The organism is Pseudoxanthomonas sp. OG2 (genome assembly GCF_014192765.1).
Lineage (GTDB): Bacteria > Pseudomonadota > Gammaproteobacteria > Xanthomonadales > Xanthomonadaceae > Pseudoxanthomonas_A > Pseudoxanthomonas_A beigongshangi.
Genome location: NZ_JACHYM010000001.1, coordinates 2667599 through 2723398, shown reverse-complemented (window position 1 = coordinate 2723398; position 55800 = coordinate 2667599). Strand labels below are relative to the sequence as shown.

Below are 55800 nucleotides of genomic sequence, written 5' to 3'. Positions count from 1 at the left end.
ACCGACCCGCTTCACTTCCGGCCGCTCGACCATGAAGGGATGCTGGTAATCGGTGTTGGCCTGGGCCAGGTGGCCGATGACCTGCTTCATCGCCCGCGCGTACGGGCGCGAGGTCTTCATGCGGTCCTGCGCCTTCCGGATCTTGGAAGCCGAGACCATCTCGAGCGCGCGCGTCACCTTGCGGGTGTTCTGCACGCTCTTGATCTTGGTTTTGATTTCGCGTCCGCCTGCCATCTCTGCTCGCTCTGCTCGCGGGAATCGGGAATGGAGAATCGGGAATCGGCCAGGCCGTCCGCTTCTGCGCTCTTACGATTCCCTAATCCCGATTCCCGAATCCCGGCTCTTACCAGGTCCCGGTCTGCTTGAACTCGGAGATGCCCTTCTTGAAGGCGCCTTCGATGTCGTCGTTCCAGTTGCCGGTCTTGTTGATGGTGTCGACCAGTTCGCCCTGGGTGTTGGTGAAGTGCGCGTGCAGCGCTTCTTCGAACGCCAGGATCTTGTTGACCGGCACGTCGTCGATGTAACCCTCGTTGACGGCGTAGATCGACAGCGCCTGCAGCGCGATCGACATCGGCGCGTACTGCTTCTGCTTCATCAGCTCGGTGACGCGCTGGCCGCGCTCCAGCTGCTTGCGGGTGGCTTCGTCCAGGTCCGAGGCGAACTGGGCGAACGCCGCCAGCTCGCGGTACTGCGCCAGCGAGATGCGGATGCCGCCGGACAGCTTCTTGATGATCTTGGTCTGGGCGGCGCCACCGACGCGCGACACCGAGATACCGGCGTTGACGGCCGGACGGATACCGGCGTTGAACAGGTCGGTTTCCAGGAAGATCTGGCCGTCGGTGATCGAGATGACGTTGGTCGGCACGAACGCGGACACGTCGCCGGCCTGGGTCTCGATGATCGGCAGCGCGGTCAGCGAACCGGTCTTGCCCTTCACTTCACCGTTGGTGAACTTCTCGACGTACTCCTCGGACACGCGCGCGGCGCGCTCCAGCAGGCGGCTGTGCAGGTAGAACACGTCGCCCGGGTAGGCTTCGCGGCCCGGCGGGCGCTTCAGCAGCAGCGAGATCTGGCGGTAGGCGACGGCCTGCTTGGACAGATCGTCGTACACGATCAGGGCATCTTCGCCACGGTCCAGGAAGTACTCGCCCATGGTGCAGCCGGAGTAGGCGCTGATGTACTGCATCGCGGCCGACTCGGAAGCGGTGGCGGCGACGACGATGGTGTGCTCCAGCGCGCCGTTCTCTTCCAGCTTGCGCACGACGTTGGCGACGGACGAAGCCTTCTGGCCGATCGCCACGTACACGCACTTAATGCCGGTGCCCTTCTGGTTGATGATGGCGTCGATGGCCATCGCGGTCTTGCCGGTCTGGCGGTCGCCGATGATCAGCTCGCGCTGGCCGCGGCCGATCGGGATCATCGCGTCGACCGACTTGTAACCGGTCTGCACCGGCTGGTCGACCGACTTGCGCCAGATCACGCCCGGGGCGACGCGCTCCACCGGCGCGGTCAGCTTGGCGTCGATCGGGCCCTTGCCGTCGATCGGCTCGCCCAGCGCGTTGACCACGCGGCCGAGCAGTTCGCGGCCGACCGGCACTTCCAGGATGCGGCCGGTGGTCTTGGCGACGTCGCCTTCGCGCAGGTGTTCGTAGTCACCCAGCACCACGGCGCCCACGGAGTCGCGCTCCAGGTTCAGCGCCAGCGCGAAGGTGTTGTTCGGCAGTTCGATCATTTCGCCCTGCATCACGTCTGCCAGGCCGAAGATGCGCACGATGCCGTCGGACACGCTGGTGACGGTGCCTTCGTTGCGCGATTCCGCGGCCAGCTTGACCTTCTCGATGCGGTTCTTGATCAGATCGCTGATTTCAGAGGGGTTGAGCGTGGTAGCCATTTTGGTTTCCTGTAGGGTGGGCCTTGGCCCACCATCATGTTCGGTGGGCCGAGGCCCACCCTACGTTTCTTGTCAGTGCGTGAGCGCGGTCTGCAGGCGCGACAGCTTGCCCTTGAGCGAGCCGTCGATGACCACTTCGCCCGCGTCGATCACCGCGCCGCCGATCAGCGATTCGTCGATGGCGGTTTCCACCACGACGTCGCGACCCAGGCGCTTCTTCAGCGCGACCTTGATTGCGTCCAGCTCGCCGGCCGGCAATGCCACCGCCGAGGTGACCTTGGCGCGGACGATGTGCTCGGCCTCGGCGCGCAGTTCCTCGAACAGCGCGGCGACTTCCGGCAGCTGCGGCAGGCGACGGGCTTCGGCCAGCAGCGACAGGAAGCGGGTGAACGACTCGCTGGCGCCTTCCGGAGCCAGCAGCGCGACCGCCTGGGCCTGCGGCAGTTCCGGGTTGGGCAGCAGCGCGGCGACCTGCGGATCGGCGGCGACGCGCGCGGCAAAGCCGAGCGCGTCGGACCACGCGACGAGGGCGCTTTCGTCACGCGCGGCCGCGAAGGCGGCACGGGCGTAGGGACGGGCGACGGTTAGGGCCTGGCTCATCGTTCAGCGATCCCGTCAGATTTCCGCGGCCAGTTCATCGAGCAGCGCCTTGTGGGCGTTGGCATCGATTTCGCGGCGCAGCAGCTTCTCGGCACCGGTCACGGCCAGCGTGGAGACCTGCTTGCGCAGTTCCTCGCGGGCGCGGGTCGCGGCGGCCTCGATCTCGGCTTCGGCCAGCGCCTTCTGGCGGTTGGCTTCGGCGATCGCCTCGTTCTTGGCGGCATCGACGATCTGGTTGGCACGGGCGTGCGCCTGATCGATGATTTCGTTCGCCTTGACGCGGGCTTCCTTCAGGGCCTCGTTGACCTTCTCTTCGGCCACCGCGAGTTCGCGCTGGCTGCGATCAGCGGCAGCCAGGCCTTCGGCAATCTTCTTTTGACGCTCTTCGATCGCGTTCAGCAGCGGCGGCCAGATCTTGGTCGCGATGATCCAGATCAAACCGGCAAACGCCAGCGCCTGGGCAAATAGGGTCAGACCGATGTTCATGGGTTTAGCTCTGCCAGTGGTGATGGGCGGGAAACACGCGGCCTCCCGGCCCTTCTATCTGCGTTGCGGGCGTCCGGATGGCCGTCGCCCGCACTTCAGAAACCGCTGATCAGCCGCCGGCCAGCTTGGCGAGCTGCTCGGTGAACGCGGTGGCCAGCGGGTTGGCGAAGGCGAACAGCAGGCCCACGGCGACGCTGATGATGAACGCGGCGTCGATCAGGCCGGCGGTGATGAACATGCGGACCTGCAGGACCGGGATCAGTTCCGGCTGGCGCGCGGCCGATTCCAGGAACTTGCCGGCCATGATGGCCAGGCCCAGACCCGCGCCCAGAGCGGCCAGGCCGATCATGATGCCGATGGCGAGGACGGTGGAGGCCTGAACTTGAGCGAGGGTGGTCAGAACGGTTTCCATGGTTTTCTCCGGAACTAAATTGCTAAAGGGTGGAATGTTTAAGGTGCAAAGGGTGAAGCGAAATCAGTGGCTGTCTTCCGACAGGCTCAGGTACACGATCGACAGCATCATGAAAATGAAGGCCTGCAGCGGGATGACCAGCAGGTGGAACAGCATCCAGCCGAGGCCGAAGGCGCCGCCCGCGAGCGCGCCGACGATGCCGGCGCCGCCGAGCACCCAGATCAGCAGGAACACGATCTCGCCGCCGAACATGTTGCCGAACAGTCGCATGGCCAGCGAGATCGGCTTGCTCAGCCACTCGACGATGTTGAGGATGAGGTTGAACGGCATCATCCACTTGCCGAACGGCGCGGTCAGGAACTCCTTGGTGAACCCGATCGGGCCCTTGGAGCGCAGCGCGAAGAACAGCATCAGGAAGAACACGCTGATCGACATGCCGAGGGTCGCGTTGACGTCGGCGGTCGGGACCGGCTTCCAGTAGTGCACGCCCATCAGTTCGAGCGGCTTGGCGATGAAGTCTGCCGGAATCATCTTCAGCAGGTTCATCAGCAGGATCCAGAAGAACAGGGTGATCGCGATCGGGGTCACCAGCTTGCTGGTGCCGTGATAGGTGTCGCGCGCCTGCTTGTCGACGAACTCAAGCATGATTTCGACGAAGGCCTGCCATTTGCCCGGGACGCCCGAGGTCGCCTTGCGGGTGGCCAGCCAGAACATGAACACCATCAGCAGACCCATCAGCACCGAAGTGATGATGGTGTCCAGATGGATGGCCCAGAACCCGCCCTCCTGAACCTGGAACGTCAGGTTGTGGAGGTGGTGCTGGATGTAACCGGTGGGTGTCAGTGTTTCCTCGCCCGCCATGTGTCCTAGATCCTGCTAATAAGAATTTTTTATCGGAGCCTGGCCATCGCCAGCGCCTGTGCCGCCATCCCGGTCAGCGTGCCGGCCAGCAGGGCCAGAGGTGGAAGTTTCCACACCCCGATTCCCAGCAGCAGCACCACAACAACCGTGATCCACTTGATAACCATCCCGGCCAGCAACCGCACCATCGCGGTCCCCGCACCGGTCACCCCGGCGCCGAAGGCCAGCCGGGCGGCGAACCATCCCCCCGCCACCATCGCCAGTCCCCCGACCGCGGCCGCCAGCGCCTGGGATTTTCCCCAGAGCAGGAAGGCCATCGCGACCAGCAGCACGGCACCCAGCTGGAAAGCCGTTGCGCGCAATACCAGCCGCCGGCCCGCAGCGACGGAGTTCAGCACAGTAGGTCCTACGGGGTTTCGTGGCGGGGAACAAGGCCTGATAGCGCCTCGCCGAGCCGCAAAAGTATAGCAGGGGGCTATTTTCCGGGACAACCGCCGAAGGTCGTAAAGTTGCGTTCGCGGGCTGTCATGGGTGGCTTTCGTGACGGGAACCTGCCGGTAACCGTTTCCAGCCCGGACGGAACGGCGGCCGCCTCGCCTCCCTGTTCATATTTTTATCGCATTTTTTGCGGAACTTTGACGAACTCCCTTGGTCAGTCCTGCTTGCAAGGTCTGCGAACCAACTTCCTCGTCCGATGCTCCGAGCAGACCTTTAGAAGCCCCGAGGCTCCTGGCCCGGGGCTTCGCTCTTTCCGGGACTGGCGTTTTCACGCGACGAGAACCGCGGTTTCACTTCATGTCCACGGCATGACGCAGAGGGTGGAAAGCCTGTTCATTGTTCCAGGAGAGACAGGCATGAGATTTCGGGCTTCCCTTCCCCTGATGCTGGTTTTCGGCGCCGCCGGCATTTCGGCGGCAAACGCGCAGGAACCGGACCGCTTCACCCTCCGGCTGGGCGCCATGGACGTCGACGCCGACGGCGTGCTCAGCGGACGAACCAATTTCCAGGGCCAGGATCTGCGCTTTTCCCAGGACTTCGACTTCGGCGGCAAGGAACTGGTCCCGCGCATCGACGGCGTGTTCCGGATGGGCCAGCGGCACCGGCTGATCTTCGACTACTTCCAGTACGACAAGGACCGCCGGGCGACGCTGGGAGAGGACCTCTCGTATGACGATGTCACCATTCCCGCCGGCAGCTTCGCCAAGGGCAAGGCCAAGTTCCAGCTGGCCAGCCTGATGTACGACTACGCTGTGGTCGATACGCCCACCTTCAATCTCGGCCTGCAGATCGGCGCCGAGTGGGCCAAGCTGGAAGGCCGCCTGTATGCGGAAGCCGGCGAGAACAGCTATGAAACCCGCAGCAGCGACGACGGTTACGCGCCGGTGGTGGGCCTGCGCCTGACCGCCACGCCCAATGAAAAGTGGCTGTTCAACCTGCAGGGCCAGTACCTGGACGCCGGTTGGGGCGATTTCGGCGACTACGATGGCAGCATCACCCGCGCCAACGCGCTGGTCGAATACCGCTTCACTCCGCATTTCGGGCTGTTCGCCGGCTATGACTGGTTCAAGCTGGACGTCGAACGCGCGGGCAGCGACGGGCTGCTGGGACTGGATCAGCGCTTCAAGGGTCCGATAGCCGGCGTGACCCTGGCGTTCTGAATTTATAGGTAATGTCTATCGAAAATGCTGAAAGGACTCATTGGACTTTGGCTGCCCCGACCTCATAATGAGAATCAATCTCATTTGAGCATCGAGGTCGACCATGACCAAGACATTCACTTTCGCCGCCCTGCACTTCTCGGTCGCCTTCCTGCTGGGCTGGGCATTCACCGGCAGTTGGCTGGTCGGCGGTGCGCTGGCCCTGGTCGAGCCGGCCTGCAATACGGTGGTATTCCATTTCCACGAGAAAGTGTGGAAGCGGATCGAGCGTCGCCGCGCCGAGCGCGCGGCCGCCGTTCCCGCATGACCCCGTAGAGCGGAGCTTGCTCCGCTGCGGGATGTCTCGTACCCGGGACGCTCCAGCCGAGCAAGCTCGGTTCTACGGGGGCGGGGGAAACATCTGGGTCGCCATGCAGACGTAGTCGGCCAGCGGCATGTCACCCATCGCTGCGCGCCGCTGATCGACTTCCGACTCCGGCGCCTCGATCGGCTTGGGCACCCAGCGTCCGCCTTGCGCCAATAGCTGGCTGCCATAGCGCTGCGGCTTGCCCTGCCCCGCCAGCACGCGGTCGGTCAGCAGGATGAACTGGTGGCGGGAGATTTCCCCGCTCTGCACGCGTGGCGTGATCGCCGACAGCATCTGCTCCTGGAACGCCGGATCGGCGTCGGCGTGCTGCACCAGCAGCCAGGCCGCGTCGACGCCATCGCGCCCGACCAGTTCGGCGGTGGGGAATCCATGTTCGGCGACAATCTGTTTGAGCCGTGGCAGGTGCTCGGCATCGACCTGCATCATCTGCCGGATATCCTCCTGCGACCAGTCGCCATCGCGGACGTCCTGATCGCGGGCCTGCATCCGCAGCAGTTCGATCCGCAGATCCGACAGGCGTGCCGCGGCGTCGGCGATATCCGGCGGCGACGGCTTGGGGTGCAGGCGGGCGAACGCCGCCGCGCCCGGGCATTTCGCGTAGGCGGCGGCTTCCCGCGGGTCGTCATCGGCCCTGGCGGGTAGCATCAGTGCCAGCAATACGGCTGCGGCCATCCCGTGGTACGTCATCGAATCATCCCTGTCCGTGCATGCGTGTTGTCGGCGATTCTAGCGGGAAGCCCCTCTTCTCCGGGAACGCTCAAGCCGAGCAAGCCCGGCTCTGCGGGCTGGTGTTCGGACTGTGCGGCGTCCAAAAAGAAACCGCCCAGGCAGGCGGTTTCCTTATCTGCATTGCGGAGACAGACCGCTTACTTCTTCTTCGGAATGTACAGGTCGGTGATGGTGCCTTCGTAGACTTCGGCCGCCATCGCCACCGTCTCGCTGAGGGTCGGGTGCGGATGGATGGTGCTGCCGATGTCGCCGGCTTCGGCGCCCATCTCGATCGCCAGCGCGATTTCGCTGATCAGATCGCCGGCATGCACGCCGACGATGCCGCCGCCGATGATGCGATGGGTTTCCTCGTCGAAGATCAGCTTGGTGGAACCTTCGCCGCGACCGATGCCGACCGCGCGCGCCGACGCCACCCACGGGAACTTGCCGATGCCGACCTTCAGGCCCTTGGCCTTGGCTTCGGTCTCGGTGACGCCGACCCAGGCGATTTCCGGATCGGTGTAGGCCACCGACGGAATCACCCGCGCCACCCATTCCTTCTTCTCGCCCGCGGCCACTTCCGCCGCCAGCTTGCCTTCATGGGTGGCCTTGTGCGCGAGCATGGGCTGGCCGACCAGATCGCCGATGGCGAAGATGTGCGGCACGTTGGTGCGCATCTGCGGGTCCACCGGAATGAAGCCGCGATCGGTGACGGTCACGCCGGCCTTGTCGGCATCCAGCTTGCCGCCGTTGGGCGAACGGCCCACCGCGACCAGCACGCGATCCCAGGTGCCGGATTCCAGTTCCGGCTTCTGGCCTTCGGTGGCGCTCTCGAACGACACCGTGATGCCCTTCTTGGAGGCTTCGACCTTGGCCGCCTTGGTCTTCAGGTGCACGGCCACGCCCTGCTTCTTCAGGCGGTCGGCCAGCGGCTTGACCAGGTCCTTGTCGGCGCCGGGCATCAGCTGGTCCATGAACTCGACCACGGTCACTTCGCTGCCCAGCGCGCGGTATACCGTCGCCATTTCCAGGCCGATGATGCCGCCGCCGACCACCAGCAGCTTCTTCGGCACTTCCTGCAGCGCCAGCGCGTCGGTGGAATCCATCACCCGCGGATCGTCCCACGGGAAGTTGGGCAGCTTCACCGCCTGCGAACCGGCGGCGATGATGCAGTTCTCGAAACGCAGTAGCTGGGTCTTGCCATCGCTGCCGGTGATTTCAAGTTCATGCGGCGAGACGAACTTCGCCACGCCCTGCACGGTCCGCACCTTGCGCTGCTTGGCCATGCCGGCCAGGCCCTTGGTGAACTGGCCGACCACGCGGTTCTGCTTGAAGTCGCGCAGCTTGTCGAGATCGATCTTCGGCTTGGCGAACTCGATGCCGATATCGGCCGAATGCGCGGTCTCGTCGATCAGTGCGGCGGCATGCAGCAGTGCCTTGGACGGGATGCAGCCCACATTGAGGCAGACGCCGCCCAGCGAGTCGTAGCGCTCCACCAGCACGGTGTCGAGGCCGACGTCGGCGGCGCGGAACGCGGCGGTGTAGCCACCGGGACCGGAACCGATCACCACCATCCGGCATTCGATGTCGGCGGGCTTGCCGGTGCCCAGCGCCGGCTTCGGCGCGGCGGGTTCGGCAGGCGCGCGATGCGAAGGCGTGACCGGCGGCTTGCTGGCCGGCGCGGCGGCGGCGGGCGCGGCCGCGCCGCTTTCCAGCACGGCCACCACGCTGCCTTCGGACAGGGTGTCGCCCAGCTTGACCTTCAGTTCCTTGATCACGCCGGCGGCCGGCGACGGCACTTCCATCGTCGCCTTGTCCGACTCCAGGGTGACCAGGCCCTGATCCTTCTTCACCGTGTCGCCCACGGCGACCAGGATTTCGATGACCGGCACGTCGTTGTAGCCGCCGATGTCCGGCACCTTGGCTTCCAGGGTGCCGCCCGCCGATGCCGCAGGCGCGGATGCCGCGGCAGGCGCCGGCGCGGAGGCGGCCGGAACAGCGGGTGCGGCCGCCTTGGCCGGCGCAGCCGGAGCGGCGGCGGACGCGGACGGCGCCGCGGCGGCACCTTCGACTTCCAGCACCGCCACCACACTGCCTTCGGACAGGGCATCGCCCAGCTTGACTTTCAATTCCTTGATCACGCCGGCGGCCGAGGACGGCACTTCCATCGTGGCCTTGTCCGATTCCAGGGTGACCAGGCCCTGATCCTTCTTCACCGTGTCGCCCACCGCGACCAGGATCTCGATGACCGGCACATCGTCGTAACCGCCGATGTCGGGGACTTTTACTTCAATAGTCGTGTTTGCCATGGTTCCAGCCCCCGCTTACAGCAGCACGCGACGCAGGTCGCCCATCAGTTGCGCCAGGTACGCGGTGAAGCGCGCGGCGGAGGCACCGTCGATGACGCGGTGGTCGTAGCTCAGCGAAAGCGGCAGCAGCATGCGCGGCGCGAACTGCTTGCCGTCCCACACCGGCTGGATGGAGGACTTGGACACGCCGAGGATGGCGACTTCCGGCGCGTTGACGATCGGAGTGAACGCGGTGCCGCCGATACCGCCCAGCGAGGAAATCGAGAAGCAGCCGCCGGACATGTCGGCCGGGCCGAGCTTGCCGTCGCGGGCCTTCTTGGCCAGTTCACTGGTTTCGGCGGCCAGCTCGTTGACGCCCTTCTTGTCGACGTCGCGGATGACCGGCACGACCAGGCCGTTCGGGGTATCGGCGGCGAAGCCGATATGGAAGTACTTCTTCAGGGTGAGGTTCTCGCCGCTGGCGTCCAGCGAGGCGTTGAACTCGGGATACTTCTTCAGCGCGGCGACGCTGGCCTTCATCAGGAACGCGAGCATGGTCAGCTTGATGCCGGCCTTCTCGTTCTCCTTGTTCAGCGCCACCCGCAGCGCTTCCAGCTCGGTGATGTCGGCGTGATCGTGCTGGGTGACGTGCGGGATCATCGCCCAGTTGCGAGCGAGGTTGGCGCCGGAAATCTTCTTGATGCGCGACAGCGGCTGGACTTCGACTTCGCCGAACTTGCTGAAGTCCACCTTTGGCCACGGCAGCAGGTTCAGCCCGCCACCAGCGCTGGCGACAGGCGCGGCACCGGCCGCAGCCGGCACGCCGCCGGACAGGGCCGCCTTCACGTAGCGCTGCACGTCTTCCTTGCTGATGCGGCCGCCGCGTTCGCTGCCCTTGACCTGATCCAGGTCGACGCCGAGCTCACGGGCGAACAGGCGCACCGTCGGGCTGGCGTAGGCCACCTTGGACGGCAGCACGCGGTCGGCATTGAACTCCACCGGCGGGGTGCGCGGGGGCACGGCTTCCGGATCGATGCCGGGCTTGTCTTCCAGCGCGCGCGGCGCGGCGGGCGCGGTCGGCGCGGCGGCTTCCTGCGCGATCTCGCGCTGGGTGAGCTTGTCCGGGGTCGGGGCGACCGCGACCGGCTCGACCTTCGCGCCGGTCTCGGCGGTCTTGACCGGCTCGGCCTTGGCCGGTTCGGCCTTCGGCGCGGCGGGAGCGGCGGCGCCTTCGGCCACCTCGATCAGGGCGACCACCGAGCCTTCGGCCAGTTCGTCGCCGAGCTTGACCTTCAATTCCTTGACCACACCGGCGAAGGCCGACGGGACTTCCATCGTCGCCTTGTCGGACTCCAGGGTGACCAGGCCTTGATCCTTGGCGACGGTATCGCCAACGGCGACCAGCACTTCAATGACGGGAACGTCACTGTAGCCACCGATGTCGGGAACACGCGCTTCCTTGATTTCGGCCATGGGGGAACTCCAGCGATCACTTGCCAATAGGGGAACCCCTATTGTGGCCATCCCCGCCCGGTGCGCCAACCTCTGAGCGCAATTATTTTCGGGCCGGGACCGCTGGAATCGGCCGTCGCGGCTCGCGCGACGGCAGGCACGCCTTGCTCAGTCGCCGGTGGTATGCCTTTGGTCGGGCTTTTCTTCCAGCAGGTTCAGCGCCTGCCCGCCGGGGAGACGATACGCCAGCGCATTGTCGATGCGCTCCATCTCGCGCATCTGCGAGCACAGTTTCTCCGCGCGCACTTCCAGCGCCTTGGCGCGTGGCGCCACCCGCGCTTCCACTTGCTTGTCCAGCCCGTCCATCCGCTCCAGGCGATCGGCATCGCCGGTCAGGGCGGCGGTGAGCGCGCCACCGACGATGTCGCCGATCACGCTGGGCATCACTTCGCCGACCGCGCGCTCGATGCCCTTGTCCAGATCCTGGCTGTTGAAGCGGTTGGCGCTGATCGAACGGGCGATACCCTGGTCGATGGCCTTGCGCGCCTTGTCCAGCGACTTGCGGGTGCGATCCGGATGGTTGCTGATGCTGGCGGCGACTTCGCCCAGCGCGGTGACCGCGATGTCGGCGGCGTCGCGGCCGATTTCGTGCGCCAGCGGCATGGCGGTGCGCGCGCCGCGTTCGAAGTCGATCAGGCGCTGGCGATCGTCGTCATTGATCCGGACCCAGCGGTCATCGACGAACAGGCGCCCCTGGCGCATCACGATCGCCTTGGGCGCGCCGCTTTCGCGGGTGAAGATCACGCTGCGCTCGTTGACCGTCATGTCGTAGTCGCTTTCGATCTCGCAGCGGACGTCCTTGGCCTGCGCGGACACGGCCAGCCCGGACAGCGCGGCCAGGCACAGCAGGGAAAGGCGCGGGGCGGAACGGATCATGGGCGGCCTCCGGAAGTTCGGTTGCCAACAGGATGCCAGCGCAACGGACCGCCCGCACATGCCGGACGGGGGCATGACCTTCGTCAGGGCCGCTCCGGAACAGGAGGGTCCGGGACGGAAGTGTCGGGGGCGGGAACGCCCAGGCAGGGCTTCAGGATTCCCCAGGATTTGGCCAGGCGTTCCACGCCGAAAGCCGCGTTGGCCGGACTGGTGGACGGCAGCGCGTGGAACACGAGCCGCGCGGCCAGCGCCGCCGGCAGGGTCGGCGCGACGTGGCGCTGGAACGCCTGCGCCGCCTTGCCGCCGTTGAAGGCCACCGCGCGCAGGGAGGGCCGTGCCTCCAGCCAGTCCACCAGCGGGTTGGCGACCTCGCTGCCGCGGACGATGTCCGCGTCCAGGCTGCCACGGCGCTCGCAGGTTCCAATCACGTCCCACAGGCCGACACCGGCGGCCTGTAGCGCGGCCAGCCGGAGCGGGTAGTCGAGCGCGGGATCGAAACCGCACAGCGCGCCCATCAGCGGCCAGAACCGGTTGCGCGGATGGGCGTAGTAGCGCGCCGCCGCCAGCGATGCCGCGCCCGGCATCGAACCCAGCACCAGTACCCGGCAATCCGGGGCCGCCTGCGGCGGCAAGCCGCGCAGGAGCGTCGCGCTCATCCGGCCGGCGTCTGCCAGGGCCGCACCACCAGCAGCGCGCCGGCGACGACCAGCAGCGCACCGATCACGCGGGTGCCGTCGATGGGCTGGCGCGCATGCAGCACGCCGAAATGATCCAGCAGCAGCGAGCCCACCAGTTGTCCGAACACCACCAGACAAATCAGCGGCGCGGCGCCCATGCGCGGAATCAGCAGGGTCGCGGCGGCGACGTAGATCGCGCCGATGGCGCCGCCGGTCCACGCCCACCATGGCACCCGCGCCAGCGCCGCCGGGTCGAAGGTGGGCCGCGTGGCCAGCCACCACAGCGCCAGCACGCCGGTGCCGACCGCGAACGACATCAGCGCGGCGAACAGCGGGCCGAAGGTCTGCCGTCCCAGCGATGCATTGATCAACGCCTGCAACGGCAACAGCATGCCGATGAACACCGCCAGGCCCATTCCGATTGCTTTCATGTCCATCTTCCCGGATTCGAAGGCGGACACGATACGGCAGGCGATGTGTTCAGGCGCACGACGCTGCGTGGCGCCGCTGGAACGATCGCCCTCAGCGCGGCTGGCGGCCCAGGCGGCGATCGAAGAAGTGCGCGATCAGGCCATAGGCTTCCTGCGACTCCGGCAGATCCGGATACACGAAGAAGGCATGCCACAGGCCATCGAACAGCACCAGTTCCGCGTCCACGCCCGCGCCCAGCAGCCGGCGCTGCATCGTGCTCACCGCGCTGACCGCGAAGTCGCGCCCGCCGGCCAGGAACAGGGTGGGCGGAAACTTCGCGAGCAGTTCCGGCGACTGGCCGGGATAGGCGACCGGGTCGTCCGCCTGCGCGGTGCGCAGGTACGGCAGGCTCGCGCCACCGTCCGATTGCAGTGGCGGCACGCCGACCGCCAGTTGTCCCAGGGTCGCCGAATCCCCGGCGAACAGCAGGCCGGTGCCGCAGAAGTTGCCGATCGCGCCGGGACGCGGCAGATCCCGCTTCAGGATCCGCGCGGTGGCCTGCGCGGTCAGCATGCCGCCGGCCGAACAACCGTAGATGCCGATGTTCTCCGCGCGGTACTGCTTGAGCAGCTCGCGGTAGACGGCTTCCACGTCGTCCACCGCGGCCGGGTAGGGATGCTCGGGCGCCAGCCGGTAATCCACCGTCACCACCCGGATGCCGGCGACCGCGGCAATCGGCACCGCTTCCACCAGCGCGCCGCTGCCCGAGCCCCACATGAAGGCGCCGCCGTGCAGGTTGATCAGCACCCGCTGCGCGTTGTCGCCCTGCGCGCCGGCCTGCGGATCCACCACGTGCACCGGCACGCCGCCGATGCGGGTGGCTTCCACCTTGGCCGGATAGCGGCGCTCGGCTTCGGCCAGGCGGTCGTCGTTGTAGCGCTGGTAGAAGCGCCGCTGATCGGCGATGTCGGCCGGATTCGGCCCCTTGCCTTCGCGGGTTTCGGCCAGCATCCGCTCGAACTGCGCACGCGCCTCGGCGCTGGCGAACCGGCTGTAGGGCAGCGACGTGGCCGGCATCGCCACGGTATCCGGCGCGGCCGGCTTGTCCTGTGCGATCGCCGCCAGCGGCGCCGACAGCGCCGACAAACCCAGGGCGAGACGCAACATCGCGCGGCGCCGGTGCGCGGTGAAAAGCAGGTTCTTCTTCATCATTTTTCCTTTCCGGATTCGGCCGCGGGCGCCGCGTCAGGCGGCGGCAGGGCAAGGAACACCGTGCTCCAAAGTTGCGCGGCGTTGGATTCGTCCTCGTGCGCACCCTGCGCGCCAAACGGCTCGACCTGATAGCGGCCGTCGCGGTACGACCACGACCACAGCTCGGAGGTGCGCACCGCATCGGCGGCGCGGATCGCCCGCCACAGCCGGGCCTGCGCATCGCCCAGTGCGGCGCGTGTCTCGGCCGGCAAATCGTCCCGCGCCAGTTGCCGTCGCAGGCCGGCCGCCAGCACCGCCTGCTGCCAGGCCCACACCACCGTGCCGTGGTAGGCGGCGCTGCCCAGGCGTGGCCAGACCTCGCGATCGGCGTAGGCAGGATTGGCGACCAGCAGGCCCACGTCGGTCATCAGGCCGGCCGGGAAAGGACGCATCAGGTTGTCGACATCGCGCGCCAGGGACTGCGCATCGGGTCGGCCGAACAGCAGGCGGAAGCCTTCGTCCGAATGCAGCACCGGCACCGGCTTGCCCTGCGCATCCAGCGCGAGCGCCGCGAACGCCAGTTCGCCGTCGCCCAGCGCATCGAGCGCCGCGCGATCCGGCACGCCGGCCTCGGTGGCGTAGGCGCGGATCTGTTCGGCCGCGCGCGCGTTCGGCAGCCGCACCGTGAACAGTTCCGCCGCGCGTCGTTCCCAGGTATCGGCGCGTCCTGCGGCGGCGCGCAGCTGCGTGCGCTGTTCCACGCTGGTGTAGCCGTCCAGCAGGCCGCTGTCGAGGAATCCGCCCATCGCGCGCAATGCCGCCGGCATCCATACCGCGTTGACGTCGTAGGGATAGCGGCCGCGCCCCAGACCCTCATTGCTGTCGCGCCACTGTCCCACCGGCTTGTCCGGCTTGAGCGCGATCAGGTTTCGATACGCGGGCTCCTCCGCGAACGCGCGGCTCTGCTCCGCCACGAACAACAGGTTGCGCACCAGCGTTTCGCCGTTGCGACCCTGTTCGCCCCGGCGGGCGAGGAAATCGCGGGCGCGCGCCCGGCCGCGCGCATCCTCCAGCAGCCAGGCCGCGGCCACCGGCGGCAGCATGTAGTCGTCGTCGATCATCGTGTAGTCGTAGATCGGCGCGGCGGACGGCTTGCCCTGTTCCTTGCGATGGCGCAGCACCGCGAACTCGCCGATGTCCTCCTCGTGGGCGACTTCGCCATCGGGCGCCAGGCGCGCCAGTACCGCGCCGATGCCGGCCTCCACCGCCTCCGGTTGCAGCACCGGCATCAGCAGGCGCACCGACATCAGGGTGTCGCGGCCGAAATAGGTGTCGAAGCGCCACGAGCCGGCCAGGAATTTCTCGTGGTAGCTCAGGAATCGCAGCGCCTGGCGGCTGCGCAGATCGGCCGTCGCGTGTTCGTTGAGCAGGCCGGCGGCGCTGAACGGAACCAGCGGGGTCTCCCCGGTCGAGGCGCGGATGCGCAGCCGCAGCGGTTCGCCGGCGCGGTTCGCGCGCAATACGATTTTCCCGTCCTCGCGCTCGAAGCGGCCGTTCTCGGCCTCCAGGGCGATGGCGTAGCCTGGCGCGCCATCCAGGCGATTGCGTTTCCAGCGGACCGCATCGGCAGAGACTTCGGGCTGCGCGGCGGTCTCGACCGGATAGGCCTGGCCCAGCTGGTAATCGCGCAGCACGCGCACGCTGCCGAGCACCGCATCCTTCACCACCAGCCGGGGCGCATCGACGCTGGCCTCGGCCACGATGCCGGCCCAGGCGTGCCCGCCGTCGCGGCGGCGCTCGCCCTTGACCTGCCCCAGTGTCCACCGCACCGGCGTGGCCGCCTCCTCGAACCAGACGCCCACGCCGCTGTTGCCCGCCGGAAACGCCACCAGCACGCGCGGCCGGTCGCCGGAGCTGAGCAGCAGGTGCGCGGCGATGTCGCCCTCCTGGTGGAACGCGTTTTCGATCCGTCCTTCGGTGATGCGGAACTGCAGCGGCGCGTCGACCGGCGCGCGATCGTAGGCCAGCGCCTGGCCCATGGCCGGCAGCGCCAGCAGGCCGGCGAGAAGCAGCCGGGCACAGGCATTTTTCAGGAGCAAGGGCGTTTTGCGGGAAGCGGCGAGGGACATCGGTTCAAGATCCTCCCGCCGGCACCGCCGGCGTGCCGGCGGGCGCGTGCGCGGCGCGGTTGAGCAGGGTCAGCGACAGCAGCAGCACCGCCATCGGCAGCAGCAGCAGGTAGAAGGCGCGCGAGCCGTCGAAATGGGCGAACAGCTGCCCGGTGATGAAGGATCCGGTGGTGCCGCCCAACGCGGAGAACACCACGATCAGGCCGGTCATCGCCGCATGCCGCGCTTTCGGCAGCGCGCTCAGCACGACCGAATTGATGGTCGGATAGATCGGCGCCATGAACAGGCCGATCAGCGGGAACACATAGGCGGCCAAAGGCGCGTCCCACCAGCTCGCATCGGTGCGCGGTTGCACGTTCGCCGCCAGCGGTAGCGCCAGCAGGACCAGCGCCGCCATTGCCAGCACGCAGGTGGCCAGCAACCAGAACCAGGGCAACCGCCGCAGCAGGATGCCGCCGCCCAGGCGGCCCAGTGCCAGCGAGCCGGCGAAGATGCCTGCCGCCTGCACGCTGAGGGCGGTGGGCAGGTGCAGGATTTCGCGGTTGAAGGTCGGCAGCCAGGTATTGATGGCCTGTTCCATCAGCACGTACAGGAAAGCCGAGACCAGGAACACGATCACCAGCGGGCGCGCCAGCAGGCGGAACATGTCGGCGAAGGATTCGCCAACCGCATGGCCATCGCGTGCCTGCGATTCATCCATCGACGAACCGGCCAGCAACAGGATCACCGCCACGCACAGCCCGGCGATCACCCAGTAGACGTCGAGCCATACCGGATCGCCCGGCGTATCGGGATTGATGAAGGCGGCGAACAGCCATGCGCTGCCGAGGATGCCGACCATGAACCAGCCTTCCACGGTGCTGGTCAGTCCGGCATGCGCACGCTCGCTGTCGGTCAGCAGGCCGATGCTGGAGTAGACCGAAACCTTCACCAGCGCGAACGACACGCCGACCGTGACGTACAGCAGCTTGGTGGCCCAGAACGACTGCAGCAGCGGCATGCCCGCGCAGGCCAGCGCCACCAGCCCCAGGCCGAGCATCATCGCCCGCCGGTAACCCAGCCGCGGCAAGGTCGAGGCGACCAGGAACGAGGCGATCGCGATCGGCAGATCCTTGAACGCCTCCAGCGTGCTCGCCGACGCCTTGCTTACCCCGAATCCCTGGATGACCTGCAGGATCACCGCGCCGACCGAGTTCAGCAGCATCGCGAAGATCATGTAGGTCAGGATCAACCCGAGGACCATGCGGGTTCGATTCATTGCTTGCTCCGGGCCATGCCGCCAGGCGGCCGCCGCACTGTGTCATCGCCGGGGCGACAAGGAAACCCGTCGCGCGCGGTCGTGCGGCCGTGCGCGACGGGTGAAGGGAGTCCGGGGACGCCTCCCGGGAGAGGAGGTTCAGGCGGCGTCCCCGGCGTGGCTCACCAGCTGTACTTGGCCTGGAAATTGACCTCGCGGCCCTCCAGCGGACGCGCCAGCAACACGCCACCGGCGGTGGTCGCCGAACCGAAGATGCGCGAGTTGCTTTCGGTCAGTCCCAGCTCGTTGGTCATGTTGGTGCCGCGCAGGTTGAACTGCCAGTTCTCGCCCACGTTGGAGGTGACGCCGAAATCCAGCGTGTGGTACGAGCCCAGTTCCTGCAGGCCCGACTGGTCCTGGGTGTGATCACCCACGTAGGTGTAGGTCACGTACGGGGTGATGTCACCCCAGCCTAGCTCGAAACGGTAGCTCGGGGTGAACATGGCGCGGAACTTCGGCTGGCGTTGCAGTTGCTGCCCTTCGATCGGCGCGCAGTTGTCCTCGCCGTTGATGTCGGTATACGGCAGGCACGCGTCGTAGTCGGTGTACTCGCCATCCAGGTAGTTCGCCACCAGCTGCAGGCGCAGGTTCTCGATCGGGGTCAGCGCGCCGATGAAGTTGACGCCGTGCGACTCGGATCCATAGATGCGCGGGCTGCCCACCGGCGTGCCCAGGCCATCGGTGGGCTGGTACTGCAGGCCGCTGAATACGCGTCGATAGGCGCTGATGTCCGCATACAGCAGCGGCGACTGGTACTTGAAGCCGATTTCGTAGTTGCGGATCTTCTGCATCGGCGGGTAGTTGTCGTTGGTGGTGCCGCGGATGCCGTTGTCGAAGTCCAGGAAGTGGCCACCGGTGTTGACGCGGCCATACATGGACATGTTGTTGGTGAACGAATAGTTGGCACCTGCCGTCCACGACGGATGGGTCTTCTCGTAGCGGTTGCGGGCATAGGTGCCGTTGCACAGCTCGACGTTGTTGTCGTAGATGGTGTTCGGATCGCCGTCCAGGCCACCGGTTCCCGCATTCACCGGACTGCGGTTGCAGACATTGCTCTTGGCATCCTGGTTCTCGAGGCGGCCGGACAGATCGAACAGCCACTTGCCGACCCGCCAGGAATCGGACAGGTACAGCGCCACGTTGGTGGCCTTGCCGTTCTGGGCGATGTGGAAGCCGCTGAAGTCGGCGAAGCCCTGCGGATTGGTGCGGTAGAAGGTCTCGCCGCCATCCACGTAGCTCACCACGATCGGGCGCGCATTCGGCTCGTTGGCCATCAGCATCTGGTTGCCCAGCGACCACTTGTCATCCATGGTGTAGTGGTTGACGTACAGGCCCACCGTCAGGGTATTGCCCTCGAACAGCTCCTTGCTCAGGCGGAAGTCGTTGCTGAAGCTCTTCAGGTGCTTGTGGATATGCCACCAGCCCTGCTGGATCACGCTCTGGGTGAGCGGCACCGCGCCGCCGTTGATGTAGTTCGCGGTGGCCGAACCCACCGGAATGGGATTGGTTTCGCTGGAGAGCCCGCCTGGAGTGGCCGGGTTGTACAGCATGTCCTGCAACGAAACCGGATTGTTGCCCGAGAACAGCGCATTGGTATCCATGTCGCCTTCGTTGAACAGGAAGCGATCGCTGATCGACCAGCCGTTGTCGAAGGAGTAGTCGAAGTTGCCGCCGAACATGAACAGCTTGGCGCCGCGGCCGTCGGCCAGATCGGCGTTCTTGCCGCCGCCGGGATAGGTCGGCAGCCACACGTGCTGCATGTACTTGCTGTAGTAGGTGTCCTTCAGCGGATCGAAACCGGGATAGGCGCTGAAGTTGTCGGTACCACGCTGGATCAGCGGAATCGGGGTGATGAACTGGTTCTTGTCGTTGAGGTAGCGGGTGTACAGGGTCAGCCGGCCGGCATCGAAGTCGTGCGAGAGGGTGGCGGTCAGCTGGCCGCCCTTGTCCGCCTTGAACTGCGGATCGCGCACGCCGTCGGATTCGCGCCAGAAACCGCCGATGCTGCCGTACCAGCCTTCAGCCACCTTGAAGCCATAGAAGCCGTCGAGCCGCCACAAGCCTTCGTTGCCGTAGGTCAGGCCGACGCTGCCGGATGGTTCCTCGGTGCCGGTCTTCAGGAAGAAGTTGGCGCTGGCGCCCATCTGGCCGTCGGCGAACACCACCGACGGGCCGCCCTGCAGGATTTCCACCGATTCGATGGTGTCGTCGAGGCGGAACATCGACGTGGTCTCGAAGAACGACAGGGTCGGCATGCCGTACAGCGGCGAACCCATCAACAGCGTGGAGAAATACGGCGCGTCGCCGCCGCCGGGAAAGCCGGCGATCTCGATGTTGGCACCGGTCTGGCCGCCGGTGGATTCGGGCCACATGCCGGGCGAAATCTTCAGCAGGTCAGCGGTGCTCTTGGGGTTGGCCTGTTTGATCTGCTCCGCGTTGGCGGTGACGATGTTGAAGCTGGCTTCCAGCTTCCTCACGCCGCCAGCGGTGGCCGTACCGGAGACCACCACCGTGTCCAGCGTGGTGGCCTGGCTTTGGCCCTGCTCGGCAGGTGCCTGTTGCGGTTGTTGTTGCGGCGTCTGCTGCGCGGGCGTGCCGGCATCCTGTGCCAGCACGGCGGATGGAGCCAGTGCGGCGGCGATCGCTACGGACAGGGCGTAGCGGATCAGGTTGGTCTGTTGCATGTGTTCCCTCCACTTTTTCAACAGGTTGAGATAATCCGCCGCGGCTTCTGACGGCCGCGTGCGGTCACGAAGAAACGAAGTCCCTCACACGGAACGCGGCGATGTCCGGCAATACCGCGTCGGCCTGCGGCAGGCTGTCCGCGCTGCCGATGCCGATGGCGGCCATGCCGGCGGCGTGGATGGCCTCGATACCGGCCACCGCGTCCTCCACGCCGATGCACTGGGCTGGCGGGACGCCGAGCGCGGCGGCCACGTCCAGGAAAATTTCCGGATCCGGCTTGGCGCGACGGATGCGCCCGGAGTCGGCGATGTAGTCGAAACGATCCGCGATGCCCAGCTTGTCCAGCAACAGCGGCGCGTTGCGGCTGGCCGAGGCCAGTCCGATCTTCAGTCCCGCCGCGCGCGCTTCATCCAGCACCCGGGTCACGCCGTCGAACAGATCGCTCGGGCCGAACCGCTGGATGGCCTGCACGTAGTAGCCATTCTTGCGGTCGGCCAGCACGCGCCGCTCCTCGCCGTCGTAGGTCCGCGATGCGCGTTCCAGGATGATCGCCAGCGACGCCATCCGATCCACTCCCTTCAGGCGCTCGTTGACCTGGCGGTCGAAGGGCACGCCGATTTCGTCGGCCAGCCGCTGCCAGGCTTCGTAGTGGGTGTGCGCGGTATCGGTCAGCACGCCGTCCAGATCGAAGATCAGCGCGCGCGCCTGGCGCGGGAAGGTCGCCCGCACCGCTTCCAGCGGTCGCGCCAGCGGCTGCAGCTCGGCGGTACCCGGCGACAGCAGCAGCGGCTCGCCCGCGTGGAGGATGGCCAGCTCATCGCCCTCTTCCAGGCGGTAGCGCACACCATCGGCGGCCACGTCCACCCGCAGCACGCAGCCACGCCAGCGCAGGTTGAAGCCGTAGCCCTGCCACGCTTCCGGCAGGGTCGGCGCGAATGACAGCCGGCCGTCCTCCACCCTCAGCCCGGCGAAGCCTTCGGTCAGGCCCAGCCAGCTGCCCGCCAGCGCCGCCATGTGAACGCCGTGATCGGTGTTGCGATGCAGGTCGTCCAGATCCACGCGCAGGCTGGCGTCGAAATAGCGCCAGGCCTTGTCCGCGTGGCCGACTTCGTTTGCGAGGACGCCGAACACCGGCGCCGACAGGGTCGAGTCATGGGTGGTAACCGCTTCGTAGTAATCGAAGCTGCGGCGCTTGCGACGCGGATCGAGTCCCTGGCCCGCCAGCACCAGTCCCATCACCACGTCGGCCTGCTTGCAGATCTGGTGGCGGTACAGGGTGAGCGGGTGGTAGTCCAGCAACAGCGGACGGTGCTCGCCGCTCGCCGGCGGGAACGGCCAGCGCGGCTTGTCGAGGAACTCGTCGTCCTGCGCATAGACGCCCTGCGCCTCGTCATAGGGCAGGTACATCGCGTCGGCGGCGCGGGCCCACGACTCGACTTCGATTGCTTCCAGCGCAAGCCGGGCGGCGAGTTCCGCCAGCACTTCCGGCCGTTCCTGGCGCAGGCGGTGCCACGCGGCCACCGCGCGGCGCAGGTGCTGCTGGGCCATGCGGTTGGTGTAGAAATTGTTGTTGACCAGGGTGGTGTATTCGTCCGGCCCGGTCACTTCGTGGATGCAGAACGCGCCGCCCTGGCGCGGATTGAAATGCCCGACCTGCGGCCAGATCCGCGCGGTCTCGAACAGCATCTCCGCGCCCGCTTCGGCAAGGAAGTCCACATCGTCGCTGGCGTCCAGGTACAGGCCGATGCCGTAGGCCACCGCCGCGTTGATGTGGTACGCGGCCGAACCGCTGGGATAGTGCGCCGAGCATTCGCCGCCATCGATGGTGCGCCAGGGATACAGCGCGCCCGTCGGGTGGTTCATCTCGCGGGCATGCGCCCGCGCCGCGTCCAGGGTGCGGAACCGGTAGCGCAGCATCGCGCGAGCCACGTCCGGCGCGGTGAACGCCATCACCGGCAGCACGAACGCCTCGGTATCCCAGAAGCAATGGCCTTCGTAGCCCTCGCCGGTCAGTCCCTTGGCGGCGGTGCCATCCACGCCGTTGCGGCCGGCCGATTGCAGCAGGTGGAACAGGTTGAAGCGCAGCGCCTGCTCGGCGCCGGCATCGCCGTTCACCGACAGCCCCGCCCGCTGCCAGAAGCCGGCCAGCGTGGCCGCCTGCGGCGCGGCAAACCCATCGAATCCGGTATCGACCGCGCGTTGGAGCAGTCGCGCCAGTTCGTTCGCACGCTGCGCCATGTCGCCGTCGTGGACGTAGGCGACGAACTTCTCCACGCCGACCTCGTCGCCGGGCGCCAGTCGGCCGTCGAAGCGCTGTTCGACCCGTCCGGCCGTCACCTGCGGCGGCTGCGCGAGCAGGCCCGCGCCGATGCGATGATGCTGTCCGCAGCTGAGTTCGAATCCGCGATGCGGCGCGCGTTGCGCGATCCAGGCCATCCCGTCCGCGCTGCCGCCACCAATCGCCAGCAGCCCTTCGCCGCCGCCGGCGCCGATGCGTGGATCATCTCCCTGGGCGACCGCCTGCCGACCGCTTTCGATCGAGGACACCAGCGCGATTGGTCCGCCGTAGTCGACCGAACGCACCCGGAAACGGATCGCCAGCAGCGCATGCTCGGCGAACGGAACCACCCGTTCGGCATGGATTTCCAGCGTGTGCCCGCCTGCCGTGCGGATGCGCAGGCGACGGCGCAATTGTCCCTGGCGCAGGTCCAGTTCGCGTTCGAACGCCAGCCATTCGGCCTGCGCGAGGTCGACGGCTTCCTCGCCCAGCAGGATCCGGATGCGCTTGCCCTCGGCGACCGGAACCCGGGTATCGGTGTTGCGGGCGAATCCGGCCAGGCGCTCGTGGTAGTGGATGGCGTTCTGCTCGAACGCCGCCGCCAGGAAACTGCCGTCACTGGCGCTCTCCTGTTCCTCGAAACCACCGCGCACGCCCAGGCCGCCATTGGCCAGCGCGAACAGGGTTTCGTCGCGGGCGCGGCGGCGCGGATCGAACGCCGTCTGGCGCAGACGCCAGGGATCGTCCGCCATAGCCATGCCGGCGGTGTCCACCGGCGCCCTGTCCTGCCACTCGCCCACGTGCGCTTCCTCCATTCGCCCTGCCGTCCAGGGACCGTGCGGAGGCACGCTAGGGATTCGTTGTTATCGATGTCAAGTTATCGATAACAAATGCAGGGAGCGGCGGGCCCATGGCGGCCGCGCAGCCGTCCAGGCCACATGACAATTCCGTTTCAGGACAGTGGTTTAGCCTTCCGCCAGATGACGTCGGCACGGGCGGAGCCGCACCATCGCGCCTCCCCTGTACACGTTGCGCCGCAGCAGATTTTTGCGCTCAGGTGGCGCGGACCACCAGATGGGTGGGCAGGGTCTCCGAGCTGGCCGGGTCGCCGTCGATCAGCCCACGAATCTTGCGGGCGAGCAGGACGCCGGCGTCGACGAAGTTCTGGTGCACCGAACTCAGCGGCGGGACGTAGGTGGCCCCCAGGGGAGTGTCGTCGTAGCCGATGACCGAAACGTCCTCGGGTACCCGCCGGCCGCGCTCGATCAACGCGCGGATGGCGCCGATCGCGAGCAGGTCGCTGGCGGCGAACAGCGCATCGATCTGCGGATGCTTCTCCAGCAGCGCATGCACCGCCTCCGCACCGGCATTGACGGTGAAGCTGGCGACCGATGGGGTCAGCGGCACGATGCCGTACTTGCCCAGCGTGCCGGCAAAGCCTTCCAGGCGCTCGGCGAACTCACCGTGCGCGGGGTCGCCCAGGAACACCGGCCGGCTGCGACCCAGCGCGATGAACCGCTCCGCCGCCAACGCGCCGCCACGCCGGTTGTCGCTGCCGACCACCACCTGCGATTCGTGCCGGCTGACGGCGCCCCACACCACCATCGGCCTGCCCCAGCGCTGCACTTCGTGCATGGCGTCCTCGTTGGCGCCCTGGCCAAGCAGGATCACGCCATCGGCGGCCTGCACGTTGGGCAGCGCGCCGCCCTGCAGCGAGGTCAACAGTACGCTGTAGCCGGTGGTGGTCAGTTCCTGGGTGATGCCGCCCAGCAGGTCCAGCGGATACGGCCCGGACATCTGCCGCTCCAGGGTCGGCTTCATTTCCACCACCACCGCCACCGTCATGCTGCGGCGCAGGCGCAGGTTGCGCGCGCTGACATTGAAGGAATATCCGTACTGGCGGGCGATCTCGCGGATGCGCTCGCGGGTTTCCGCGTTCACCAGCGGACTCTCGCGCAACGCGCGCGACACCGTGATGGCGGAAACCCCCGCGACCTTCGCCAAATCCGCCATGGTCGGATTTTCACCGGAGGCCGGCGACAGGGGTGCGGCCCCGCGCGACGCGACGCGGGAGCGTGGGGAGGACTTGGACGGACGCCGACTCATGCGGATCAGTGTCGCATGCGCCCGGCCTCGTGGCGCGCGATATGGGTTTCGACCGGCGTGGCCGCGACAATCCGGACCACTTCCGGCAACAGCAGATCTTCCAGCCGCTTGAATCGCAGGCAGCTCTTGCCCATGTCCAGCCTCTTGCCGGCATTCGCGTAGGCCTGCCGCAATTCCGCTTCCACCGGCGAATCGGCATAGACGCACATCAGGTACAGCGCGTAGTGGTTTTTCTGCGCGGCCAGCGCCACGAAAGAAAGCGGCTGGCGATTGTAGGTCTCCGGATAGCGGGACAGCGGAACCTCCCAGCTGATCATTCCCCAGTTCATCCGCTCCTCGTAGCCCGGCGGCAGATGAAGATTGATCGCATCGCGCACGCTCGCGATCACGTCACGTCGCTCCGCCGGCAGTCCGGCCAGGTACGCCTCGACGGTGGCGGCATCGCTGCGGGGCATGACGCATCTCCTGATGGCGCGAGCGACCTTAACCCAATCCGAGTGTCGCGCCAACGCGTCCTCGACCTTGAAAACGAATTTGCGCCGAACAGTCTGCTGAACAGTTAAGCGTCGTGTCGACAAACGAAAAATGAACGTTCGCTGGATATCGCTGTTGTTGTAAAAAATTCATTTCGCGGACTTGTCTCCATTCATGCGTGGGTCGTTACGGTGCGCACGCCCCAAAAGCATCGGGCCAGAAAAAGAGAAAAAGGAGATCCCCCATGAACAAGTTCCGCACCCTCACCCTCGCCGCTTCGCTGCTGGCGTTTGCCCCGGCCGTCTTCGCGCAGGACAGCACCGCGTCCTCCGATCACAAGCGCTTCGCCGTCGTCGGCGGCTACGCCGTGCAGAAGGTCGATTCCAAGCCGGTGGACAACTCCAGCCTGGATCTGGACGGTGGTTCCGCCGCCACCCTGAGCGCCAGCTGGTACGTCACCCCGGCGATCGCCGTCGAACTGTGGGGCGCCGCCGACAAGTTCGAGCAGCGCGTGCGCGGTGACCAGGGCAAGCTAGGCAACATCGATTCGCAGCCCTACGCCCTGAGCGCCCAGTACCACTTCCGCAACAGCGATGCGCCGATCCGTCCGTTCGTGGGTCTGGGTTACTACCAGGCCAACTACAGCGGCGGCTACAACATCACCGACGGCGCGGGCCAGCACTTCGGCCTGGAAGACACCAAGGGCGCCATCGGCACCGTGGGCGTCGACTTCAACATCAGCCCGTCGTGGTTCGCCCGTGCGGATGCCCGCTACATGCATGGCGACAGCGAGATCACCGGCAACGGCGAGCGCATCGGCCAGAAGGCGGATCTGAATCCGTGGACCGTCGGCATCGGCATCGGCGCGCGCTTCTAAGCGCCAGCCCGGTCACCGACCGGCTTTGCCCCTGGAACAGCGAAGGGCCCCGACATCGGGGCCCTTCGTTTTCATGACCCGACACTCAACGGCGCAAGCGCCGCAGTCGCCGATGCAGGCCCCAGGTGCTCGCAAGCGCATAGCCCAGCAGCAAACCCGCCAATCCGGTCAGGCCCGCATGCAGATCACCGGCCAGCACCTGATCACGCGACCATGCCAGGCCCTGCTGGAAGATCTGGACCAGCCCCAGCAGGATCCGTCCGGCCACCAGCAGGGTCAACAGCAGGACCAGCCATGGATTGGGCGTATGAAACAGGCCCGCCTCGCGCCATTCGAAGCGACTTGTGGCGACGCCCAGCGCGCCCAGCCCGATGCCGGCCCCCAGCCCCAGCACGGCCTGCGACAACTGATGCGGCCACCAGATCTGGAAGACGGCGCTGAGCAGCAGGAACACGACAAGCCCCACCCACAACAGCCCCAGATTCAAACGCACCTGCCACGGCCAGACGCGCCGGGTTGCCTTGCCGCGGTGGTAGCGCTGCCACAACGACCAGGGAAACAGGATCAGCCACAGTGCGAGCAGCAGCATCAGTCCCAGCGGCAGGAGCAGCAGCCAGGGCACCTCAGGGATGCTCCGCCTCGGCATGCGCGGGCTCGCGGCGCAGCAGATAGAAACCGCTGGCGACGATGATCCCGGCACCGATCCAGGTGACGCCGTCCGGCAACACGCCCCACAGCGCCACGTCCAGCACCACGCCCCAGATCAGCGCGGTGTACTCCAGCGGCGCGATCAGTGAGGCCTCGCCGCGCCGGAACGCCTCGGTCAACGCGACCTGCGCCAGCGAACCGGCGACTCCGATGCCGGCGATGATCCACCCGTCCGCCGCCTGCAGTGGCTTCCATCCGGGCCAGGCCAGCGCGAGCGCCGCGACCGACAGCAGGGCCATGAACCAGACCACCATCGACTGGGTGCTGTCCCGCTGCGCCAACAGGCGCACGGTGATCGCGCCGGCGGCGTAGCAGATCGCCGCCACCAGCACGGCCAGCCCGCCGGCGGTCATCATGCCTTCGCCGGTGGGACGCAGGATGACCAGTACGCCCAGCAGGCCGACCGCGATCGCAAGCCAGCGCCCCAGGCCAACCCGCTCCCTCAGCAGCGGCCCGGCCATCGCGGTCACCAGCAGCGGCGCGACGAACGTGATGGCATAGGCCGTGGACAGCGGCATGCCGCGCAGGCCATAGACGAAACCGGCCATCATCGCCACGCCGAGCGCACCGCGCAGCAGGTGCAGCGGCCAGTGGATGCGCAGCAGGCTGCCGGGCGGGACGGTCAACAGCGCCCACGCCAGCACGAACGGCAACGACGACAACCCGCGCAACGCGGCCACCTGCAGCGGCGGATACTTCGCCGACAGCAGCTTCAATCCGGCATCCATCAGGGCGAACAGGAGCACGGCCAGCAGCATCAGGACGATGGCGGCGGAATGGGGATGTCGGCGCATGCCGCATTATGGCGTCACGGGAGCGCGCCCGCCCATGGATTAGAATGGCCCACCCCCGAATCCATGTTTCCGCCCGCCATGCCCTCCTTCGACGTCGTTTCCGAAGTCAACCAGCACGAACTCACCAACGCGGTCGACCAGGCCAACCGCGAGCTTTCCAACCGCTTCGACTTCAAGGGCGTGGACGCGAAGTTCCTGCTGGAAGAGAACACCATCACCCAGACCGCACCCAGCGATTTCCAGGTCAAGCAGATGACCGACATCCTGCGCGCGCGCCTGATCGCCCGCAGCATCGACACCCGCTGCCTGGAGTTCGGCGACGTCGAAACCAACCTGGCGCAGGCCAAGCAGAAGGTCACCGTCAAGCAGGGCATCGAACAGAAGCTGGCCAAGAAGATCGCCGCGACCATCAAGGAAGCCAAGATCAAGGTCGAAACCCAGATCAACGGCGACAAGCTGCGGGTCACCGGCAAGAAGCGCGACGATCTGCAGGACGTCATTGCCCTGCTCAAGAAGACCGAACTCGAGCTGCCGTTGCAGTTCGAGAACTTCCGTGACTGATTCCGTGCTGCCCGGCGCAGGCGATTCCGCGCCGGATCCCGTCGCTGCGACCCGTCACTGGATCGAGCGCGCGGTCATCGGCCTGAACCTGTGCCCGTTCGCCAAGGCGGTCTACGTCAAGGAACAGGTACGTTTCGTGCTGAGCGACGCCACCACGCCGGAAGCCCTGCTGGAACAACTGGCCGAGGAACTGGTGCTGCTTCGCGACACCGAGCCTGCGCAGATCGACACTACCCTGATCATCCATCCGGATGTCCTGACCGACTTCCTGGATTACAACGATTTCCTCGACAATGCCGACGCGGCGGTCGAGGCCCTGGACCTGCAGGGCATCCTGCAGGTCGCCAGCTTCCATCCCGACTATCAGTTCGCCGGCGCCGCGCCCGACGACATCAGCCACTACACCAACCGCTCGCCCTATCCCACCCTGCACCTGCTGCGCGAGGACAGCGTGGAGCGCGCGGTCGCCGCCTTCCCCGATCCCGACGTGATCGTCGAACGCAACATCCAGACCCTGGACCGCCTGGGTCAGGAAGGCTGGCGCAAGCTGCTCGCGGATTGACCGCAAGTACGAATACCTTGTGGGAGCGACGTGAGTCGCGATGCGCGGAAAGTTTCAGGGTTCGCGACTTACGTCGCTCCCACAATGACGGCAACGGGAAGGCCGGCTACAACCAGATGCTGTTCCAGTAAGGGTAGTCGCCGATCTGTTCGGCCAAGCCCGCCCGCAACGGATTCCCGACCAGGTAACGGGCAGCGGGTTTCAGCGTGGCCTCGCCGCGTAGCGCGCGGTCATGAAACCCTTTCTCCCATACGCGGGCAATCATTGGATGCTCCATGCGAAGCCTGCGTGCGCTGTTGGTCTTCAGTCGCTGCACCACCATCGAAAGATGGTCCAAGCCGCCCACCTCAATCAGGCCATGCCAGTGATCAGGCATCAGGACCCAGGCAAGCAGACGGGATTGATACCAGAGACGCGGGTCCGTGATTGCGCGACAGACACAGCGTGCGGCTGCGGAATCCTGGAATAGTGAATGCCTGGACGCTGTCGTGAAGGTCACCAGATAGATCTGTCCGGGCAATGAAAGCCGGCTCCGCCTCAGTTTCGAATAGCCATCCATGGCCGTCCTTCTTCCGTGGATGTCCAGCATCCGTATCAGCGCACGTCCATGCCATCGGGCAAAAGCGCGTCCGGTTGTGGGGATTTCCTGATTCGCGACTTACGTCGCTCCCACAACGACCTATCCGGCGTTCGCAAAAAGCGTTGCGATATCCGCGCCGTCCAGTGCGCGCCACTGGCCTGCCGGCAGGTCGCGCAGGGCCAGTCCGCCGATGCGGCTGCGATGCAGGGTTTCGACGTGGTTGCCGGCGGCGGCGAACATGCGGCGGACCTGGTGGTAGCGGCCCTCGGTCAGACTCAGGCGGGCGTGTCGCGGGTTGATCACTTCGAGCACGGCCGGTGCCAGCGGCGTGGTTTCGGATTCAAGCATCAGTTCGCCGCTGGCGAACAGGACCGCCTCGTCGCCGCGCAGGTCGTGGGCCAGCGTGGCCTCGTAGACTTTCGGGAGGTTCGATTTCGGCGAGATGATCCGGTGCAGCAGGGCGCCATCGTCGGTCATCAGCAACAGGCCGGACGTGTCGCGATCCAGCCGTCCCACCGAGGACAGCACCGGCGAACGCAGGCGGAAGCGCGGCGGCAGCAGGTCGTAGATCAGGCGACCGGCGTCCTTGGTCGAACAGGTGTAGCCCACCGGCTTGTGCAGCATCAGTGTCAGGCCCGGCGCGGGATCCAGCGGTTCGCCGTCGACGCGGATGCTGTCGTGGTCGACCGGATCGTCGGCATACAGCACCTCGCCCGCGCCATCGGTGACGCGGCCTTCGCGGAACATCAGCGCGACCTGCTTGCGGCTGCCGTAGCCGAGATTGGCGATGTGCTTGACGATCTTCATGCGCGGCCCGCCTTCACCGCCTCGATCACCTTGAAGCCTCCCCGTTCGGCGACCGTGCGGACCTGCGCGAAGCCGCTGCCCAGCGCCGACTCGTACGGCAGGTGGCGATTGGCGACCAGCCACAACCGCCCACGCGGCTTCAGCGCGCCTGCCGCCACTTCGATGAAACGCCGGCCGATGTCGGGACGGTCGCCCCGACCCTGCGCATGGAAAGGCGGATTCATGACGATGAAGTCGTATTGTGCGGACACGCCCGCGGTCACATCGTGCCAATGGAACGACAACGCGGCGGAAGCATCCCGCAGGTTCTCCCGCGCCAGCGCCAACGCGCGCGCTTCGGCCTCGTACAGGTCCAATGCAGTGACACCCGGACAGCGCCTCAGCACCTCCGACGAGAGATAGCCGTAACCCGCGCCCAGATCCGCGCCGTGTCCGGCCAGATCTGTTGGCAGGTGTTCCACAAGCAGCGCGGAGGCGGCATCGATGCGGTCCCAGGCGAACACGCCGGGGCGACTGACGAACCGTCCTCCCAGGATCGGACGCGGTGCATCCAGCCGCCGCCATTCGGCCAGCAACGCTTCATCGCGCGCGGGCGCATGCGTCCAGAACACCCGGCAGTGGTATTTGCTGAGCGTGCCGGACAGCGGAACGATGCGCTTGAGATCACCCTCGCCCGCCTTGGCGCCTTCATCGTTCGGCATGCTCGCCGCGATTACCCCACCCGGCGCGGCGAGCGACAACGCCTTGGCGAACAGCGCCCGCGCTTCCTCGCGCTGGCGCGGCGGCAACACCAGCACCAGTGCATAGCCTTCGGCGGGCGCGTGGGACGATGCTTCCTCGACCACCTCCAGGCCCGCACGCATCAAACCATCCGCGGCGGGCTTGAAGCTCTGTTCACAGACCAGCCTGTCCAACGGGAATTGCCGCAGGGCCCAGCCGTCACGCGCGCGCAGGAACAACACGGGCCCTTCCGGCCAACGGAGATCGCCCTGCTGGAAGGGCAACAGCAGCGCGTCGAGCGCGGGATCGGAATGTGCGTGGGACACGTAGACGTCATCAAGTCGAAACGAACGCGGCGATTCTACCCGTGCCCAAGGCCATCGCCGACGTGACCGCAGGCGTGATCGATCGCGCCGTCGGTCGACCGGAAGAAAATAGAAGTTAAAAAAGTGTTGCATCTTCAAAACAACCGGCGTATCGTGCGCGGCCTTCGCCCTCGTGGCTGTTTTTTCACCGAACCGATTTCCATGACCCGCCTTCCCGCCAACACGAACCTGTTTGCCCTGTGGCCCTGCCACGGCGCGGACGCGTGCGTCCTGTTGCGTGGCGTCGAAGGCGCGCGGTACCTGGATCACTAATCACGGCTGACTCCCTGGGAGATCGGCCACCCCGATCTCCCGAGGCACGCGAACGCCCTCGGGTCGCAAGTCCCGGGGGCGTTTTGTTTTTGGCGTTCGCGGAGGATGCGCATGCATCGAGCAGGTTTCGTTCCATCCGACAGGGAAACCCCTGGTTTCCGCCCTGGAGCATCCGGGTAGCGCGCCTGCGCGCCCCGAGGCAGGGGCGCGGCTGCAACCGGCGCATGTGCGCTGCGTGGTGATGCTCCGACGCGAGCGGCGTTCGGATGGAACAACGAAATGGGCGCCATGCGCCCGCACGGATTGCCGGTTGGCGACAGCCGGCAATGCGGAACATCTTCGAACACGTCTCAGCGGTACGGGCTTGTGTCCCGTCCGGTGCGTGCGGCGCTGCCGTGGCGTATGCCGAAACGTGGGAACGGGTGTTCCACTTGACGATGGCCGAGGGGTCAGGCACCGGCGGCAACGCCGACTACACCGGTTCGATTCCGGGACGTCACCACTGGATAGCTCAGCTGGGTAGAGCATCGGTTCCTTGATACCGAGAGTCGCGGGTTCGACTCCCGCTCCAACACATGGCCTTTCACGTCATGAAATCGGGACGAAAGTCCCTTCCAGGAAACGCCCGGTGCGGCGTGCCGAACCATGCAAGGGAATGCGTGGAGACGCACGACGCAGCGGGGCTGGTGCCGGAACCGAGCCCTGGCGGCGGACGTTCCCCATCGATGGCTGACGGCAGGATGCCGGCCGCGCATCGGTGAAGGAATCTCCGCCGGCAGCGCCGGACTCCCGCTCCGGTCGCGTCCACGGGCGTTTCCGCCTTTTTCAGATGGCGCCGCATCGCGCGGCGTCGTCAACACTTCGGCACGGCTACCGTTCCCCCGTGCGGAAACAGCCATCCGGGAACGGACCACCAGAGCCAACAACCACATAAGGAGACATGTGCCATGTTCTGGACCAAGAAGGTCGTGATCGGTGACGGCGAGCGCGGCCTGGTGTATCGCAACCGTCAGCTCGAGCGTGTGCTCGAGCCGGGCGTCCACAAGTTCTTCGACCCACGCGGCGAACTGGGCATCACCGTGCACGCCATCGCGCGGCCGGAGTACGCCGGCAACGATGCCGACGTGCTGATCGCGCGCATGGACATGCTGGCGCCGTACTTCACCCTGGCTGACATCGGCGAGCAGGAAGTCGGCCTGGTCTCGAAGAACGGCAAGCTGGAAGACGTCATCCTGCCGGGCGGCCGCAAGCTGTACTGGAAGGGCCTGGTGCGGGTGGACGTGCGCAAGGTCGCGCTGGACGGCCTGCCGGAAGTCGATGCCGCCGTGGCCCGTCGTCTGCGCCAGCTCGGCGCATTGTCGAAGGTGGCCGTGGTCGCCGACGTGCCTGCCGAGTTCACCGGGCTGGTGTTCGTCGACGGCAAGCTGTCGAAGACGCTGGCGCCGGGCGCCTACGCCTTCTGGAATTTCCAGAAGAACGTGGTCGTGGACATCGTCGACTTGCGCGTGCAGGCGGTCGAGGTCTCGGGCCAGGAACTGCTGACCCGCGACAAGGTGTCCCTGCGCGTGAACCTGGCCGCGAGCACCCGCGTCGTCGACGTGGTGGCCGCGCGCACCAAGGTGGCGAAGATCGGCGATCACGTCTACCGCGAGCTGCAGTACGGCCTGCGCAAGGCGGTTTCCGCCAAGACGCTGGACGAACTGCTGGGCGACAAGGCGTCGCTGGACGCCGACATCTTCGCCCACGTGCGCGGCCAGATGACCGGGCTGGGCATCGAGGTGCTCGGCGTGGGCGTCAAGGACGTGATCCTGCCGGGCGAGATGAAGGACATCCTCAACAGCGTGGTCCAGGCCGAGAAGTCGGCCCAGGCCAACGTGATCCGCCGCCGCGAGGAGGCGAACGCGACCCGTTCGCTGCTCAACACGGCCAAGCTGATCGAGGACAGCCCGGTGTTGATGCGCCTCAAGGAGCTCGAGGCGTTGGAGAAGATCACGGAGAAGATCGACAAGCTGACCGTGTTCGGCGGCCTGGATGGCGTCATGAAGCAGCTGGTCAGTTTGAAGCAGTAGCAGCACGGTTCCCTCCCCTCGCAAGCGGGGAGGGGGCTTTCACCATTCGACTCCTTCTCCAAGCATGGGAAAAGAAGGGCAACGCCGGTTCCTCCCCCGCTTGCGGGGAGGGTTGGGGTGGGGGAAACCGGAGCAGGTGATGTCGGTTGAGCGAGGCAAGCATCGAGCGTTGTGACGCCTGCTCGATGGATACCTGGTGTCTTCGTTCGCCCCCATCCCAACCTTCCCCCGCACGCGGGGGAAGGGGCTTTCACCTTGCAGCTCCTTTCCCGCGCACGGGGAAGGATCCGCGATCCAGGCTCCCTCCCCCGTTCACGGGGGAGGGTTGGGGTGGGGGAAACCGGAGCAGGTGATGTCGATTGAGCGGGGCAAGCATCGAGCGTTGTGATGCCTGCTCGATGGTACCTGGGTGTCTTCGTTCGCCCCCATCCCAACCTTCCCCCGCTTGCGGGGGAGGGTTGGGGTGGGGGGAAAACCGGAGCAGGTGATGTCGGTTGAGCGAGGCAAGCATCGAGCGTTGTGACGCCTGCTCGATGGATACCCACTGTCTTCGTTCGCCCCCATCCCAACCTTCCCCCGCACGCAGGGGAAGGGGACTTTTCATTACATCGGTCCTTTCCGTACACGGAGAGAAGGGCTAGTCCCTTCCCATTCACCGGAGAGGGCGTTTCATTCTTCAAGGAAGAGATCATGAATACTTCAAACTTTGAATTGCTGCATGCCGAGGGCAGCACCACGCCGATCAAGGGCTGGGTGCGCGGCGTGCCGCTGGAAGCCGAGGCGCATGCGCAATTGCGCAACATCGCATCCATCCCGTTCGTCGGGCCGTGGGTGGCGGTGATGCCGGACGTGCACCTGGGCAAGGGCGCGACCGTGGGTTCGGTCATCCCGACCCGCGGGGCAATCATCCCGGCGGCGGTCGGCGTGGACATCGGCTGCGGCATGGCCGCGGTGCGGACCACGCTGCGCGCCAGCGATCTGCCCGACAGCCTGGCGCAGTTGCGCAATTCCATCGAGCGCAGCGTGCCGGTCGGCAATGGGCGTGGCGGCGAACACCACCGCCTGCCGGACAGCATCGCCGGCCGTGTGGCGGAATCAGGCCTGGCCCAGCGCCTGGACGTGATCAAGCAGAAGCACCGCAGGATCCGCACCGACAAGCTCGACAGCCAGTTGGGCACGCTGGGTGGCGGCAACCACTTCATCGAAATCTGCCTCGACGAGGCCGATGCGGTGTGGGTGATGCTGCACAGCGGCTCGCGTGGCACCGGCAACCTCATCGGCACCTACTTCATCGAGCGTGCCCGCGAGGCGCTGGCGCACCGCGTGCTCGGCTTCCATCTGCCGGACAAGGATCTTGCCTTCTTCATGCAAGGCGAGCCGCTGTTCGATGACTACGTGGAAGCGGTGTCGTGGGCGCAAGACTACGCGCGCCACAACCGCGAGGCGATGATGGCGCGGGTGCTGGCGGAAATGCGCCACCGCCTGCCGAAGTTCCAGTTGGAGAAGCTGGCGGTGAACTGCCACCACAACTACGTGCAGAAGGAAACGCACGGCGGGCAGGAACTGCTGGTGACCCGAAAGGGCGCCGTCAGCGCGCGTGAAGGCGAGCTGGGCATCATCCCGGGCAGCATGGGCACGCGTAGCTACATCGTGCGTGGCAAGGGCAACACGGACAGTTTCCACAGCTGCAGCCACGGTTCCGGTCGTGTCATGAGCCGTACCGCCGCGCGTCAGCGGATCACGCTGGCGCAACACCGCGAGGCGACCGCGCACGTCGAGTGCCGTAAGGACGAGGGCGTCATCGACGAATCGCCGGCCGCCTACAAGTCCATCGACGCGGTGATGGCCGCGCAGACCGATTTGGTCGAGGTGGTCCACACCTTGCGCCAGGTGGTCTGCATCAAGGGGTGAGCCGCGGCTCGCCCCTTTTTTTGGCTGTCAGTCCGGGCCTTCGCGGGCTCTTCGCATTCTCGGAACATTGGCTTGATCGGCGCCGAACGTTTCGCCTGTCATGCTCGGCATTCCCCCAGCACAGCGAGGTGAAGGCCATGCGAGCCATGTTCGTCGGCGGTGTCATCGACAACAAGGAAATGGACCTGGACGAGGGGCGTCCGCCGGTCCACTACCCGGAAAACACCGGCGCGGGCCAGCCGCGCTACCGGCTGCAGTACGTTGGCGAGCGCGACGACGGCAGCATCGGTTTCGCGGTCTATGGCGCGCCGGACCTGGCCGATGAGGAGATCGCCCGGATCATCGAGGAACGCGCCTATGCGCGCCGGTTCGACGCGCAACCGGTCAAGCCGCCGGAACTCTCGGGCGTCGATCACGACGGCGGCACCGTCCACTAGCGCCGCGCATCCGCATCAGTTCTGGAGTTCACGGAGGGTGACCGAGGGCGGCGCGTCGAGCACGCGCCGCGTGGCGAACATGCCGGCCGCCAACGCGGCCAGCAGGCCGATGCCGCCCCCCACCGCGGCCAGTTGCCAGTTGGTGCGCCAGGGCAGTTCGAACACCTGGGTGGCGATGACGCCGGCCAGCACCGAGGCCGCGATGGCCGCGACCAGCCCCGACAGCAGGCCGATGGCGGCGAATTCGGACGCCTGCGCCAGCCTCAGCTGGCGGCGGCTGCCGCCGAGCACCCGCATCACCCCGCCTTCCAGCAGGCGCTCGTCCTGGCTGGCGCTGATCGCCGCCAGCAGTACCAGCACGCCCGCGGCCAACGAGAACCAGAACACCACCTGCACGACCGTCGAGACCTGGTCGGCGGTGCTGCGGACCTGCTTGAGCACCGCATCGACATCGATCACCGACAGGTTCGGGAATGCCGTGACCAGATTGCGGGTGAAGCGCGTCTGCGCCGGCGGCACGCTGACCGCGGTGATGTAGCTGGCCGAGTAGCCATCCAGCGAACGCGGCGATGCGAGCACGAAGAAATTGGGCCGGAAGCTCTCCCAGTCCACGCTGCGCAGGCTGGTGATGCGCCCTTCGAAGCTTTGACCGGCGATGTCGAAGGTGACCCTGTCGCCAATCTTCCAGCCCAGCGATTCGGCGAAGTCCTCCTCCACCGACAGTTCGGGCGAAGCCGGCACGCCGGTCCAGAACTTGCCGGCCGTCACCACGTTGTCGTCGCGCAAGCGATCGGCCACCGACAGGTTGAACTCGCGGTCGGCACGCCGGCGGGTGCGCTCATCGGCTTCGGCATAGTCGTCGCCGCTCGCGGGTTTGCCGTTGAGCTCAATCAGCCTGCCCCGGATCATCGGGTACAGCGTGGTTTCACCCAGTCCCTGCGCGCGCAGGAAATCCCGCACCGGCGCGACCTGATCCTGCTGCACGTTGATGATGAAACGGTTGGGCGCATCTGCCGCCAGCGCCATCTGCCAGCGATCCAGCAGGTCGGTGCGCACGAAGGTCAGCAGCAGCAGCGCCATCAGGCCCAGGCCGAGCGCGGAGATCTGGGCGATGCTGGTGCCCGCGCGTCGGCTGACGTTGGCCAGGCCGTAGCGCAGGCTGCCGCGCAGGCGTCCGCGTACCCGCCGCACGATCAGGATCAGCGCCCACGCCAGCACCGCGAGAACCGCCAGCGTGGCAAGGATGCCGATCAGCATCGCGGTGCCCAGCGTGGCCGAACCGGCCTTCCACCACAGCAGCGCGCCCAGTCCGATGAAACCGGCCAGCGCCACCAGCCACGCGCTGGGTTCGGTCGGATCCAGATCCCGGCGCAGCACCCGCAGCGCCGGCACCCGCCGCAGCGCCAGCACCGGCGGCGCGCCAAAGGCCAGCAGCACGATCAGGCCGACGCCGTAGCCCTGCCAGGCCGGCAGCAGGCCCGCCGGCGGTATCGATATCTCCAGCGTGCGCTCCAGCCAACCGCCGATCGCCCATTGCAGGCCGAAAGCGATCGCCACGCCGACCGTGCAGGCAATCAGTCCCAGCAGCAGCAATTCGCCCACGTGCACGCCGACCAGCGTGCGCTGGCTGGCACCCAGGCAGCGCATCACCGCAGTGCCGGACAGGTGGCGCTCGCTGTGGCGGCGCGCGGCCATCGCCACCGCGACCGCGGCCAGCACCACCGACACCAGCGCGGCCAGGCCGAGGAAGCGGCCGGCGCGGTCCAGCGCGGAGCGGATCTCCGGTCGCGCATCCTGGATGGTTTCCAGCCGCTGCCCGCGCGCCAGTTGGGTGCGCGCGGCGGCGGTGAAGCGTTCGACGCCGCCGGCATCGCCCGCGACCACCAGCCGGTAACGGAGACGGCTGCCTTCCTGCACCAGCCCGGTCGCCGGAACGTCGGCGATGTTGAGGAACACCCGTGGCGCGACGTTGAAATAATCGAGCGCGGCGTCCGGTTCTTGCACCACGCGGGCGGCCAGCCGCAGCTGGATGTTGCCGATGCCGATGAGATCGCCTTCGCGGGCACCGAGGGTGTCGGCGCCCGCCTGGGTCATCCACAAGGTGCCAGGGGCGGGAATGCCGCGCGCATCGTGTTCGCCCTGCGCATCGATGATGCGGAAACTGCCGCGCAGCGGGAAGCCTTCGCCGAGCGCGCGCAGCTCGCCCAGCTTCAGATCCTCGCCGGCGCGGATCATGCTCTGGAATTCCAGGGTCTCGGTCTGCCGCAGGCCCGCGCCACTCGCGGCGCCGCGCAGTTCCTCGCTGATCGGCGCGTCACCGCGTACCACCGCGTCGCCACCCAGCAACCGGTTGGCCTCGATGGCCAACGCGCGTTCGGCGCGATCGGTGACGAAGCCCACCGCGGTCACCGCCACCACCGCCAGCACCAGCGCGGCGAACAGGATGCGGATGTCGCCCGCGGCCAGATCCCGGCGCAGCTGGCGCCAGGCCATCTTCAGCGTTCTCATGCGGCGCTGTCCGCGATCAAGCGACCGCTGTCCAGCCGCAGGTGGCGGCCGCAGCGCGCGGCGAGATGTTCGTCATGGGTGACCAGCACCAACGTGGTGCCGGCTTCCGCATTCAGTGCGAACAGCAGTTCGATGATCGCCTGCCCGGTGTGGGTATCGAGGTTGCCGGTGGGTTCGTCGGCGAACAGCAGCGATGGCCGGGTGACGAACGCGCGCGCCAGCGCCACGCGCTGCTGCTCGCCGCCGGAGAGCTGGCGCGGGTAGTGACCCAGGCGCTGGCCCAACCCCACCTTCTCCAGAATCTGTCGCGCCGACGCCTCGACGTCGGCATCGCCGCGCAGTTCCAGCGGCAGCATCACGTTTTCCAGCGCGGTCAGCGAAGGCAGCAACTGGAAACTCTGGAACACAAAGCCGACCTTCTCGCCGCGCACCCGCGCGCGACCATCCTCGTCCAGCGACGACAGCGGTTCGCCTTCCAGCACCACCGTGCCGCCCGAGGGCGTATCCAGGCCCGCCAGCAGTGACAGCAGCGTGCTCTTGCCCGACCCCGAAGCGCCGACGATCGCGACCGTGGCACCGCGCGGAACGCGGAAACCCACGTCTTCGAGGATGGTCAGATCGCCGCCTGGCAACCCCACGCGCTTGCCCAGGCCGCTTACCTGAAGCGCGTCTGTCACGGGAGTACGGGGTGCGGTGGAATCGGCCATGATCATCTCTATGCTGATGCCCCTCCATCATTGGGAGCACGGATTAAATGTTCTTTAAGAACATCCGGTATGGGGCCGCCCGGACCCGCCTGCAATGTGCCATGAGTACCGCCCTGCTGCTATTGGCGTCGCTGCTGGCGCTGCCGCTGGCCGCGCAGGCGCCGGCCGCCGCCGCGCCACGCACCGTCCTGGTGATGGGCGATTCGCTTTCCGCCGCCTATGGCCTGTCCGCCGCGCAAGGCTGGGTCGCGCTCACCGCCGAACAGGTCAAGCGCACCCGGCCGGGCTGGCGGATTGTCAACGCCAGCATCAGCGGCGAAACCACCGCCGGTGGCGCCTCGCGCATTGCCGCCGAACTGCAGCGCCATCGCCCGGCCATCGTGGTGATCGAACTGGGTGCCAATGACGGCCTGCGCGGCCTGTCGCTGGCGCAGACCCGCGCCAACCTGGACAGGATGATCCAGGCGGCGCGCAAATCCGGCGCGCGGGTGATGCTGATCGGGATGCGCATCCCGCCCAACTACGGCCCCGACTACACGCGCGGTTTTGAAGCCAACTTCAAGGCGCTGGCGGACCAGTACAAGCTGCCGCTGCTGCCGTTCCTGCTGGAACCCGTCGCCCGCGACCGCGCCAACTTCCAGGCCGACAACCTGCATCCGGTGGCGGCGGCGCAGCCGAAGATCCGCGACCACGTCTGGACGGTGCTGGCCCCCCTGCTGAAGTGACGGTCCCGGGGCCGGCCGGCGGGGCGGGGTAGGTTTTTTCCTACAGCACGTAGCGGAATCCGCTGAATGTGCAACGCCTCGCCTCCGGGCAGGCTATGCAACCGCGCAGGACGCGCGTCTGCTGGTTTCCGGAGGTTCCAATGCCCCGTCTTCTGTTCACCATCGCCGCCGCCAACGACGGCTGGCAGCTCTATGAGGGCGAGCATGGCCGTTCCCGGTTCCAAACCCTGAACGACGCCCGCGACAGCGCCCGGCTGCTGGCCGCGACCTTGTACGAGCATCACGGCATCCCGACTGCGGTGGTGATGGACATGGCCGGCCGCGAGGCCGTGGTCGTGTCCCGCCACGGCTGAGTCCGCCTGCCGGGTGCGGGAAGCGGACCCTCTCCCGCGTCCCGCGCCCGGCAGGCGCTTGCCATCCCGCTTCAACCGGCGATGCCGGACAGCTGCCGCAGCGCCTGTTCGAACACTTCCACCGGCTGGCCACCCTGGATCAGGTGGCGATCGTTGAACACCACCGAGGGCACCGCGTTGATGCCGTGTTCCTGGTAGAGCCGCTCGCGTGCCCGCACCGCCTCGGCATATTCGTCCGATGCCAGGATGGCCCGCGCACGCGCGCCGTCCAGGCCAACCGATTCGGCCAGCTGCGCCAGCACGTCCGGAGAGGACACGTCCTGGCCTTCGCTGAAATACGCGCGCAGCAGCGCGTGCTTGAGCGCGCGCTGCATGTCCGGGTGCTCCTGCTCAGCCCAGTGCAGCAGGCGGTGGGCGTCGAAGGTGTTGACGATGCGGCGGCGGCGATCCATGTCGAAGGTGAAACCCAGCGAGGCGCCGCGCTGGCGGATGGCCTCGCTGTTGCTGCGCGCCTGCTCGGCGCTCATGCCGTACTTGCGGGTCAGGTGCTCGACGACGTCTTCGCCGCCGGCCTGCATCTGCGGATTGAGCTCGAACGGCTGGAAGTGAAGTTCCACCTGCAGATCACCGCCCACCCGGGCGATGGCCTGTTCCAGCGACTGCAGCCCGATCGCGCACCACGGACACACGACGTCGGAAACGAAATCGATCTTGACCGGCTGGCTCATGCGAATCTCTCCTGGCAAACGACGGTTGCTGGCGTGGGGTTGCGCCAGCGGCAATGGGACGAATGAACCGGATCAGACCGTGGTCGGATTGCGGTACTTGAAGCCGGCCTGGTGCCAGTACGGATATGGCTTGGTCACGGCGCTGGCCGCGTCCAGGCGCGCGACCTGCTCGGCGCTCAGGTTCCAGCCGACCGCGCCCAGGTTCTGCTTCAGCTGATCCTCGTTGCGCGCGCCCACCACGATGGTGGAAACGGTCGGGCGTTGCAGCAGCCAGTTCAGGGCGATCTGCGGCAGGGTCTTGCCGGTCTCGGCGGCGATTTCGTCCAGCGCGTCGATCACCCGGAACAGATGCTCCTGATCCACCGGCGGACCGGAATCGATGCTGGTCTGCGATTGCAGGCGACTGGTTTCCGGCAGCGGCTGGCCGCGACGGATCTTGCCGGTCAGGCGGCCCCAACCCAGCGGACTCCAGACCACCGCGCCCACGCCCTGGTCGGCGGCCAGCGGCATCAGTTCCCATTCGTAGTCGCGTCCGACCAGCGAGTAGTACGCCTGGTGGGCGACATAGCGCGACCAGCCGTAGCGATCGGCCACCGCCAGCGATTTCATCAGATGCCAGCCGGAGAAATTGGACACGCCGAGATAGCGGATCTTGCCGGCCCGCACCAGATCGTCGAGCGTGGACAGCACTTCCTCGACCGGCGTGCGCGCGTCGAAACCATGCAACTGGAACAGGTCGATGTAGTCGGTGCCCAGACGCTTGAGCGCGGCATCGATGGCATTGATCAGGTGGTAGCGGGATGACCCGACGCTGTTCTCGCCTTCGTCGAAACGGAAGGTCGCCTTGGTGGAGAGGATCAGCGAATCGCGCGGCCGGCCCTTGATGGCTTCGCCGAGAATCGATTCGGCCGCGCCCTTGGAATAGACGTCGGCGCTGTCGAACATGTTCAGTCCGGCGTCCAGGCAGACGTCGATCAGCCGGCGCGCCTCGGCGACATCGGTCTGGCCCCACGAACTGAACAGTGCGCCCTGGCCCCCGAAGGTGCCGGTGCCGAAACTGAGGACGGGCACGCGGAAACCGGATGCGCCCAGGTAGCGATATTCCATGGCGGAAAACTCATGCGGGGGAGGGTCCGCCATTTCACTCCTCCGCGCCGGAGCGGGCAAGCCGCGGGATGGAAAGCTTTGTTGCCTTCCATCCGCGGAACCGGGGCAGGTGCCTGTCAGTAGGCGCTGGCGGTCGGGCGCACGATCACTTCGCTGACGTCCACATCATCGGGTTGCTCGACGGCATAGGCGATCGCCCGCGCGATGGCCTCGGCCGGAATCGCGATCTTGCGGAACTCGTCCATGCCGGCCTTGGACGCCGGATCGGTGATGGTGTCGGCCAGTTCGCTGGTCGTCACGCCCGGGGAAATCACGGTGACCCGCAGATCCTGGTGTTCCTGGCGCAGGCCTTCGGAGATCGCCAGCACCGCGTACTTGGTGGCGCAATAGACCGCCGCGGTCGGATACACCGCATGGCCACCGATGGACGACACGTTGACGAACTGGCCGCCGCCCTGCGCTTTCATGACCGGCAGGCCGGCAGCAATACCGTGCAGCACACCACGGATGTTGACGTCGATCATGCGATTCCATTCATCGATCTTCAGCGCTTCCAGCGGCGACAGCGGCATCACGCCGGCGTTGTTGATGATCACGTCCACCCGGCCGAATTCGGCGCGGGCCTGCTCGACGAACGCGCGCGTGTCTTCCAGATCGGTGACGTCCAGCTTGCGGTAAACGGCCTGGCCGCCCGCGCGGGTGATGCCGGCGACCAATTGCTCCAGGCGTTCGGTGCGGCGCGCGCCGAGCACCACGCGGGCGCCACGGCGCGCCAGTTCACGCGCGGTAGCCTCGCCGATGCCGCTGCTGGCACCGGTGATGGCGATGACTTTTCCTTCGATTCCGGACATGGGGGATGGCCTTCTCGCGATGGCCGGCGCGGGATGCGCCGGCGGGAGGCGCAGTCTGGTGCCGCCACTGCTTTCGCCGATATCCGGTTCCTCCGTCATTCTTGCCTGATCCTGCCGCGGGCCCCGCCGGGCCGTATCGGCCCTCCCGGACCGGGCGTAGACTCCATCGCCATGGAAACCTCCCCTGTTTCTGCAAACCCCGCCTCGCCGTCCGGCCTGCCGCCGGCATCCAGTGCGGACGCCCGGATCGAGGAAGGGCGCGCCGCCCTGGCCGCGGCGATTGAACGATTCTCCAGCGAAGACGGCATCCATGCCACCGCCATCGACAACCTGCGCTTTTCCCGGCTCAGCGCGCCCAGCGCGCCGATGGGCGGACTGCAGGAACCCGCGCTGTGCCTGATCGCGCAGGGCAGCAAGCGGACCCTGCTGGGCGAAGAGGTCTACCACTACGATGCTTCCCGCTACCTGCTGGCCTCGGTGGATCTGCCGATCACCGGACAGGTCATCCAGGCCACGCCCGAGCAGCCCTACCTGTGCTTCGTGCTGAAACTTCCGCCCGCCGACATCGCCGCGCTGGTGACCCAGGCCGAGGAAGTGTCCGCGCCGCTGCCGCCGCCTTCGCGCGGCATCGCGGTCAGCCAGTGCGATCCGGAACTGCTGGACGCCGCGTTGCGGCTGGTGCGATTGCTGGAAACCCCGCGCGACATTCCGCTGCTGGCGCCACTGATCCAGCGCGAGATTCACTACCGCCTGCTGCGCAGCGAACAGGGCGGCATGTTGCGCCACATCGGCGTGGCCGAAAGCCAGGGCCATCGGGTGGCGCGGGCGATTGGCTGGCTGCGCCAGAATTTCCATCAGCCGCTGCGGATCGATCACATCGCCCGGCAAGTGCACATGAGCCCCTCGGCGCTGCACCACCACTTCAAGGCGGTGACCGCGATGAGTCCACTGCAGTACCAGAAGCAGTTGCGATTGCAGGAAGCCCGCCGCCTGCTGCTCACCGAGGTGGTGGACGCGGCGACCGCGGGGCATCGGGTCGGTTACGAAAGCCCGTCGCAGTTCAGCCGGGAGTACAGCCGCATGTTCGGCGCCCCGCCCCTGCGCGACGTGGAGCGGCTGCGCACGAGCTGAAGACCGGTGTGGATCGGCTGCCGTTCAAGGACATGAACTTCGGGTGACGGACGCGCCGGAAAAGCCCGCCGACGCGTTGCCGCCCCCGGGGGGCCGGCGCAGAATCTGAGTCCCCTGATACTTTCGGAGACCGGTCATGAAACGCGTATCCCTCCTGTCCGCCCTGGTGCTGGGACTGGCGCTGAGTGGACCGCTGCTGGCCAAGTCCAGGACGGTCACCGACCCCAATACCCCGCGCGAACTGCCGACCGCCAACGCCGTCAGCGTCGAGTGGACCGACCCCGGCCAGTTCACCGACATCCGCTACAGCGGCAACCGCTGGGAAGCGGTGCAGGGCAACTGGGTGGTGGACCTGGCCACCTACCTGCAGAAGCAGGCCGGCAAGCGCCTGGCGCCGGGCCAGCAGATGCACATCACCATCACCGACATCCGCCGCGCCGGCAGCTACGAGCCCGGCCGCGGGTTCAACATGGATCGCATCCGCATCATCAAGGACATCTATCCGCCGCGGGTGACGTTGAACTTCGAATTGAAGGACGCCAATGGCCAGGTGCTGGCCCAGGGCGAGCGCAAGCTGGTCGACAGCGCCTTCATGATGAGCGGCGGCAACGTGATGGACACGGACCCGCTGCGCTACGAGAAGCGCATGCTCGACGACTGGCTGTATCGCGAGTTCCGTCGCGACGACGCCTGAATCGCGCGTTGTCCCGGAGGCACCGGATGAAAGGGAAAGGCGGCCCATGGCCGCCTTTCTTCGTTTCCGCGCCTGCGGCAGCTTCATTCCTGCGCGGGCATTCGGCGTTGCCCGCCCGCACTTGCGGTCCGCCCGGCCGCCACCATATAGGACTGCGGACGAACCCCGGAGCCTTCCATGAGCGCCTTCGATCTCACGCCTCCCACCGATGCCCAGCGCCGGCAACTCACCGACGGCCTCAGCGACGATGAACGCCGGGTCCTGCTCCAGCATGGCACCGAAGCGCCGTTCTGCGGCGTGTTCCTGGACAACAAGCGCGAAGGCACCTACACCTGCCGCTTCTGCGGGCTGCCGTTGTTCCGTTCCAGCGCGAAGTTCGATTCCGGCACCGGCTGGCCGAGTTTCTTCGCGCCGTTCGACGAGCAGCATGTCGGCCGGATCCGCGACAACAGCTACGGCATGGTACGCACCGAAATCGTCTGTACCCGTTGCGGCAGCCACCTCGGCCACGTCTTCCCGGACGGCCCGCCACCGACCCACGAGCGCCATTGCCTGAATTCGGTGTCGCTGGACTTCACCGGCGACGGCGAACCGTTGCCGGACCGGTTGCAGCGCGGCGCGCCGGAAGGCCAGCCGCTGTCCTGACCGCGCCACGGCGCTGTCACAAAACCGGCACACGGCGCATGTAACCTGCCGGTCACGAAACTGTCGTCTGCCGTGAAGGCGGCATCGCCATGCTGGTCCGTTCCGACGCCGACGTCCTGTTTGACGGGTTCCCCGGCCTGCTGTGGGCCGTGCGCTTCGATGCCGAGGGGCGCGCCACGCCGATGGAGGCCGGTGACCCGATGGAACCGGGTGAACACCATGGCTGGCGCTGGCTGCATTTCAACCAGAGCGACGCCCGCAGCGCGCAGTCCATCGCCCGGCTGGCGCTGTCCGAGGATGCCCGCGAAGCGCTGCTGTCCCACGATACCCACGTGATCCTGCAACGCCAGGAGGACGGCGCCTACGGCGTGTTCGTCGATTGGGAACACCAGCGTGCCGGCGGGACCGCGCCGCGCGCGCCCGGCCATCACGACGGCCTGGGCTGGCTGCATTTCGCCATCGGTGGCGGCGACGGCCTGCTGGTCACCGCCCGCCGGCAGCCGTTGCGATCGGTCGAGACGGTCCGGCGGCAACTTTGCGCGGGTGAACGCTGCAGCCATCCGGCCCGCGTGCTGGAAGCCATCGCCGAGCATTTCGCCGACTCGGTGGAACGCGCCACCGATGATCTTTCCGACTCGCTGGATCGCATCGAGGACCGCGTGCTGGCCGACGCCATCGGCGACGAACGGCGCGACCTGGCCTCGCTGCGGCACCAGAGCGTGCGCCTGCACCGGCCGCTGACCGCCATGCGCCGGGTTCTCAAGCAGTTCGAGCAACGGCACGCCCCGGACGAGGACGAGGACGAACTGCTGCCGGTGGCGTCGCGCCTCGGCCAGCGCTTCGATGATCTGGACGGTGACGTCTCGACCCTGCAGGAGCGCGCCCGCCTGCTCCAGGACGAGGTCGCCGCCAAACTCGCCGAGCGCACCAACACGCACCTCTACGTGCTGTCGATGATCACCGCGCTGCTGCTGCCGCCCAGCCTGGTCGTGGGCGTGTTCGGCATGAACCTGCATGGCCTGCCCTTCGCCGATCACCGGGCGGGCGCCTCCGCCGCGCTAGTGCTGGGGCTGCTGTCCAGCCTGGCGGTCTACCTGATCCTGCGCCGCCTGGGCGTCTCGCGCTCGACCTGAGCCGCCCGTCCGCGGCCTCCCCGCGGCGACTCAAGAAACCCGGACCGGGGCCGACATTCCTTCGTACCCCACGCCGCGCCTCGTCCATGTTGATCATCGTAGGAATCCTGGTCGTCATCGCCAGCGTGCTCGGCGGCTTCGTCGCCTCGCACGGCAAGCTCGCCGCCCTGTGGCAGCCGTTCGAACTGGTGATCATCGGCGGCGCGGCGCTGGGCGCGTTCCTGATGAGCAATCCGCCGAAGGTGGTGAAGGCCACCTTCGCCAGCATTCCCGCGGTGTTCAAGGGGGTCAAGTACAAGTCGTCCGATTACCTGGACGTGCTGACCCTGATGTACGAGCTGCTGAACAAGGCGCGCCGCGAAGGCTTCATTTCGCTGGAATCGCACGTCGACAATCCGGGCTCCAGCGATCTGTTCAACAAGTATCCCAAGGTGCTGGCCGATCACCACCTGATGGACTTCATCACCGACTGCCTGCGCCTGATGGTCGGCAGCAACATCGAGCCGCACGAGCTGGAACCGCTGCTGGAACTGGAGCTGGAGAAGCACCATCACGAGATGATGGCGCCGGCCCACGCGCTGGCGAAAGTCGCCGACGCATTGCCGGGTTTCGGCATCGTCGCCGCGGTGCTGGGCATCGTCATCACCATGGGTTCGATCGGCGGCGACATCGCCGAGGTTGGCGCGCATGTGGCCGGCGCCCTGGTCGGCACCTTCCTGGGCATCCTGCTGGCCTACGGCTTCGTCGGCCCGCTGGCCGCGGCGCTGGAAGCGCGCGCCGAGCAGGACAGCCGCATCTACGAAAGCGTCAAGACCGCCCTGCTGGCCTGCCTGCGCGGCTACAACCCCAAGGTGGCACTGGAGTTCGCGCGCAAGACGCTGCCGTCGGCGGTGCGTCCGCAGTTCGCCGAATTCGAGACCCATCTCAAGGGCGCCAAGTAGGCACGCGCCATGGCCGAGAAATCCACGGTCATTGTGGTTCGCCGGGTCCGCAAGATTCAGGGCGGCGGCCATCACGGCGGCTCCTGGAAGGTCGCCTACGCCGACTTCGTCACCGCGATGATGGCGTTTTTCCTGGTCATGTGGCTGGTCGGCGCGACCACCAACAAGGACCGCGCGGCGATCTCCGAGTACTTCCGCAACCCGAGCCCGCTCAGCGGCAAGAGCTTCTCGCCCGCGCCCGGTCCCAACGGACCCGGCGGCGCCAGTACCTCGATGATCAAGCTGGGCGGCACGATGGACATCCCGCGCGGCAGTGGCGACGACCCCTTCAGCAAACCGGATCCGGACGGCCGCACGCCGGCCTCGCGCGAAGCCAGCGCGCAGGACCAGGCACGCGAACACGCGCAGGATCAGCAGCGGCTGGAAGCGTTGATGCAAGCGCTGGAGGAGGCGATCAGCCGCAGCCAGGCGCTGGAGCCGTTCAAGGATCAGTTGCTAATCGATCTGACCCCCGAGGGCTTGCGCATCCAGATCGTCGATCAGCAGAACCGGCCCATGTTCGATCTGGGCAGTTCCTCGCTCAAGCCGTACACGACCGACATCCTCCACGAGCTGGCCGGCTTCATCAATCGCGTACCCAACCACATCAGCCTGACCGGCCACACCGACGTCACCGCGTATGCCCGGGCCGGCTACACCAACTGGGAGCTGAGCGCCGACCGCGCCAACGCGGCGCGGCGGGCGCTGGTCGAAGCCGGCATGCAGGAGGACAAGGTGACCCGCGTGGTCGGCTTGTCGTCCTCCGTGCTGTTCGACAAGCAGGATCCGCAGAACCCGATCAACCGTCGCATCAGCATCGTCATCATGACCCGCGCGGCCGAGGCCGAAGCGCTGGACGGCAGCGGCATGGCGCTGGGCAAGGTACTGGCCGACGCGGACACCCAGGTGCCGGCCTTGCCGGCCGCACCCGCCCTGCCCGCGCGCGGCGGGCATCCCTGACGGGCTTCGCCGTACCCGCGCGGGAGGCTATCCTTGCGCGATGACGCTGCGCACCGTTTCCGCTACCCGCTACGTGACACCCCTGCGCGAAGGCGGCTCGATGCCGGCCATCGTCGAGGCGGACGACGACGGCATGTATGTCCTCAAGTTCCGCGGCGCCGGCCAGGGGCCGCGCGCGCTGGTGGCGGAACTGATTTCCGGCGAAATCGCCCGCGCACTGCAATTGCCGGTGCCGGAAATCGTGCTGGTCGAACTGGACGCGGAGCTGGCGCGCACCGAGGGCGATCCGGAGATCCAGGATCTGATCAAGGCCAGTGCCGGGCTCAACCTGGCGCTGGACTATCTGCCGGGCTCGGCCAATTTCGATCCCGTGGCCGAGCAGCCGGACCCGGCGCTGGCGTCGGACATCGTCTGGTTCGATGCCTTCATCAGCAACGTTGATCGCACCGTGCGCAATCCCAACCTGCTGATCTGGCATCGCCGGCTGACCCTCATCGATCACGGCGCCTCGCTCTATTTCCATCACGGCTGGGACGGTGATACCAGTGGCGCCGGCAGGCCGTTCCCGCTGATCCGGGATCATGTCCTGCTGCCCTGGGCCAGCGATCTGGAAGCCGCCGACGCGCGGCTCAGCGCGAGGCTGTCCCCGGAACGGCTGGCCGACATCGTCGCACTGGTACCGGACACGTGGCTGCAGGGTGGCGACGCCTTCGGTCCGCCCGACCAGCAGCGTGCGGCCTATACCCACTATCTGCAGCAGCGCCTGGCGCTGCCGCATGCGTTCGCGCAGGAGGCCCAGCGTGCGCGCGACTGACAGCTACGACTACGCCGTCATCCGGGTCGTGCCGCGGGTGGAGCGCGAGGAATTCATCAACGTCGGCGTGATCGTGTCCTGCGAGAAGACCGGCTTCCTGCAGGCGCGCATCGAGCTGGACGAAGCCCGCGTGCTGGCGCTGGATCCGCGTATCGATCTGGATTCCCTGCAACGCCACCTGGCCGCGATTCCGCGCATCTGCGAAGGCGGCGCCCAAGCCGGTCCCATCGGCATGTTGCCCAAACGCGCGCGATTCCACTGGTTGACCGCCAAACGCAGTGCCATCATCCAGACCTCGCCGGTGCACATGGGCAAGTGCGGCGACATGGAGGCGGTCATGGAGCACCTGCTTGACCGCATGGTACGGATCAAGTGAGTCATCCGGAGCCGTTGCGATGATCCCTCCGGCAGCCGATCAATGAGCGTATACGTGGATGACGCGGTGCACCTCTGGCGCGGCCAGCGCTGGGCGCACCTGATGGCGGACACGCTGGAGGAACTGCATGCGATGGCGCAACGGCTGGGCATCCCGCGTCGCGCGTTCCAGAACAAGACCAGCGGCGCCCACTACGACGTGACCGCCGAATTGCGCGAGGACGCCATCCGGTTCGGCGCGATCGCCATCTCGCGGCACGTGGACCGAACGCTGGTCAAGGCGGTGATCGCGCGCGCCAGGGAACAGGGCCGCGGCGGCGACTGAGACGCGCTGGCGTCGCCTCAACGGCCAGCGGGCGAATCCGTCGCCCGCGGCGCCAGCCGCTCCAGCGCCGAAGTCACCTCTCCGGCGATCTGATCCTGCATCGCCAGCTTGTCCTCGTGCGGGCGATCGTAGGTATCCGACCACACCACGAACCCGTCGTCGGCACGCAGGAGGCGCACGGATACACGCAGGGTTCGCTCCGACTTGCGCACGCTGCCGTCCAGCAAATAGGACACCCCGAGTGAACGCGCGATCTCGGGGACCGGCACCTGCTTGTCCTTGAACTGGAACGACGCGGTCGGCGCCGACACTTTCAATCCGGGCACCTTGCTCAGGCGGACGATCAGTTCCTCGGTCATGCCGTCGGCGAACGGTTCCTCGTTCATCGCATCAGTCAAATCCAGGAATGGCAGCACGGCCAGCGTCTGCAAGCGCGCCGGCGCGAGCACGGACAGTGATGCCATCGACGGCGTCTCCGTATTGACGGGCCGGGTCAGCTGATAAGCCGCCACGGCGGACGCCGCCAGCAGCATGACCACCAGCCACAAGCCGATGCGCACGGGAACGCGGGACGGCCGATGTTCGCGGCCTTCCCGTCCCTCGTCGATGGTGGTCCGGTCAGATCCGGATGGCGAACCGTCCACGCCGGGTGATTCCGCGACCGGACCGAGCGGCGTGGTCGCGGAAACGTCGGCGATCAGGCGGTAGCCCAGCCGCGGCACCGTGGCGATGTAGCGCGGCTGCCGCGGGTCGTCGCCCAGCTGGCGGCGCAGCGAGGTTATGGCCTGATACACCGAATCCTGGCTGACGATGACGTCGGGCCAGCCCCGGGCCAGCAGTGCGTCGATGCTCACCACCTCGCCCGGCCGTTCCGCCAGACGCAACAGCAGCGCCAGCGCGCGCGGTTCCAACTGGATGCGCCCGCCATCGCGCGTGGCCACGCCGGAAATCGTATCCAGTTGCCAGTCGCCCAGGCGCAGCGTGGTTCGCGCGGTCGTGTGCAAGTGTTCTTCCATCCGTTTCAGAACTTTTCAGCGCGTTTCAGGCCCGCCTTCAGGACTTCGGGCCGGCGGGACCGGCATCGTACCGCGCACCGGTCGCTGCCAGACAGGGCCGGCTGCTTCCAATCCAACCCGGGAAACCCGCATGCCCTTCGCGTCGAGATCCTTTGCTCTTCCCCTGGCCTGCCTGCTGCTTGCGCTGGCATCGCCGGTCCCCGTCCAGGCACAGCCTCCCATGGGCGACGACGACCATCACTGGGTCGCCAGTTGGAGTGCGGCGCCGGTGGGGGCGGGAGACGCGTTGCCGCCGGTGACGATACGCCAAGTGGTTCGCACCAGCCTGGGCGGAGCGGCGGTCCGCGTGCGCTTGTCCAACCTGTTCGGCAGCCAGCCACTCACGATCGGTCCGGTCCGGCTGGCCCGGCATGCGGACGGTGTCGCCATCCAAGCCGACAGCGATGGATCGGTGACGTTCGCCGGGCTGCCGCAGGTGACGCTCCCGCCGGGAGGGTCGGTCCTGAGTGACGCGGTGGATCTGCCGGTGACGGCATTGGAGATGCTCGCCATCAGTCTGTACCTGTCGCAGGGCGCGGCCGCGCCGACCGTCCACCAGGTCGGCAACCAGACGGTGTACCTGGCGCGGGGCGATCTCACCTCGCGGTCGCGGTTCGAACCGGAAGGCGAACCCGACGATACCCGCTACCTGCTGACCGATCTGGAAGTCGCCGCGCCAGCGGGCGCGCGCGCCTTCGTCGTGCTGGGCGATTCGATCACCGATGGCGTGGGCTCCAGCGAAAACGCCAATGCGCGCTGGCCCGATCGGCTCGCGCAACGGTTGCAACGTGATCCGGCGCTGGCGTCCATCGCCGTGGTGAACGCCGGCATCGCCGGCAATCGCATCCTCAACGACGGCGTGGCGCCCTATCGCGGGCCGAGTTCGCTGTCGCGCCTGCAACGCGATGTGCTGGACAAGCCGGGCGTGCGCTGGATGCTGCTGTTGCAGGGTGGCAACGACATCTCCGCCTCGGACCGGCTCGAAGCGCCGGATCAGAAGGTCAGCGCCACGCAGATCATCGAGGGCATGCAACAGATCATCACCCGCGCCCGTGCGCGCGGTATCAAAGTCTGGGGCGCGACCCTGCTGCCGCGCGGCGGCACCACCTTCCCCGCACCGCCCAGCGCGGAGGCGCTCGCCAAGCGCGAAGCCGTCAATGCCTGGATCCGCGAATCGGGCGCGTTCGACGTTGTGGTGGATTTCGATCGGGTGATGCGCGATCCCGCGCAGCCTGATCGCCTGCTGCCCGCCTACGACAGCGGCGACCACCTGCATCCCAACGATGCCGGCTACCAGGCGATGGCGGACGCCATTGACCTCGTGCGCCTAGCAGAGGGCAACGGGCCCTCAGGAACGATGGCCCGATGACGGCCAGGAATCACGCGGCCGTGGACGTCAGATTGGCAGGGCGTGGCTGCGCTTCACGACCTGGCTGGGCAGATCCGTCTTGACGTTCTGGATGCCGTTGGCGCGTGTGAGGTGGCGGGTCTGGAAGCGGCGATAGTCGTCCAGGTCCTCCACCACCACCCGCAGCATGGCATCGCATTCGCCCAGCATGATGTAGCACTCCATCACCTGCGGCAGGCGTTCCATCGCGGCGATGAAACGGTCGATGGTGTCCGCGTCCTGCGCGGTCAGCCACACCCGCGTGAACAGGGTCTGCGGGTAACCCACCGCGGCGGGATTGACCACCGCCACGTAGCGTTCGATGACGCCGGCCTGCTCCAGCAGCCGTACCCGGCGCAGGCATGGCGAGGGCGAGAGGCCGACAACCTGTGCCAGTTCGGTGTTCTGCATGCGCCCGTCCCCCTGCAGCGCGCGCAGGATGCGGCGATCCAGCTCGTCCAGCTTCACAGGCATTGAAACCTCCATTTCAGGATTTTATTGGCATCGAATGCCAATCTATCCGAAATTTCTGGAATATTCGCAACCCCGTGGCAAGGCAGTGTCCCTAGCATGATCGGCCATGGACACGACCACCCTGCTGCTCTTCTCGGCCACCGTGCTGCCGCTGATCGCCACGCCCGGCCCGGACATGCTGTTCATCGTCGCCCAGACCCTGGGCGGCGGCGGCGGTGCCGGATTGCGCGCCACGTTCGGAGTCTGCACCGGATACCTGGTGCATTCGATGCTCGCGGCACTCGGGCTGGCGGCCCTGATCGCCGCGTCGCCGCCGCTGTTCGCGATGCTTCGCTGGGCGGGCGTCGCCTACCTGGCCTGGCTGGCCTGGCGCCTGCTGCGGTCGGCGACGCGACCGGGTGGTTTGCAGGTCCGTGGCGACGGGCATCAGGCGGAATTCCGCCGTGGTTTCCTGACCGCGGTACTCAATCCGAAAGGCATGATGATCTACTTCGCGATCCTGCCGCAGTTCATCTCGAGCGCGACTCCGGCGGCGCCGCAGGCCATTGCGCTATCGGCTACCTTCATCGGCCTGTGCGCCGCGTTCTATTCCCTGCTCGCCCTGGCCATGGCGTCCGGCGGCTGGCGCAACGGTCTCGACGAACGTCGCCGCCGCTGGATCGAAGGCGTGTCCGGCGGGCTCATCGCGGTGGCGGCGGGAAAGCTGGCCATCGGCTGATCATCCTCCGGAGTGCGGCGCGCATCCGGCCTGCTATCGTTCCACCCGCCGCGAACGCGGCGGATACCGGAGGTCATCGCATGCGTGGTCTGGACTTCAGTTCGTGGCAGACATTGCTGTCGACGCTGCTCGGCTTGGCGGTAATCACCTTGATCGGCGTCGGTATCCGCCTGTTGGTCATGCAGACCATCCAGCAACGGCGGGAACGCGAGAATCGCCAGATCAACGAACGGCTGCGCACGCTCATCGCCGCCTACAAGACCCTGGGAGGTTCCTTCACCGGCCATCTGGCCGTGGACCCGACGCACCTGCGGGATCTTCGGATCCGGCAGGCCCAGGGCGGTGACGACGAGGCCGGCACCGGTTCGGATCGTTCGCGGAGGATTCGCGACGCGGTCGAGGCCGCGCTGTCCGACATCGTCCTGCTGGGCACCGACGAACAGGTGCGGCTGGCCGCCCGCGCCGCCACCGACATGGTGGAAGGCCGGCCGATACGCACCGATGAACTGGTGATGTCGCTGCGCGATTTCATCCGCCAAGCCCTTGATCTGGATCCGATACCGCCCGGCCTGTCCATTCCTCCCCAGGGCCCGGCGCGTCCCGGTGGCGGCGGTGGCAAGGCTGGCAAGAACGAGGGCGCGCGCGACGACCCACGCCAGGGTGGCGGCAAGACGGGTAACGCCGGAGCCGGAGCGGGTGGCGCCGGTGCGGGAATGGGCCTGGGTGCCGGCATGGCGCTGGGAGATGAAGCCGAATCCCGGCGCTGATCGCGGTCGCCAGCCGGTCAGAACGCGTCGCTGCCGGGGCGCAGTTCGATACCCAGGGCCGCGCACAGCTGCTGCATGCCCTCGTCGTCCCGGCTGAGCGCGATCCAGCCCGCATACGCATCGCCGTCGGTGTTCCAGTTCCAGAGCGTGTAGCCATGTTCGCGCAGGCGGTCATAGGCCACCGCCATCAGGCCCGGCACGTCCACGCCATCGAGGAAGTCTTCGTCGCCGGGATCGCCGCCCCAGTCGATGTCGATGTTCCAGCGCGCAGCCAGTTCGTTCACGCTGTCGATCAGCGACTCGCTGTCCTTCCAGTCGACATAGAAACCCGACATCCAGTCGATCGCGTCCTTCAGCGCCCACAGCATCCGGCCATCGTCGTCGCTGTCGGCCTCGGCCATGCGCTCGCGCCAGGTCGCGAACTGGCGCAGCGCGGTCTCCTCGTCACCCGGGTTGATCAGTACCAGCAGGTTCCAGATCAGGGCTTCCTGATCACCCAGATCGATGTCCTCGTCCTCGTCGTCACCGGAGCGGGAGAACGCATCGTCGGCGTCGAAGTCGTCTTCGTCGGGTAGGGTCATGGGAAATGTCCTGGATATCCGCGGGATTCCTGCCTCGCCTCCACCATGGGGTTCGTCACCGAGGACGCGGGCTGCGGCAGGAACTTGGGAGGCGGCCCCCGGACGTTTATCCTATGCGCCTTCCGCGACACATGAAACCACCACCATGAGCACCGAAACGCCCCCCGACCGCCTGGCCTCCGACCCGCGCAGCCCCTTCCACGATGCGGAAATGATCGACCGCGGCGTGGGCATCCGCTTCAATGGCGTCGAACGCGACAACGTCGAGGAATACTGCGTCAGCGAAGGATGGATCCGGGTGCCGGTGGGCAAGTCCAAGGATCGCCGCGGCAATCCGATGACGTTGAAGATCAAGGGCGAAGTGGTCGCCTACTTCCGCGAACAGCATTGAGTTCAAGGCGGGCGCCCGCGCCCGCCATGCATCGTCGGGGTTGTGCCCGGGTGGAACATGCGTTCCACCCGATCACCCGCGACCTGCCGAATCAGGCAGCCTGATGGTTGGCGTACCGCTGCTTGCGTTGCAGCGAGGCACGATGGCTCGCGACCATCCGGGCCAGGCCCTGCCGCCGGGCGTCGCTTTCCGGCAGGCAGGCCAGCACCGGGTCCCATTGTCCCGCCTTGACCCAGCGCGAGAAGCGCACGTAGACGCTGTGGTTGGCGCCGTATTCGATGGGCAGGCAACGCCAGTAGGCATCGTTGCTTCCCGCCATCCACAGCACCGCCTCGACGAAACAGCGGGCACTGGATTTGTGGCCGCGCGCGCGCGCGCCGAGTCTCCCCCCGAGATTGACCACGATGTGCGCCCACTCGTCATCGCTCAACTGGGGTTCAAGCACCGCCGACAGGGAACAGGACGCATCCTGCGTCTGCGTCAGGCGGCTGATCGTGGCGTCGAGACTTTCCTGATTTTCAGTCAGCATGTTCTGGCTACCGTCTGGGACATGGAAGCGGCGGACTCCGTGCCCACTGCAGACATCGTCTTGGCCCCTTGTCTGCATATCCGTCGGCAACCGCGGATCCACCGTTTTCGCAGTGTTCTTCCCGTCACAGGCCATCGAACATCGGAATCGTCTGAAAAATTCCGGAATGGCACGGATTCGCTGGTGCGCAAGCGATAATTCCGCCGTAAAGCGCACGTTCCGCAGACGTAGTCACAAAATATGCGATGGCGGTGGCTTGCGAATCCGATAGGTTCGCGGAATGGCAAAGCC

56 protein-coding genes, 1 tRNA gene and 1 pseudogene (1 of these 58 running past the window's edge) are annotated in these 55800 nt (G+C 67.0%); 24 read left to right on the top strand and 34 right to left on the bottom strand.

Annotated features, from left to right (window positions below):
- The 7 genes from atpG to FHW78_RS12390 form a co-directional block, all read right to left on the bottom strand.
- Positions 1-234, bottom strand: partial view of a F0F1 ATP synthase subunit gamma gene (gene atpG, locus FHW78_RS12420; protein WP_183640761.1) — the 5' end (the start) only. 630 nt of this gene lie to the left of the window's left edge; 234 of the gene's 864 nt are visible here — the first part of the coding sequence; its start codon is at positions 232-234; the stop codon falls past the left edge of the window.
- A gap of 109 nt (positions 235-343) precedes the next feature.
- Positions 344-1891 carry a F0F1 ATP synthase subunit alpha gene (gene atpA, locus FHW78_RS12415; protein ID WP_141454323.1) on the bottom strand — a complete coding sequence of 516 codons (1548 nt, stop codon included), beginning with the start codon at positions 1889-1891 and terminating at the stop codon, positions 344-346.
- A 72-nt stretch (positions 1892-1963) separates the two neighbouring features.
- Complete coding sequence (locus tag FHW78_RS12410; RefSeq protein WP_183640760.1) at positions 1964-2491, bottom strand: F0F1 ATP synthase subunit delta; 528 nt, start codon at positions 2489-2491, stop codon at positions 1964-1966.
- 15 nt (positions 2492-2506) lie between these two features.
- On the bottom strand, positions 2507-2977 hold the full coding sequence (locus tag FHW78_RS12405; RefSeq protein ID WP_141454325.1) for a F0F1 ATP synthase subunit B: 471 nt from the start codon (positions 2975-2977) through the stop codon (positions 2507-2509).
- Positions 2978-3086: 109 nt separating this feature from the next.
- Positions 3087-3389, bottom strand: coding sequence for a F0F1 ATP synthase subunit C (atpE, locus tag FHW78_RS12400; protein WP_141454326.1), 303 nt, complete (start codon positions 3387-3389; stop codon positions 3087-3089).
- 63 nt (positions 3390-3452) lie between these two features.
- The gene (gene atpB / locus FHW78_RS12395; RefSeq protein ID WP_141454327.1) at positions 3453-4250 is read right to left on the bottom strand and encodes a F0F1 ATP synthase subunit A; all 798 of its coding nucleotides are present in this window, start codon (positions 4248-4250) and stop codon (positions 3453-3455) included.
- Between the two features lie 29 nt (positions 4251-4279).
- Positions 4280-4648, bottom strand: a complete 369-nt coding sequence (locus tag FHW78_RS12390; RefSeq protein WP_141454328.1) for an ATP synthase subunit I — start codon at positions 4646-4648, stop codon at positions 4280-4282.
- 456 nt (positions 4649-5104) lie between these two features.
- Between FHW78_RS12390 and FHW78_RS12385 the strand changes: the two genes are divergently transcribed.
- Positions 5105-5908: a hypothetical protein gene (locus tag FHW78_RS12385; protein WP_183640759.1), complete on the top strand. Its 804-nt coding sequence runs from the start codon at positions 5105-5107 to the stop codon at positions 5906-5908.
- Positions 5909-6011: 103 nt separating this feature from the next.
- Positions 6012-6215 (top strand): DUF2061 domain-containing protein, encoded by a 204-nt coding sequence (locus FHW78_RS12380; RefSeq protein ID WP_183640758.1) that lies wholly within the window; start codon positions 6012-6014, stop codon positions 6213-6215.
- Between the two features lie 72 nt (positions 6216-6287).
- On the opposite strand, the gene FHW78_RS12375 is transcribed toward FHW78_RS12380, so the two are convergent.
- From FHW78_RS12375 to FHW78_RS12315, 13 genes are all read right to left on the bottom strand, one after another.
- A complete protein-coding gene (locus FHW78_RS12375) occupies positions 6288-6962 on the bottom strand; it encodes a DUF6624 domain-containing protein (protein ID WP_183640757.1) in 675 nt (224 codons plus the stop codon).
- A 179-nt stretch (positions 6963-7141) separates the two neighbouring features.
- Positions 7142-9292, bottom strand: a complete 2151-nt coding sequence (gene lpdA / locus FHW78_RS12370) for a dihydrolipoyl dehydrogenase (RefSeq protein ID WP_183640755.1) — start codon at positions 9290-9292, stop codon at positions 7142-7144.
- Between the two features lie 15 nt (positions 9293-9307).
- Positions 9308-10744 (bottom strand): dihydrolipoyllysine-residue acetyltransferase, encoded by a 1437-nt coding sequence (locus FHW78_RS12365; protein ID WP_183640753.1) that lies wholly within the window; start codon positions 10742-10744, stop codon positions 9308-9310.
- Positions 10745-10891: 147 nt separating this feature from the next.
- Positions 10892-11659 (bottom strand): DUF2884 family protein, encoded by a 768-nt coding sequence (locus FHW78_RS12360; protein WP_183640751.1) that lies wholly within the window; start codon positions 11657-11659, stop codon positions 10892-10894.
- Between the two features lie 83 nt (positions 11660-11742).
- Entirely contained in the window at positions 11743-12315 is a 573-nt protein-coding gene (locus tag FHW78_RS12355; RefSeq protein WP_183640748.1) for a DNA-deoxyinosine glycosylase, read from the bottom strand.
- A complete protein-coding gene (locus FHW78_RS12350) occupies positions 12312-12767 on the bottom strand; it encodes a DMT family transporter (protein WP_183640745.1) in 456 nt (151 codons plus the stop codon). Before FHW78_RS12350 ends, FHW78_RS12355 begins: the two co-directional genes overlap by 4 nt.
- A gap of 91 nt (positions 12768-12858) precedes the next feature.
- Positions 12859-13956, bottom strand: coding sequence for an alpha/beta hydrolase fold domain-containing protein (locus FHW78_RS12345; RefSeq protein ID WP_255443207.1), 1098 nt, complete (start codon positions 13954-13956; stop codon positions 12859-12861).
- Positions 13956-16037, bottom strand: a complete 2082-nt coding sequence (locus FHW78_RS12340) for a hypothetical protein (RefSeq protein WP_255443206.1) — start codon at positions 16035-16037, stop codon at positions 13956-13958. Before FHW78_RS12340 ends, FHW78_RS12345 begins: the two co-directional genes overlap by 1 nt.
- Before the next feature lie 34 nt (positions 16038-16071).
- Positions 16072-17325, bottom strand: a complete 1254-nt coding sequence (locus FHW78_RS12335; RefSeq protein WP_183640743.1) for an MFS transporter — start codon at positions 17323-17325, stop codon at positions 16072-16074.
- Positions 17326-17486: 161 nt separating this feature from the next.
- Positions 17487-20048 carry a TonB-dependent receptor gene (locus FHW78_RS12330; protein WP_183640741.1) on the bottom strand — a complete coding sequence of 854 codons (2562 nt, stop codon included), beginning with the start codon at positions 20046-20048 and terminating at the stop codon, positions 17487-17489.
- Between the two features lie 64 nt (positions 20049-20112).
- A complete protein-coding gene (gene pgmB / locus FHW78_RS12325; RefSeq protein WP_343205561.1) occupies positions 20113-23127 on the bottom strand; it encodes a beta-phosphoglucomutase in 3015 nt (1004 codons plus the stop codon).
- A gap of 253 nt (positions 23128-23380) precedes the next feature.
- Positions 23381-24340, bottom strand: a complete 960-nt coding sequence (locus FHW78_RS12320) for a LacI family DNA-binding transcriptional regulator (protein ID WP_183640736.1) — start codon at positions 24338-24340, stop codon at positions 23381-23383.
- Between the two features lie 98 nt (positions 24341-24438).
- The gene (locus FHW78_RS12315) at positions 24439-24888 is read right to left on the bottom strand and encodes a DUF1801 domain-containing protein (RefSeq protein ID WP_183640734.1); all 450 of its coding nucleotides are present in this window, start codon (positions 24886-24888) and stop codon (positions 24439-24441) included.
- A 263-nt stretch (positions 24889-25151) separates the two neighbouring features.
- Between FHW78_RS12315 and FHW78_RS12310 the strand changes: the two genes are divergently transcribed.
- Positions 25152-25784: an OmpW family outer membrane protein gene (locus FHW78_RS12310; RefSeq protein WP_141454340.1), complete on the top strand. Its 633-nt coding sequence runs from the start codon at positions 25152-25154 to the stop codon at positions 25782-25784.
- An 85-nt stretch (positions 25785-25869) separates the two neighbouring features.
- Here FHW78_RS12310 and FHW78_RS12305 read toward each other — a convergent pair whose 3' ends face one another.
- Together FHW78_RS12305 and FHW78_RS12300 are read right to left on the bottom strand one after the other, a co-directional pair.
- Positions 25870-26406, bottom strand: coding sequence for a DUF1453 domain-containing protein (locus FHW78_RS12305; RefSeq protein ID WP_183640732.1), 537 nt, complete (start codon positions 26404-26406; stop codon positions 25870-25872).
- A gap of 1 nt (position 26407) precedes the next feature.
- On the bottom strand, positions 26408-27286 hold the full coding sequence (locus tag FHW78_RS12300; RefSeq protein ID WP_183640729.1) for a DMT family transporter: 879 nt from the start codon (positions 27284-27286) through the stop codon (positions 26408-26410).
- Between the two features lie 78 nt (positions 27287-27364).
- Here FHW78_RS12300 and FHW78_RS12295 point away from each other — a divergent pair, with 78 nt between their 5' ends.
- Positions 27365-27847: a YajQ family cyclic di-GMP-binding protein gene (locus FHW78_RS12295; RefSeq protein ID WP_141454342.1), complete on the top strand. Its 483-nt coding sequence runs from the start codon at positions 27365-27367 to the stop codon at positions 27845-27847.
- A 7-nt stretch (positions 27848-27854) separates the two neighbouring features.
- A complete protein-coding gene (locus FHW78_RS12290; RefSeq protein WP_183641397.1) occupies positions 27855-28409 on the top strand; it encodes a DUF1415 domain-containing protein in 555 nt (184 codons plus the stop codon).
- Positions 28410-28515: 106 nt separating this feature from the next.
- On the opposite strand, the gene FHW78_RS12285 is transcribed toward FHW78_RS12290, so the two are convergent.
- The 3 genes from FHW78_RS12285 to FHW78_RS12275 all read right to left on the bottom strand — a co-directional run bounded on the left by FHW78_RS12285 (position 28516) and on the right by FHW78_RS12275 (position 30842).
- Positions 28516-28968: a transposase gene (locus FHW78_RS12285; protein WP_183640727.1), complete on the bottom strand. Its 453-nt coding sequence runs from the start codon at positions 28966-28968 to the stop codon at positions 28516-28518.
- Positions 28969-29088: 120 nt separating this feature from the next.
- Entirely contained in the window at positions 29089-29796 is a 708-nt protein-coding gene (locus FHW78_RS12280; RefSeq protein ID WP_183640725.1) for a pseudouridine synthase, read from the bottom strand.
- Entirely contained in the window at positions 29793-30842 is a 1050-nt protein-coding gene (locus FHW78_RS12275; RefSeq protein ID WP_343205560.1) for a class I SAM-dependent methyltransferase, read from the bottom strand. The genes FHW78_RS12280 and FHW78_RS12275 overlap by 4 nt, the downstream gene beginning before the upstream one ends.
- Positions 30843-31658: 816 nt before the next feature.
- Here FHW78_RS12275 and FHW78_RS12270 point away from each other — a divergent pair.
- From FHW78_RS12270 to FHW78_RS12255, 4 genes are all read left to right on the top strand, one after another.
- Positions 31659-31725 (top strand) — tRNA-Gln (locus FHW78_RS12270).
- 376 nt (positions 31726-32101) lie between these two features.
- Positions 32102-33223: a slipin family protein gene (locus FHW78_RS12265; RefSeq protein ID WP_183640723.1), complete on the top strand. Its 1122-nt coding sequence runs from the start codon at positions 32102-32104 to the stop codon at positions 33221-33223.
- 690 nt (positions 33224-33913) lie between these two features.
- Positions 33914-35134 carry an RtcB family protein gene (locus FHW78_RS12260; protein WP_183640721.1) on the top strand — a complete coding sequence of 407 codons (1221 nt, stop codon included), beginning with the start codon at positions 33914-33916 and terminating at the stop codon, positions 35132-35134.
- Between the two features lie 137 nt (positions 35135-35271).
- Positions 35272-35571 carry a hypothetical protein gene (locus FHW78_RS12255; RefSeq protein ID WP_183640718.1) on the top strand — a complete coding sequence of 100 codons (300 nt, stop codon included), beginning with the start codon at positions 35272-35274 and terminating at the stop codon, positions 35569-35571.
- 15 nt (positions 35572-35586) lie between these two features.
- On the opposite strand, the gene FHW78_RS12250 is transcribed toward FHW78_RS12255, so the two are convergent.
- Positions 35587-38079 carry an FtsX-like permease family protein gene (locus FHW78_RS12250; protein ID WP_183640716.1) on the bottom strand — a complete coding sequence of 831 codons (2493 nt, stop codon included), beginning with the start codon at positions 38077-38079 and terminating at the stop codon, positions 35587-35589.
- Positions 38076-38756 carry an ABC transporter ATP-binding protein gene (locus tag FHW78_RS12245; RefSeq protein WP_318288313.1) on the bottom strand — a complete coding sequence of 227 codons (681 nt, stop codon included), beginning with the start codon at positions 38754-38756 and terminating at the stop codon, positions 38076-38078. The genes FHW78_RS12250 and FHW78_RS12245 overlap by 4 nt, the downstream gene beginning before the upstream one ends.
- 131 nt (positions 38757-38887) lie before the next feature.
- Between FHW78_RS12245 and FHW78_RS12240 the strand changes: the two genes are divergently transcribed.
- Positions 38888-39511 carry an arylesterase gene (locus FHW78_RS12240; protein ID WP_183640711.1) on the top strand — a complete coding sequence of 208 codons (624 nt, stop codon included), beginning with the start codon at positions 38888-38890 and terminating at the stop codon, positions 39509-39511.
- Between the two features lie 140 nt (positions 39512-39651).
- Entirely contained in the window at positions 39652-39864 is a 213-nt protein-coding gene (locus tag FHW78_RS12235) for a hypothetical protein (protein ID WP_183640708.1), read from the top strand.
- Positions 39865-39935: 71 nt separating this feature from the next.
- Here the strand turns inward: FHW78_RS12235 and FHW78_RS12230 are convergent, their stop codons facing one another.
- The 3 genes from FHW78_RS12230 to FHW78_RS12220 all read right to left on the bottom strand — a co-directional run bounded on the left by FHW78_RS12230 (position 39936) and on the right by FHW78_RS12220 (position 42550).
- Positions 39936-40592 (bottom strand): DsbA family oxidoreductase, encoded by a 657-nt coding sequence (locus FHW78_RS12230; RefSeq protein ID WP_183640706.1) that lies wholly within the window; start codon positions 40590-40592, stop codon positions 39936-39938.
- A 72-nt stretch (positions 40593-40664) separates the two neighbouring features.
- Positions 40665-41699, bottom strand: coding sequence for an aldo/keto reductase (locus FHW78_RS12225; RefSeq protein WP_183640704.1), 1035 nt, complete (start codon positions 41697-41699; stop codon positions 40665-40667).
- A gap of 116 nt (positions 41700-41815) precedes the next feature.
- Positions 41816-42550, bottom strand: coding sequence for an SDR family oxidoreductase (locus tag FHW78_RS12220; protein ID WP_183640702.1), 735 nt, complete (start codon positions 42548-42550; stop codon positions 41816-41818).
- Positions 42551-42721: 171 nt separating this feature from the next.
- On the opposite strand from FHW78_RS12220, the gene FHW78_RS12215 reads away from it, so the two are divergent.
- The 9 genes and pseudogenes from FHW78_RS12215 to FHW78_RS12175 all read left to right on the top strand — a co-directional run bounded on the left by FHW78_RS12215 (position 42722) and on the right by FHW78_RS12175 (position 49607).
- A complete protein-coding gene (locus FHW78_RS12215; RefSeq protein ID WP_183640699.1) occupies positions 42722-43681 on the top strand; it encodes an AraC family transcriptional regulator in 960 nt (319 codons plus the stop codon).
- 136 nt (positions 43682-43817) lie between these two features.
- Positions 43818-44375 (top strand): DUF3016 domain-containing protein, encoded by a 558-nt coding sequence (locus tag FHW78_RS12210; RefSeq protein ID WP_183640696.1) that lies wholly within the window; start codon positions 43818-43820, stop codon positions 44373-44375.
- 177 nt (positions 44376-44552) lie between these two features.
- Positions 44553-45020 (top strand): peptide-methionine (R)-S-oxide reductase MsrB, encoded by a 468-nt coding sequence (gene msrB / locus FHW78_RS12205; protein WP_183640694.1) that lies wholly within the window; start codon positions 44553-44555, stop codon positions 45018-45020.
- Positions 45021-45109: 89 nt separating this feature from the next.
- Positions 45110-46153, top strand: a complete 1044-nt coding sequence (locus FHW78_RS12200; RefSeq protein WP_183640692.1) for a CorA family divalent cation transporter — start codon at positions 45110-45112, stop codon at positions 46151-46153.
- 86 nt (positions 46154-46239) lie between these two features.
- Positions 46240-47094 (top strand): flagellar motor stator protein MotA, encoded by an 855-nt coding sequence (motA, locus tag FHW78_RS12195; protein WP_183640689.1) that lies wholly within the window; start codon positions 46240-46242, stop codon positions 47092-47094.
- Positions 47095-47103: 9 nt separating this feature from the next.
- Positions 47104-48051: pseudogene (gene motB / locus FHW78_RS12190) on the top strand (flagellar motor protein MotB); the annotation flags it as partial.
- A gap of 88 nt (positions 48052-48139) precedes the next feature.
- Positions 48140-48907, top strand: coding sequence for a HipA family kinase (locus FHW78_RS12185; protein ID WP_183641393.1), 768 nt, complete (start codon positions 48140-48142; stop codon positions 48905-48907).
- Positions 48870-49283, top strand: coding sequence for a DUF3037 domain-containing protein (locus FHW78_RS12180; RefSeq protein WP_203321911.1), 414 nt, complete (start codon positions 48870-48872; stop codon positions 49281-49283). The genes FHW78_RS12185 and FHW78_RS12180 overlap by 38 nt, the downstream gene beginning before the upstream one ends.
- 42 nt (positions 49284-49325) lie before the next feature.
- A complete protein-coding gene (locus FHW78_RS12175) occupies positions 49326-49607 on the top strand; it encodes a DUF4031 domain-containing protein (RefSeq protein WP_183640682.1) in 282 nt (93 codons plus the stop codon).
- Positions 49608-49624: 17 nt separating this feature from the next.
- Here FHW78_RS12175 and FHW78_RS12170 read toward each other — a convergent pair whose 3' ends face one another.
- Complete coding sequence (locus FHW78_RS12170; protein WP_183640679.1) at positions 49625-50611, bottom strand: winged helix-turn-helix domain-containing protein; 987 nt, start codon at positions 50609-50611, stop codon at positions 49625-49627.
- 232 nt (positions 50612-50843) lie between these two features.
- On the opposite strand from FHW78_RS12170, the gene FHW78_RS12165 reads away from it, so the two are divergent.
- Entirely contained in the window at positions 50844-52031 is a 1188-nt protein-coding gene (locus FHW78_RS12165) for an SGNH/GDSL hydrolase family protein (RefSeq protein WP_183640677.1), read from the top strand.
- 27 nt (positions 52032-52058) lie between these two features.
- Here FHW78_RS12165 and FHW78_RS12160 read toward each other — a convergent pair whose 3' ends face one another.
- Positions 52059-52523, bottom strand: coding sequence for an Lrp/AsnC family transcriptional regulator (locus FHW78_RS12160; RefSeq protein ID WP_183640674.1), 465 nt, complete (start codon positions 52521-52523; stop codon positions 52059-52061).
- Between the two features lie 106 nt (positions 52524-52629).
- Between FHW78_RS12160 and FHW78_RS12155 the strand changes: the two genes are divergently transcribed.
- Both FHW78_RS12155 and FHW78_RS12150 read left to right on the top strand, forming a co-directional pair.
- Positions 52630-53241 (top strand): LysE family translocator, encoded by a 612-nt coding sequence (locus tag FHW78_RS12155; RefSeq protein WP_183640671.1) that lies wholly within the window; start codon positions 52630-52632, stop codon positions 53239-53241.
- 80 nt (positions 53242-53321) lie between these two features.
- Positions 53322-54008 (top strand): hypothetical protein, encoded by a 687-nt coding sequence (locus FHW78_RS12150; protein WP_183640668.1) that lies wholly within the window; start codon positions 53322-53324, stop codon positions 54006-54008.
- 17 nt (positions 54009-54025) lie between these two features.
- Here the strand turns inward: FHW78_RS12150 and FHW78_RS12145 are convergent, their stop codons facing one another.
- Positions 54026-54589, bottom strand: a complete 564-nt coding sequence (locus FHW78_RS12145) for a hypothetical protein (RefSeq protein WP_183640666.1) — start codon at positions 54587-54589, stop codon at positions 54026-54028.
- 145 nt (positions 54590-54734) lie between these two features.
- On the opposite strand from FHW78_RS12145, the gene FHW78_RS12140 reads away from it, so the two are divergent.
- Positions 54735-54980, top strand: a complete 246-nt coding sequence (locus FHW78_RS12140; protein ID WP_183640663.1) for a DUF3297 family protein — start codon at positions 54735-54737, stop codon at positions 54978-54980.
- A 91-nt stretch (positions 54981-55071) separates the two neighbouring features.
- On the opposite strand, the gene FHW78_RS12135 is transcribed toward FHW78_RS12140, so the two are convergent.
- Complete coding sequence (locus tag FHW78_RS12135; RefSeq protein WP_183640661.1) at positions 55072-55509, bottom strand: transposase; 438 nt, start codon at positions 55507-55509, stop codon at positions 55072-55074.
- Positions 55510-55800: the final 291 nt, after the last annotated feature.

Excerpts from the sequence above, each read along its gene's own strand:
- FHW78_RS12265 (WP_183640723.1), top strand. The coding sequence starts at position 32,102 with ATGTTCTGGACCAAGAAGGTCGTGATCGGTGACGGCGAGCGCGGCCTG.
- FHW78_RS12175 (WP_183640682.1), top strand. The coding sequence starts at position 49,326 with ATGAGCGTATACGTGGATGACGCGGTGCACCTCTGGCGCGGCCAGCGC.
- FHW78_RS12320 (WP_183640736.1), bottom strand. The coding sequence starts at position 24,340 with ATGGCGGATTTGGCGAAGGTCGCGGGGGTTTCCGCCATCACGGTGTCG.
- FHW78_RS12230 (WP_183640706.1), bottom strand. The coding sequence starts at position 40,592 with ATGAGCCAGCCGGTCAAGATCGATTTCGTTTCCGACGTCGTGTGTCCG.
- FHW78_RS12155 (WP_183640671.1), top strand. The coding sequence starts at position 52,630 with ATGGACACGACCACCCTGCTGCTCTTCTCGGCCACCGTGCTGCCGCTG.
- FHW78_RS12140 (WP_183640663.1), top strand. The coding sequence starts at position 54,735 with ATGAGCACCGAAACGCCCCCCGACCGCCTGGCCTCCGACCCGCGCAGC.
- FHW78_RS12145 (WP_183640666.1), bottom strand. The coding sequence starts at position 54,589 with ATGACCCTACCCGACGAAGACGACTTCGACGCCGACGATGCGTTCTCC.
- msrB (WP_183640694.1), top strand. The coding sequence starts at position 44,553 with ATGAGCGCCTTCGATCTCACGCCTCCCACCGATGCCCAGCGCCGGCAA.
- FHW78_RS12380 (WP_183640758.1), top strand. The coding sequence starts at position 6,012 with ATGACCAAGACATTCACTTTCGCCGCCCTGCACTTCTCGGTCGCCTTC.
- FHW78_RS12165 (WP_183640677.1), top strand. The coding sequence starts at position 50,844 with ATGGGCGACGACGACCATCACTGGGTCGCCAGTTGGAGTGCGGCGCCG.
- FHW78_RS12240 (WP_183640711.1), top strand. The coding sequence starts at position 38,888 with ATGAGTACCGCCCTGCTGCTATTGGCGTCGCTGCTGGCGCTGCCGCTG.
- FHW78_RS12200 (WP_183640692.1), top strand. The coding sequence starts at position 45,110 with ATGCTGGTCCGTTCCGACGCCGACGTCCTGTTTGACGGGTTCCCCGGC.
- FHW78_RS12410 (WP_183640760.1), bottom strand. The coding sequence starts at position 2,491 with ATGAGCCAGGCCCTAACCGTCGCCCGTCCCTACGCCCGTGCCGCCTTC.
- FHW78_RS12345 (WP_255443207.1), bottom strand. The coding sequence starts at position 13,956 with ATGAAGAAGAACCTGCTTTTCACCGCGCACCGGCGCCGCGCGATGTTG.
- FHW78_RS12295 (WP_141454342.1), top strand. The coding sequence starts at position 27,365 with ATGCCCTCCTTCGACGTCGTTTCCGAAGTCAACCAGCACGAACTCACC.
- lpdA (WP_183640755.1), bottom strand. The coding sequence starts at position 9,292 with ATGGCAAACACGACTATTGAAGTAAAAGTCCCCGACATCGGCGGTTAC.
- FHW78_RS12315 (WP_183640734.1), bottom strand. The coding sequence starts at position 24,888 with ATGCCCCGCAGCGATGCCGCCACCGTCGAGGCGTACCTGGCCGGACTG.
- FHW78_RS12350 (WP_183640745.1), bottom strand. The coding sequence starts at position 12,767 with ATGAAAGCAATCGGAATGGGCCTGGCGGTGTTCATCGGCATGCTGTTG.
- atpE (WP_141454326.1), bottom strand. The coding sequence starts at position 3,389 with ATGGAAACCGTTCTGACCACCCTCGCTCAAGTTCAGGCCTCCACCGTC.
- FHW78_RS12150 (WP_183640668.1), top strand. The coding sequence starts at position 53,322 with ATGCGTGGTCTGGACTTCAGTTCGTGGCAGACATTGCTGTCGACGCTG.
- FHW78_RS12385 (WP_183640759.1), top strand. The coding sequence starts at position 5,105 with ATGAGATTTCGGGCTTCCCTTCCCCTGATGCTGGTTTTCGGCGCCGCC.
- FHW78_RS12405 (WP_141454325.1), bottom strand. The coding sequence starts at position 2,977 with ATGAACATCGGTCTGACCCTATTTGCCCAGGCGCTGGCGTTTGCCGGT.
- FHW78_RS12220 (WP_183640702.1), bottom strand. The coding sequence starts at position 42,550 with ATGTCCGGAATCGAAGGAAAAGTCATCGCCATCACCGGTGCCAGCAGC.
- FHW78_RS12225 (WP_183640704.1), bottom strand. The coding sequence starts at position 41,699 with ATGGAATATCGCTACCTGGGCGCATCCGGTTTCCGCGTGCCCGTCCTC.
- FHW78_RS12360 (WP_183640751.1), bottom strand. The coding sequence starts at position 11,659 with ATGATCCGTTCCGCCCCGCGCCTTTCCCTGCTGTGCCTGGCCGCGCTG.
- FHW78_RS12285 (WP_183640727.1), bottom strand. The coding sequence starts at position 28,968 with ATGGATGGCTATTCGAAACTGAGGCGGAGCCGGCTTTCATTGCCCGGA.
- FHW78_RS12135 (WP_183640661.1), bottom strand. The coding sequence starts at position 55,509 with ATGCTGACTGAAAATCAGGAAAGTCTCGACGCCACGATCAGCCGCCTG.
- FHW78_RS12310 (WP_141454340.1), top strand. The coding sequence starts at position 25,152 with ATGAACAAGTTCCGCACCCTCACCCTCGCCGCTTCGCTGCTGGCGTTT.
- FHW78_RS12375 (WP_183640757.1), bottom strand. The coding sequence starts at position 6,962 with ATGACGTACCACGGGATGGCCGCAGCCGTATTGCTGGCACTGATGCTA.
- FHW78_RS12300 (WP_183640729.1), bottom strand. The coding sequence starts at position 27,286 with ATGCGCCGACATCCCCATTCCGCCGCCATCGTCCTGATGCTGCTGGCC.
- motA (WP_183640689.1), top strand. The coding sequence starts at position 46,240 with ATGTTGATCATCGTAGGAATCCTGGTCGTCATCGCCAGCGTGCTCGGC.
- FHW78_RS12280 (WP_183640725.1), bottom strand. The coding sequence starts at position 29,796 with ATGAAGATCGTCAAGCACATCGCCAATCTCGGCTACGGCAGCCGCAAG.
- atpB (WP_141454327.1), bottom strand. The coding sequence starts at position 4,250 with ATGGCGGGCGAGGAAACACTGACACCCACCGGTTACATCCAGCACCAC.
- FHW78_RS12335 (WP_183640743.1), bottom strand. The coding sequence starts at position 17,325 with ATGAATCGAACCCGCATGGTCCTCGGGTTGATCCTGACCTACATGATC.
- FHW78_RS12180 (WP_203321911.1), top strand. The coding sequence starts at position 48,870 with ATGCGTTCGCGCAGGAGGCCCAGCGTGCGCGCGACTGACAGCTACGAC.
- FHW78_RS12160 (WP_183640674.1), bottom strand. The coding sequence starts at position 52,523 with ATGCCTGTGAAGCTGGACGAGCTGGATCGCCGCATCCTGCGCGCGCTG.
- FHW78_RS12365 (WP_183640753.1), bottom strand. The coding sequence starts at position 10,744 with ATGGCCGAAATCAAGGAAGCGCGTGTTCCCGACATCGGTGGCTACAGT.
- FHW78_RS12215 (WP_183640699.1), top strand. The coding sequence starts at position 42,722 with ATGGAAACCTCCCCTGTTTCTGCAAACCCCGCCTCGCCGTCCGGCCTG.
- FHW78_RS12330 (WP_183640741.1), bottom strand. The coding sequence starts at position 20,048 with ATGCAACAGACCAACCTGATCCGCTACGCCCTGTCCGTAGCGATCGCC.
- FHW78_RS12250 (WP_183640716.1), bottom strand. The coding sequence starts at position 38,079 with ATGAGAACGCTGAAGATGGCCTGGCGCCAGCTGCGCCGGGATCTGGCC.
- atpA (WP_141454323.1), bottom strand. The coding sequence starts at position 1,891 with ATGGCTACCACGCTCAACCCCTCTGAAATCAGCGATCTGATCAAGAAC.
- FHW78_RS12260 (WP_183640721.1), top strand. The coding sequence starts at position 33,914 with ATGAATACTTCAAACTTTGAATTGCTGCATGCCGAGGGCAGCACCACG.
- FHW78_RS12255 (WP_183640718.1), top strand. The coding sequence starts at position 35,272 with ATGCGAGCCATGTTCGTCGGCGGTGTCATCGACAACAAGGAAATGGAC.
- FHW78_RS12355 (WP_183640748.1), bottom strand. The coding sequence starts at position 12,315 with ATGAGCGCGACGCTCCTGCGCGGCTTGCCGCCGCAGGCGGCCCCGGAT.
- FHW78_RS12210 (WP_183640696.1), top strand. The coding sequence starts at position 43,818 with ATGAAACGCGTATCCCTCCTGTCCGCCCTGGTGCTGGGACTGGCGCTG.
- FHW78_RS12235 (WP_183640708.1), top strand. The coding sequence starts at position 39,652 with ATGCCCCGTCTTCTGTTCACCATCGCCGCCGCCAACGACGGCTGGCAG.